50 protein-coding genes and 1 pseudogene are annotated in these 57,671 nt (G+C 45.4%); 23 read left to right on the plus strand and 28 right to left on the minus strand.

The genetic code is table 11. From position 1 onward, the window contains the following. The first annotated feature begins 164 nt into the window (after positions 1-164). The 3 genes from glpX to AACV78_RS02185 all read left to right on the plus strand — a co-directional run bounded on the left by glpX (position 165) and on the right by AACV78_RS02185 (position 5,891). Positions 165-1,202 carry a class II fructose-bisphosphatase gene (glpX, locus tag AACV78_RS02175; RefSeq protein WP_194012969.1) on the plus strand — a complete coding sequence of 346 codons (1,038 nt, stop codon included), beginning with the start codon at positions 165-167 and terminating at the stop codon, positions 1,200-1,202. A 159-nt stretch (positions 1,203-1,361) separates the two neighbouring features. Continuing rightward, a complete protein-coding gene (locus AACV78_RS02180) occupies positions 1,362-2,654 on the plus strand; it encodes a glutamyl-tRNA reductase (protein WP_194012968.1) in 1,293 nt (430 codons plus the stop codon). 225 nt (positions 2,655-2,879) lie between these two features. Continuing rightward, positions 2,880-5,891 (plus strand): UPF0182 family protein, encoded by a 3,012-nt coding sequence (locus AACV78_RS02185; RefSeq protein WP_194012967.1) that lies wholly within the window; start codon positions 2,880-2,882, stop codon positions 5,889-5,891. Positions 5,892-6,343: 452 nt separating this feature from the next. Here AACV78_RS02185 and AACV78_RS02190 read toward each other — a convergent pair whose 3' ends face one another. The 8 genes from AACV78_RS02190 to AACV78_RS02225 form a co-directional block, all read right to left on the minus strand. After that, positions 6,344-9,190 (minus strand): two-partner secretion domain-containing protein, encoded by a 2,847-nt coding sequence (locus AACV78_RS02190; protein WP_194012286.1) that lies wholly within the window; start codon positions 9,188-9,190, stop codon positions 6,344-6,346. A gap of 606 nt (positions 9,191-9,796) precedes the next feature. Next, complete coding sequence (locus AACV78_RS02195) at positions 9,797-10,126, minus strand: HesB/IscA family protein (RefSeq protein WP_194012285.1); 330 nt, start codon at positions 10,124-10,126, stop codon at positions 9,797-9,799. Between the two features lie 171 nt (positions 10,127-10,297). Next, on the minus strand, positions 10,298-10,717 hold the full coding sequence (locus AACV78_RS02200) for a phosphomannose isomerase type II C-terminal cupin domain (protein ID WP_194012284.1): 420 nt from the start codon (positions 10,715-10,717) through the stop codon (positions 10,298-10,300). A 365-nt stretch (positions 10,718-11,082) separates the two neighbouring features. Continuing rightward, the gene (locus AACV78_RS02205; protein ID WP_194012283.1) at positions 11,083-11,424 is read right to left on the minus strand and encodes a DUF5615 family PIN-like protein; all 342 of its coding nucleotides are present in this window, start codon (positions 11,422-11,424) and stop codon (positions 11,083-11,085) included. 3 nt (positions 11,425-11,427) lie between these two features. Then, a complete protein-coding gene (locus AACV78_RS02210; protein WP_194012282.1) occupies positions 11,428-11,775 on the minus strand; it encodes a DUF433 domain-containing protein in 348 nt (115 codons plus the stop codon). A 163-nt stretch (positions 11,776-11,938) separates the two neighbouring features. Continuing rightward, positions 11,939-15,037 carry a type ISP restriction/modification enzyme gene (locus tag AACV78_RS02215; RefSeq protein ID WP_194012281.1) on the minus strand — a complete coding sequence of 1,033 codons (3,099 nt, stop codon included), beginning with the start codon at positions 15,035-15,037 and terminating at the stop codon, positions 11,939-11,941. A 293-nt stretch (positions 15,038-15,330) separates the two neighbouring features. Next, positions 15,331-15,651 carry a DUF5615 family PIN-like protein gene (locus AACV78_RS02220; protein WP_194012280.1) on the minus strand — a complete coding sequence of 107 codons (321 nt, stop codon included), beginning with the start codon at positions 15,649-15,651 and terminating at the stop codon, positions 15,331-15,333. Between the two features lie 3 nt (positions 15,652-15,654). Further along, positions 15,655-15,873, minus strand: a complete 219-nt coding sequence (locus tag AACV78_RS02225; protein WP_194012279.1) for a DUF433 domain-containing protein — start codon at positions 15,871-15,873, stop codon at positions 15,655-15,657. Positions 15,874-16,071: 198 nt separating this feature from the next. On the opposite strand from AACV78_RS02225, the gene gltB reads away from it, so the two are divergent. Further along, on the plus strand, positions 16,072-20,658 hold the full coding sequence (gltB, locus tag AACV78_RS02230) for a glutamate synthase large subunit (protein ID WP_194012278.1): 4,587 nt from the start codon (positions 16,072-16,074) through the stop codon (positions 20,656-20,658). Positions 20,659-21,573: 915 nt separating this feature from the next. Beyond that, positions 21,574-22,140 carry a transposase gene (locus tag AACV78_RS02235; RefSeq protein ID WP_194008089.1) on the plus strand — a complete coding sequence of 189 codons (567 nt, stop codon included), beginning with the start codon at positions 21,574-21,576 and terminating at the stop codon, positions 22,138-22,140. A 512-nt stretch (positions 22,141-22,652) separates the two neighbouring features. On the opposite strand, the gene AACV78_RS02240 is transcribed toward AACV78_RS02235, so the two are convergent. The 3 genes from AACV78_RS02240 to AACV78_RS02250 all read right to left on the minus strand — a co-directional run bounded on the left by AACV78_RS02240 (position 22,653) and on the right by AACV78_RS02250 (position 25,393). Then, a complete protein-coding gene (locus AACV78_RS02240; RefSeq protein WP_194008088.1) occupies positions 22,653-23,429 on the minus strand; it encodes a class II glutamine amidotransferase in 777 nt (258 codons plus the stop codon). Between the two features lie 348 nt (positions 23,430-23,777). After that, the gene (locus AACV78_RS02245; protein ID WP_194008087.1) at positions 23,778-24,668 is read right to left on the minus strand and encodes a thermonuclease family protein; all 891 of its coding nucleotides are present in this window, start codon (positions 24,666-24,668) and stop codon (positions 23,778-23,780) included. Positions 24,669-24,793: 125 nt separating this feature from the next. Beyond that, on the minus strand, positions 24,794-25,393 hold the full coding sequence (locus AACV78_RS02250) for an acyl carrier protein phosphodiesterase (protein ID WP_194008086.1): 600 nt from the start codon (positions 25,391-25,393) through the stop codon (positions 24,794-24,796). Between the two features lie 43 nt (positions 25,394-25,436). Here AACV78_RS02250 and AACV78_RS02255 point away from each other — a divergent pair, with 43 nt between their 5' ends. Next, positions 25,437-25,724: a hypothetical protein gene (locus AACV78_RS02255; RefSeq protein WP_194008085.1), complete on the plus strand. Its 288-nt coding sequence runs from the start codon at positions 25,437-25,439 to the stop codon at positions 25,722-25,724. An 82-nt stretch (positions 25,725-25,806) separates the two neighbouring features. On the opposite strand, the gene acs is transcribed toward AACV78_RS02255, so the two are convergent. The 3 genes from acs to AACV78_RS02270 form a co-directional block, all read right to left on the minus strand. Beyond that, on the minus strand, positions 25,807-27,777 hold the full coding sequence (gene acs / locus AACV78_RS02260) for an acetate--CoA ligase (protein ID WP_194008084.1): 1,971 nt from the start codon (positions 27,775-27,777) through the stop codon (positions 25,807-25,809). Between the two features lie 121 nt (positions 27,778-27,898). After that, positions 27,899-28,237 carry a DUF5615 family PIN-like protein gene (locus tag AACV78_RS02265; RefSeq protein WP_228042044.1) on the minus strand — a complete coding sequence of 113 codons (339 nt, stop codon included), beginning with the start codon at positions 28,235-28,237 and terminating at the stop codon, positions 27,899-27,901. Positions 28,238-28,242: 5 nt separating this feature from the next. After that, positions 28,243-28,593: a DUF433 domain-containing protein gene (locus tag AACV78_RS02270; RefSeq protein ID WP_194008082.1), complete on the minus strand. Its 351-nt coding sequence runs from the start codon at positions 28,591-28,593 to the stop codon at positions 28,243-28,245. Between the two features lie 255 nt (positions 28,594-28,848). On the opposite strand from AACV78_RS02270, the gene AACV78_RS02275 reads away from it, so the two are divergent. Continuing rightward, complete coding sequence (locus AACV78_RS02275; protein WP_194008081.1) at positions 28,849-29,508, plus strand: restriction endonuclease subunit R; 660 nt, start codon at positions 28,849-28,851, stop codon at positions 29,506-29,508. Positions 29,509-29,531: 23 nt separating this feature from the next. On the opposite strand, the gene AACV78_RS02280 is transcribed toward AACV78_RS02275, so the two are convergent. Further along, positions 29,532-30,434: a hypothetical protein gene (locus tag AACV78_RS02280; RefSeq protein WP_194008080.1), complete on the minus strand. Its 903-nt coding sequence runs from the start codon at positions 30,432-30,434 to the stop codon at positions 29,532-29,534. Positions 30,435-30,597: 163 nt separating this feature from the next. Continuing rightward, positions 30,598-30,756, minus strand: a complete 159-nt coding sequence (locus AACV78_RS02285; RefSeq protein WP_194008079.1) for a hypothetical protein — start codon at positions 30,754-30,756, stop codon at positions 30,598-30,600. 118 nt (positions 30,757-30,874) lie between these two features. Here AACV78_RS02285 and AACV78_RS02290 point away from each other — a divergent pair, with 118 nt between their 5' ends. Then, positions 30,875-32,080 (plus strand): DUF4336 domain-containing protein, encoded by a 1,206-nt coding sequence (locus tag AACV78_RS02290; RefSeq protein ID WP_194008078.1) that lies wholly within the window; start codon positions 30,875-30,877, stop codon positions 32,078-32,080. Positions 32,081-32,324: 244 nt separating this feature from the next. On the opposite strand, the gene AACV78_RS02295 is transcribed toward AACV78_RS02290, so the two are convergent. Further along, positions 32,325-34,109, minus strand: a complete 1,785-nt coding sequence (locus AACV78_RS02295) for a metallophosphoesterase family protein (protein WP_194008077.1) — start codon at positions 34,107-34,109, stop codon at positions 32,325-32,327. Positions 34,110-34,433: 324 nt separating this feature from the next. Between AACV78_RS02295 and AACV78_RS02300 the strand changes: the two genes are divergently transcribed. Together AACV78_RS02300 and AACV78_RS02305 are read left to right on the plus strand one after the other, a co-directional pair. Further along, a complete protein-coding gene (locus AACV78_RS02300; RefSeq protein WP_228042045.1) occupies positions 34,434-34,673 on the plus strand; it encodes a hypothetical protein in 240 nt (79 codons plus the stop codon). 465 nt (positions 34,674-35,138) lie between these two features. After that, positions 35,139-35,423, plus strand: coding sequence for a hypothetical protein (locus AACV78_RS02305; protein ID WP_194008076.1), 285 nt, complete (start codon positions 35,139-35,141; stop codon positions 35,421-35,423). 243 nt (positions 35,424-35,666) lie between these two features. On the opposite strand, the gene galT is transcribed toward AACV78_RS02305, so the two are convergent. Further along, a complete protein-coding gene (galT, locus tag AACV78_RS02310) occupies positions 35,667-36,692 on the minus strand; it encodes a galactose-1-phosphate uridylyltransferase (protein WP_194008075.1) in 1,026 nt (341 codons plus the stop codon). A gap of 210 nt (positions 36,693-36,902) precedes the next feature. Here galT and AACV78_RS02315 point away from each other — a divergent pair, with 210 nt between their 5' ends. From AACV78_RS02315 to AACV78_RS02325, 3 genes are all read left to right on the plus strand, one after another. Next, positions 36,903-37,685 carry a Uma2 family endonuclease gene (locus AACV78_RS02315; RefSeq protein ID WP_194008074.1) on the plus strand — a complete coding sequence of 261 codons (783 nt, stop codon included), beginning with the start codon at positions 36,903-36,905 and terminating at the stop codon, positions 37,683-37,685. Between the two features lie 284 nt (positions 37,686-37,969). Next, a complete protein-coding gene (locus tag AACV78_RS02320; protein ID WP_194008073.1) occupies positions 37,970-38,191 on the plus strand; it encodes a helix-turn-helix domain-containing protein in 222 nt (73 codons plus the stop codon). Next, entirely contained in the window at positions 38,192-38,797 is a 606-nt protein-coding gene (locus AACV78_RS02325; RefSeq protein WP_194008072.1) for a ScaI family restriction endonuclease, read from the plus strand. It abuts the gene before it with no gap. Between the two features lie 15 nt (positions 38,798-38,812). On the opposite strand, the gene AACV78_RS02330 is transcribed toward AACV78_RS02325, so the two are convergent. Then, the gene (locus AACV78_RS02330) at positions 38,813-39,571 is read right to left on the minus strand and encodes a DNA-methyltransferase (protein WP_228042047.1); all 759 of its coding nucleotides are present in this window, start codon (positions 39,569-39,571) and stop codon (positions 38,813-38,815) included. Between the two features lie 209 nt (positions 39,572-39,780). Next, positions 39,781-39,984: pseudogene (locus AACV78_RS28625) on the minus strand (restriction endonuclease subunit R); the annotation flags it as partial. Between the two features lie 502 nt (positions 39,985-40,486). Here AACV78_RS28625 and leuB point away from each other — a divergent pair. Next, a complete protein-coding gene (leuB, locus tag AACV78_RS02340; protein WP_194008070.1) occupies positions 40,487-41,572 on the plus strand; it encodes a 3-isopropylmalate dehydrogenase in 1,086 nt (361 codons plus the stop codon). An 86-nt stretch (positions 41,573-41,658) separates the two neighbouring features. Here leuB and AACV78_RS02345 read toward each other — a convergent pair whose 3' ends face one another. Further along, on the minus strand, positions 41,659-43,137 hold the full coding sequence (locus tag AACV78_RS02345; protein ID WP_194008069.1) for a bifunctional orotidine-5'-phosphate decarboxylase/orotate phosphoribosyltransferase: 1,479 nt from the start codon (positions 43,135-43,137) through the stop codon (positions 41,659-41,661). A gap of 128 nt (positions 43,138-43,265) precedes the next feature. Between AACV78_RS02345 and AACV78_RS02350 the strand changes: the two genes are divergently transcribed. The 4 genes from AACV78_RS02350 to AACV78_RS02365 all read left to right on the plus strand — a co-directional run bounded on the left by AACV78_RS02350 (position 43,266) and on the right by AACV78_RS02365 (position 45,736). After that, positions 43,266-43,481, plus strand: a complete 216-nt coding sequence (locus AACV78_RS02350) for a hypothetical protein (RefSeq protein WP_194008068.1) — start codon at positions 43,266-43,268, stop codon at positions 43,479-43,481. Positions 43,482-43,566: 85 nt separating this feature from the next. Then, the gene (locus AACV78_RS02355; protein WP_228042049.1) at positions 43,567-43,689 is read left to right on the plus strand and encodes a pentapeptide repeat-containing protein; all 123 of its coding nucleotides are present in this window, start codon (positions 43,567-43,569) and stop codon (positions 43,687-43,689) included. A gap of 166 nt (positions 43,690-43,855) precedes the next feature. Then, a complete protein-coding gene (locus AACV78_RS02360) occupies positions 43,856-44,566 on the plus strand; it encodes a DUF547 domain-containing protein (RefSeq protein ID WP_194008066.1) in 711 nt (236 codons plus the stop codon). A 741-nt stretch (positions 44,567-45,307) separates the two neighbouring features. Beyond that, entirely contained in the window at positions 45,308-45,736 is a 429-nt protein-coding gene (locus AACV78_RS02365; protein ID WP_194008065.1) for a hypothetical protein, read from the plus strand. A gap of 215 nt (positions 45,737-45,951) precedes the next feature. On the opposite strand, the gene AACV78_RS02370 is transcribed toward AACV78_RS02365, so the two are convergent. Then, complete coding sequence (locus AACV78_RS02370) at positions 45,952-46,860, minus strand: SH3 domain-containing protein (RefSeq protein ID WP_194008064.1); 909 nt, start codon at positions 46,858-46,860, stop codon at positions 45,952-45,954. 625 nt (positions 46,861-47,485) lie between these two features. On the opposite strand from AACV78_RS02370, the gene AACV78_RS02375 reads away from it, so the two are divergent. Beyond that, positions 47,486-47,929, plus strand: coding sequence for a hypothetical protein (locus AACV78_RS02375; RefSeq protein ID WP_194008063.1), 444 nt, complete (start codon positions 47,486-47,488; stop codon positions 47,927-47,929). A gap of 203 nt (positions 47,930-48,132) precedes the next feature. Here AACV78_RS02375 and AACV78_RS02380 read toward each other — a convergent pair whose 3' ends face one another. Beyond that, positions 48,133-48,276 (minus strand): hypothetical protein, encoded by a 144-nt coding sequence (locus AACV78_RS02380; RefSeq protein ID WP_194008062.1) that lies wholly within the window; start codon positions 48,274-48,276, stop codon positions 48,133-48,135. Next, entirely contained in the window at positions 48,277-49,281 is a 1,005-nt protein-coding gene (pheS, locus tag AACV78_RS02385; protein ID WP_194008061.1) for a phenylalanine--tRNA ligase subunit alpha, read from the minus strand. A gap of 467 nt (positions 49,282-49,748) precedes the next feature. On the opposite strand from pheS, the gene AACV78_RS02390 reads away from it, so the two are divergent. Next, positions 49,749-49,910, plus strand: a complete 162-nt coding sequence (locus AACV78_RS02390; RefSeq protein WP_194008060.1) for a hypothetical protein — start codon at positions 49,749-49,751, stop codon at positions 49,908-49,910. 166 nt (positions 49,911-50,076) lie between these two features. Then, positions 50,077-51,195, plus strand: coding sequence for a hypothetical protein (locus AACV78_RS02395; RefSeq protein ID WP_194008059.1), 1,119 nt, complete (start codon positions 50,077-50,079; stop codon positions 51,193-51,195). A gap of 325 nt (positions 51,196-51,520) precedes the next feature. Here AACV78_RS02395 and AACV78_RS02400 read toward each other — a convergent pair whose 3' ends face one another. Next, on the minus strand, positions 51,521-52,162 hold the full coding sequence (locus AACV78_RS02400; protein ID WP_194008058.1) for a methyltransferase domain-containing protein: 642 nt from the start codon (positions 52,160-52,162) through the stop codon (positions 51,521-51,523). A gap of 100 nt (positions 52,163-52,262) precedes the next feature. On the opposite strand from AACV78_RS02400, the gene hemH reads away from it, so the two are divergent. Then, on the plus strand, positions 52,263-53,426 hold the full coding sequence (hemH, locus tag AACV78_RS02405; protein ID WP_194008057.1) for a ferrochelatase: 1,164 nt from the start codon (positions 52,263-52,265) through the stop codon (positions 53,424-53,426). A gap of 419 nt (positions 53,427-53,845) precedes the next feature. On the opposite strand, the gene AACV78_RS02410 is transcribed toward hemH, so the two are convergent. After that, positions 53,846-54,457, minus strand: coding sequence for a DUF4126 domain-containing protein (locus AACV78_RS02410; RefSeq protein WP_194008056.1), 612 nt, complete (start codon positions 54,455-54,457; stop codon positions 53,846-53,848). A 386-nt stretch (positions 54,458-54,843) separates the two neighbouring features. Between AACV78_RS02410 and AACV78_RS02415 the strand changes: the two genes are divergently transcribed. After that, positions 54,844-56,130, plus strand: coding sequence for a Glu/Leu/Phe/Val family dehydrogenase (locus tag AACV78_RS02415; RefSeq protein WP_194008055.1), 1,287 nt, complete (start codon positions 54,844-54,846; stop codon positions 56,128-56,130). A 243-nt stretch (positions 56,131-56,373) separates the two neighbouring features. On the opposite strand, the gene AACV78_RS02420 is transcribed toward AACV78_RS02415, so the two are convergent. Next, the gene (locus tag AACV78_RS02420; RefSeq protein ID WP_194008054.1) at positions 56,374-56,781 is read right to left on the minus strand and encodes a hypothetical protein; all 408 of its coding nucleotides are present in this window, start codon (positions 56,779-56,781) and stop codon (positions 56,374-56,376) included. A 4-nt stretch (positions 56,782-56,785) separates the two neighbouring features. Then, positions 56,786-57,268 (minus strand): hypothetical protein, encoded by a 483-nt coding sequence (locus AACV78_RS02425; RefSeq protein WP_194008053.1) that lies wholly within the window; start codon positions 57,266-57,268, stop codon positions 56,786-56,788. Between the last annotated feature and the right edge of the window lie 403 nt (positions 57,269-57,671).

Genomic DNA, 57,671 nt, shown 5'->3' on the forward strand with positions numbered 1-57,671 from the left:
CCTCCCCATCTCCCCCATCTCCCCTCCGGGTCTGAAAGAAGCAAAAGTTAACACAAACAAAGCAAGTGCTTGCGCTCGCAGAGATCCCCGCCTCTGATAAACTTGATGGCTGGGAGTGCAAAAGAGCACAAGGCACGCAGGACTCAGTTGGGAGGATATAATTCGTGGACAATGTAATCGGTTTAGAGATTATCGAAGTAGTCGAGCAGGCAGCTATCGCCTCCGCTCGCTTGATGGGCAAAGGCGAAAAAGATGAAGCCGACAGAGTGGCTGTAGAAGCCATGCGCGAGCGCATGAACAAAATTCATATGCGCGGCCGCATCGTGATCGGCGAAGGCGAACGCGATGACGCACCCATGCTTTACATCGGGGAACAAGTAGGTATTTGTACTCGCGAAGATGCCAAAAATTTCTGCAACCCAGATGAATTGGTCGAAATTGACATCGCCGTTGACCCTTGCGAAGGAACTAACCTAGTTGCTTACGGTCAAAACGGTTCGATGGCAGTTTTGGCAATCTCTGAGAAAGGAGGTTTGTTTGCTGCACCAGATTTCTACATGAACAAATTGGCTGCTCCCGCGGCTGCTAAGAATCATGTAGATATTCGCAAAACACCAACCCAAAACCTCAACATTATCTCAGATTGCCTCGGCCGCAGTATTGAAGATTTGGTGGTGGTGGTCATGGATCGCCCCCGGCACAAAGATTTAATTAATGAAATTCGGGCAGCGGGTTCAAGAGTTCGACTGATCAGCGACGGCGACGTTTCAGCAGCGATTTCTTGCGCGTTTTCTGGTTCCAACATCCACGCGCTGATGGGTATTGGCGCAGCGCCAGAAGGTGTGATTTCCGCAGCAGCAATGCGCTGCTTGGGCGGTCACTTCCAAGGTCAGTTAATTTACGATCCGGCTGTTGTCAAAACTGGTTTGATCGGTGAAAGCAAAGAGAGCAATCTCGCCCGCCTTAAAGACATGGGCATCACAGATCCAGACAAGATTTACAATGCTGAAGAGTTGGCATCTGGAGAAACTGTTCTGTTTGCAGCTTGCGGAATTACTCCCGGAACGCTGATGGATGGAGTTCGCTTCTTTGGCGGCGGCGCTCGCACTGAGAGTTTGGTAATTTCTTCTCAGTCGAAAACTGCTCGGTTTGTGGATACTATCCATATGTTTGACCAGCCGAAATCTCTGCAATTGAATTAGTCATTAGTTAGCGGTTAACTGTTGGCTGTTGACTGTTGACTGTTAGCTGTTGACTGTTGACTGTTAACAGTCACCCGTGATTGGTAATTAGCGATCAACTAAGAACTAATAACAGGTGACTGTTAACAAGTAAGAAATAAATAGTGACAAATCACAGATATGAATATTGCAGTCGTAGGTCTCAGCCACAAAACGGCCCCGGTTGAAGTTCGCGAAAAACTGAGCATTCCAGAACCGAAGATTGAAGCGGCGATCGCCCAATTGCGCGGCTACCCCCACATTCAAGAAGTTGCCATACTCAGCACTTGCAACCGCTTAGAAATTTATATTGTTACCAGCGAGTCTGAGCCTGGAGTGCGAGAGGTGATTCAGTTTCTTTCTGAATGCAGCAAAGTTCCCTTGCTGTCTTTGCGCCCTCACCTGTTTATTTTGCTGCACGAAGATGCGGTGATGCACTTGATGCGAGTTGCTTCTGGCCTCGATAGTTTGGTACTGGGAGAAGGACAAATTTTGGCTCAGGTGAAACAAACTCACAAACTCGCCCAGCAGTACAAAGGTGTGGGCAGAATTTTAGAGCGTTTGTTCAAGCAAGCTCTCACAGCAGGGAAGCGAGTTCGCACCGAAACTAGCATCGGTACGGGTGCGGTGTCGATCAGTTCGGCGGCGGCAGAATTGGCTCAATTGAAAGGTCAGCATTTAGCTAGCAGCCGCATTGCGATTATCGGTGCTGGTAAAATGTCGCGGCTTTTGGTGCAGCATTTGCTCTCGAAAGGAGCGAGCCATATTGCGATCGTCAATCGATCGGTGCGGGGCGGCCAGGAGTTAGCAAATAACTTTAAAGATGCCCAATTGCACTTGTATCTGCTGTCGGAAATGATGCAGGTAATTGCAGATTCTGATTTGGTTTTTACCTGTACGGCTGCTACAGATCCGCTGTTAAATAAAGCTAAATTAGAAGCTGTTTTAATCGTGAACCGCCCTTTGATGTTGGTGGACATTTCAGTGCCGCGCAACGTTGATTCGGACGCGAAGGAAATCGCTCATGTCAAGTCGTTTAATGTGGACGATTTGAAAGCAGTGGTAGCTCAAAATCACGAAAGCCGCCGCAAAATGGCAATGGAAGCTCAGGGCTTGCTGGAACAGGAAGTAGAGGCTTTTGATGTCTGGTGGCGCAGTCTGGAAACTGTTCCTACTATTAGCTGTTTGCGGGATAAGATAGAATTGATTCGGGAACAAGAGTTAGAAAAAGCTTTGTCGCGTCTGGGATCTGAATTTTCGGAGAAACATCAAGATGTGATTGAATCTTTAACAAGGGGGATTGTGAATAAAATTTTGCACGATCCGATGGTACAGTTGCGCGCTCAGCAGGATATTGAGGCACGCAGACAAGCGATGCAGACTTTGCAAACGCTGTTTAATTTGGATGTGGATGTCAATCAGCAGTACAGCTAGCTGGTCATTAGTCCTTAGTCATGGGTCATTAGTTATTAGTCATTAATGCTGTCTCCACTCGCGAATGTTATTAGTCATTGGTCGCTTGTTATTGTTGAAAATTATCAATTATTCTCAACTAATGACTAATGACTAATGACTAGCCTTCGACTTCGCTCAGGCTAAAATGACTACTGACTAATGACTACTGACTAATGACTACTGACTATTTTTAACTAATTATTAATGACTATTAAGCGAATTTATAAATTAATTTTATTGCTTGTAGGGTTGTGGTTGATTTTTGAATTTTCCTCTCGCATTGCGGCAGAAATTTTCTGGTTTCAGGAAGTGGGATATCTTCAGGTTTTGCTGTTAAAGCTGACAACCCAAGGGTTGCTGGGGACGATTGCAATTACGGTTTCTTCTGCCTTTTTGCTGGGAAATTTGGCTTTGGCGCGCCGCCTGCAACATCCGGCTGATGAAATCAAATCGCCGGGGGCGGCGGGGCTATTCGCTTCGCTGGGGGCGAACAAAACGGGGAAGAATTACGACGAATTACCTGTTGCTAAATCTCAAATTACTTTTTATTGGCTGCTGTTGGCGGTATTCGGATTGAGTTCGATCGCCACTTTGACAGTAATTCACTGCGGGCTGTTAGCCGCCAACAGCTTTACCTATCTCGGTATAGGGGGTAATGTGCCTCCACTGCCCGTAAAGTTAGGAATTGAGTCAATTCAGCCAGGGCTGGTACAGCTATTTTCTGGGTGGTGGCAGTTGGGCTTGCTGGTGGGGACAGTGTTAGCTGTGGCAATTAAGCCGGATTTTTGGCTGCGGGCGATCGCTCTTTTTCTCAGTGTGGCGATCGGGATTGTTGCAGTCAGTCGCTGGACAAATGTTTTACAATATTTCCACCCTACTAATTTTAATACAACCGACCCTATTTTTAACCAAGATATTAGCTTTTATGTATTTATTTTTCCAATTTTAGAGTTGCTAAGCTTAGGGCTGACAGTTGTATTTTTGTACGGTTTAGTCTCTGGTGCTTTAACATATTTGCTGTCGGGAGATAGCCTGAGTAAAGGTAGATTTTTGGGGTTTTCGCGATCGCAGCAGCGCCATTTGTACGGCTTAGGTGCAGCTTTCATGCTAGCCACCGCACTCCGGTACTGTCTGGGGCGCTACGCATTGATGTACTCGCGCGGAGACGTTACCTACGGAGCGAATTACGCTGATGTGACGGTGCGGCTGCCCGTCTACGGATTGTTGAGCGTGTTGGCTGGGGCGATCGCACTTTTGATGCTGTACCAAGTTTGGCAATTCAAAACTCCCAATAAACTGATTAAAAAGATTATTTTAGTGTGGATAATTTTGAGTGTTTTGGGAGGTTGGCTACTGCCAAAAATTGTGCAGCAAGTTATAGTCAGACCAAATGAAATAGCGCGAGAACAGCCGTACATCAAGCGCAGCATTGCCTTTACTCAAGAAGCTTTCGGTCTCAAGCAAATCGAAATCAAAACTTTCGATCCAGCCGGGAAACTTACATATGAAGACTTAGAAAGAAATCAACTAACTGTTAGCAACATCCGGCTGTGGGACAAGCGGCCGCTGCTGGAAACCAACCGACAGTTACAGCAAATCAGACCGTATTATACATTTCCTGATGCGGATATCGATCGCTACACAATCAAAAAGAAAACCGCAAAAAAGGGAGAAACTGAAAGCCAGCAAGTAATTCTGGCGGCGCGGGAACTAGATTATGCAGCAGTTGCGCCGGAAGCTCAAACTTGGGTGAACGAACATCTGGTGTACACGCACGGTTACGGCTTTACTCTTTCTCCCGTAAACACAGTCGGTGTCGGCGGTTTACCCGATTATTTTGTTAAAGATATTGGAGTTCCAGCCGAGAAAGGAGAGACTGCTTTAGATATAACTAGCGATCGAATTCGGATGAGTCTCCCGATCGGCTATCCGCGCATTTACTACGGTGCCCTCACAGATACAAACGTGATGACACCCACACAAGTCAAGGAATTCGACTATCCCAGCGGCGAAGAAAATGTTTACAACAATTACAACGGTAGAGGCGGAATTGCGATCGGTTCTCTGTGGCGGCGCTGGCTGTTTGCTAATTATCTCAAAAATTGGCAAATGGTGCTGACTCGCAATTTTACGCCCGAAACTAAATTATTGTACCGCCGAAACATTAACCAAAGAGTTCAGGCGATCGCTCCTTTTTTGCGCTACGATTCCGACCCCTATTTGGTAGTAGCAAACGCCAATCTGAGTAAAGATGATATAGAAAAAAATAACAATAAAAATGGTAATAAAAATCAGGCATCTTCCTCAAATACTAATAGTGACGATCCTCCTAACTATCTTTACTGGATTATCGATGCCTATACAGCGAGCGATCGCTACCCGTATTCAGATCCGGGTCAAAATGAATTTAACTACATCCGCAACTCAGTAAAAGTAGTCATTGACGCTTACCACGGATCGGTTGACTTCTATGTTGCCAATCCCTCAGACCCGATTATCAACAGTTGGGCTCAGATATTTCCCGGACTATTCAAACCCCTTGACAAAATGCCTCTGGCTATCCGCAAACATATTAGGTATCCCGTAGATTTGTTAAACGTTCAATCAGAACGCTTGCTAACTTATCACATGGAAGACCCGCAGGTATTTTACAATCGGGAGGATTTGTGGCGAGTTCCTATGGAAATTTATGGCAGCGAACAGCAGGCGGTAGCACCGTACTATTTGATTACGAAACTGCCGACGGAAACTTCCGAAGAGTTTATTTTGCTGCTGCCATTTACACCAGTAGGGCGCAACAATTTAATTGCTTGGATTGCAGGGCGGTCGGACGACCAAAATTACGGAAAGTTGCTGTTATACCAGTTTCCCAAACAGCGATTAGTTTACGGGCCGGAACAAATAGAAGCATTAATCAATCAAGACCCGGTGATTTCCGAACAAATATCTCTCTGGAATCGCCAGGGTTCAAAAGCAATTCAAGGAAATTTATTAGTTATTCCAATCGAACAATCTTTGCTGTACGTAGAACCTCTTTATTTAGAAGCGGAGCGCAATAGTTTGCCAACTTTAGTCAGAGTTATTGTTGCCTACGAAAACCGCATCGTCATGGCCGAAAATCTAGACTTAGCACTAAAGGCAGTTTTTCAAGAAAAATCTACTAATAAACCGCCAATTATTCGACCTGTAGAATCACCAGTTCCGGCGGTGAATTGAGCGGCGATACCGGGAGCATCTCAGTTTTGCAAAAAGCATTTGCTCGTTACCAGGCTCTGCCTGGTAATGCAGGTGCGGAGGAAGAGCCTCCTTTGAGGAAGGCAACTTACAGGAGAGAGGACTGTAGGAGATGTTTAAGTTATTAAGTTTTCGATCCTTAATACCAATTTCATAAAGTAGCGCTAGATATTACCCCCCCCCCAACCCCCCCTTATTAAGGGGGGGCTAAGAGTTCATCTATAGCACATAGGTCAGAAAAATGGTATAAGGTTCGTGTCCTGTCGATTTACTAAAATTGGTTCGTAGTGCGGACTTTAGTCCGTAAAAAAGCGGACGGTAGTCGGCACTACGAACGGTTTTTGTTATAGTAATCGATCGACAATGAGATCAAAAGAGACAGCATTTTTAGGGTCTTGCTCAAAGCCCGCCGCACAAAATCGATCGCGCGCTATTCAGTGGCAAACAGGCGCTCTCCCAGGGCTGTAAGGAACCACAGCAGCCGAATTCGCCACCAATTCAATCTCCCCCTTAGCATTAATTATCCAGCCTTGAGCCTCCACAATCGGCTCCTTCACCGCCTCAAAATTATGCTCGCTGCTGACTCGTTCCCTGGGACTAGGGGGTAAACCGCCGCGCCCAGTGATGACAAACCGACTTGTCCTTTGGCCTCTAGTTTGACAAGTTTGTGCAGGTGCCTGGGGGACTCCGAGGATTTCTGGTTGATTTAATCCTTTTACGGGGTCAGTATCGGGTGTTCTGAGTTCGACATTGCCGTCAATTCCTAATTCTGAACTGGCGTCGATGTCGCTGTCTAAAGATTGAAAAATGCCTTCGGCAGTAATGATAATATTTCCGCCTCGGCCTCGGACTGCGTTGGCACGGATGTCGCTATTTTCCTTAGCAATTAAAAACTTGGTGTTAATATCGATATTGCCGCCGGTGGCAGTACCGAAGGCGTTAGTAGTAATTTGACTGTTACCCTGCAGTTGCAAATCCGGTGCTTGCAAGGTGATGTTGCCAAAATTGCCGGCTTGGGTTGTGGCTTTAATTGCGCCGCTATCTAAACGAATTGAGTCGGCCGCAATTGTTAAATTTCCTGCTGCGCCTTTGCCGTCGGCACTGACAGTAACTGCTGCGCCATCTCGGACAGTTAATTGCCTGGTTTGAACGGTTAAAGTGCCGCCGGCACCTGTAGAATTGTCAGATGTATTGGCATAAATTCCGCTAGCAGCACCGGAGTTGCTAACTAAATCTTGACCGAATCTATTGAGTCGATCGCCAAAAGTGCGATCGCTCCCAGAAAGGCTTATACTTTCAGAAACGTTCAACTGAATATTTCCCGCACTGCCGCTGCGGTTAGCAGTAGTCAACACTTGTGCGCCGTTAACGAGTTCCAAGGTGCGGGCATTAATCGCAATATTGCCGCCGCTGCTGGAATTGAGAGTTGCGGAACTGACAACAGCGCCGTCAGCCAGCCGCAACATATCAGAATTAATTGTAATTTCTCCGGCGTTGCCGATCGCACTTGGTTCAGTCGGCGTAAATATGCCGCTAGACTGTCCGCCAGCATCAACACCCGCCAGATTGACAGAATTAACATTAATTTGAATACTGCCGCCGTTGCCGACACCAAAAGTATTGGCAATCACAACGGCACCGTTTGTCGCCGACAGCGAATTAGCACTGACGCGAATATTGCCGCCTTCTCCAACTGCTGTTACTTTGACACTGCTGTACAAACCGCTGGACTGTCCAACTCCCAAAGCCGACGAGAACCGGCCGATACCATCTAAGGTAATGCCGTCGCGGACTGTCACCGTTAGATTTCCAGCATTGCCCCGGGCGCCGGTGCTAGCAGTAATCACAGCACCATTAGTCAAAAACAGCGAACCCGCGGCGATATTAATGCTACCACCCTGACCTACTGCGCTGTCTAATGTCTCCACTCGGTTGTAGATACCGCTGGAGAAAACCTCGGCATCGGAACTCGTCCCATCCAAAATCACTGTATCGGCGACGTTAACGTTGACGCTGCCGACATTCCCGCGTCCGTAGGTGCTGGCTTGCAGGGCAGCCCCATTAGTTATCGAAAGCGAGGCTGCTGTGAGATTGACATTGCCTCCGTTTCCTGCGGCTGCTTCTTCCACCCGACTGTACGCACCGCTGGAAATGCCGTCGCCGATTTCATCAAAGGAGGCTGCACCGCTGAGGTTAATATTGACGTTGCCGGCATCTCCGCGCCCGTAAGTCCCAGCGTATATTTGACCGCCGTTGGTGACAGAAAGCGAGTTTGCTGTGAGGTTGACATCGCCGCCGGTGCCTGTAGCGTCTGACAGCACTGCATTAGAAAGAAATGTGCCTTCACCGTCGATCGCGATCGAGCCCAGCGCGCTAACATAAATATCTCCACTTCTAGCGCCCGCCGCACCCAGCCCTTCATTGATACCCGCCCGCACTTTGCTGCCTTCTGAAGCGTTGAAGTTGTGAGCGTTGACAATAACATTCCCGCCGCCTGCTGCGCGCACGTTGATTCCCGCCTCTTTTGTTAGAGATATATCGCCTCTTTCGATGCCGGTGGGAAAAACTAAACTCACATTGTTACCGAGGAAGTTGAGCGGCACAGTTCCAGAGCCAGCAACGGCTGCAAGTTCTACTCTACCGCCGGGAGCGACTAAAACTCCGCCTTCCAATCTCACATCGCCGCCGGCAAGTATCAGACTTTTGCCCGATCGCACTTGCAATCCGTCGGTCGATCGATTTACGATACTTCCAGAAGGCTGTCCGTATTGCAAGCCCAGAGGCACGCTAACGATTAACAAAGGCGTATTTTGTCGAGGAAAAGTGGCAGAGAAATTCGCCCCACCGCCAAAATCTACAGCATTCGCCGTAGTCGCCAAAAACGAACCGCCAATATTTAACGAAGCATTCGGGCCAAAAATAATCCCGTTAGGATTGAGCAAAAATAGATTTGCAGTACCGTTAGCTTTCAACTCGCCGTCAATATTAGAAATCGAGCCGCCGGTAATGCGGGTGAAAATATTTTGGATGTCTGCGGAATTGTTGAAAACAGCCGTGTTTCCCGTCAAAACCGAAAATTCTCGAAAACTGTGAAATAGATTGCTTCCGGCTGTCGTGCCGCCCTCTATCGAGCTGTTTTTGCCGCTGACTTTCACGGTAGAATTGACTGGTAGCGTGGCGTCGGGGACGATTTGGGCTATGCTGGGGGTTATGCTGGGGGCGATCGGGCTAAAGCTACAAAATATTATACTGAACCAGAATTTGCGATTTCTCAGTTTCATTAATCAACTATTTTTAAATTAACCCTAAATTGTACCGTTTGGCGTGTTAATTGTATATAGAAATTTTGGCGGGATTTTGATTTTTTTTATAAACCGCGAAGACGCAAAGGACGCGAAGGAAGAAAAGAGAAAAAGCGTTAGATTTTTTTAGCAATATGAAAGGCGGAAAGATAGGAAGCTTTGATGCTGTGGCCGCAGTTTTTTTCTAGCGCTTCTCCCAAATTTGCTAACAAAGAATTTCTATTCTCTTCTTTCGCGTCCTTTGCGTCTTCGCGGTTCGTTCAAATTACTTATATTAAAATGCGAAATTATGCTTGAGTTTCAGCTTCAGTAAAAATTGGGGGCCACAGTTGACAAATTGGCAATTCCCAACCGGGAAAAAGTTCGGCTACTGTCAAAACATCTTCGTTTCCCAATACAATTGGTTCGCATTCCTGATGGTACTTTTGTGATAACCGCTATATTGGAGCGATATTTTACTCTGAAAATCGCAGATTTTAAGCAGATGTAACGCGGATAAACAGAGATGATTTTAAGACAATTTAGTTGCGAATGCCAGGGGTTTCGTGGAGATTGAAGAATTGTCTGCGACTGACTGCTGTTTGATTATTCTTTTGCAGAAAAGGAGTTGCCGCAGCTACAGCTTTGGGCTGCATTGGGATTGTGGAACCGGAAACCTCCGCCCATCAAGTCTTCTGAATAATCTAAGGTTAGTTGATTGAGATATTTTAAGTGCTGGGGGTCGATCGCTACTTGAATTCCCTCGGACTCGTATACAGTGTCTTCTGGGCTGGCGGCATCGTCAAATGCCATTGTATAGGATAAACCGGAGCAGCCGCTCGATTCTACGCCCAGACGAAATAAAGCATTGCGGTTTGAATGTTTTGACTTGAGGCGCTTTACTTCTGTGGCTGCTGTTGGACTCAGATTAATCATGATTGGTTATTAGTTATTGGTTATTGGTTACTTGTTACTGGTTACTGGTTACTTGTTACTGGTTACTTGTTAATGGTTACTGGTTACTGGTTACTGATTGGTGCGAATAACAAACAACAAATAACAAACAACAAATAACAAACAACAAATAACAAATAACCAGTTAATCAGTTACTTAGCTTTTTCGGTGCGGGCGTAATCGTCTTGAAAGCGGATAATATCATCTTCTCCGAGATATTCGCCGTTTTGTACTTCAATTAAAATCAGGGGAATAACTCCGGGGTTTTCTAGGCGGTGAGAAATGCACTGGGGAACGTAGGTAGATTGATTTGTAAACAAAACTTGTTCTGTTTCGCCGCAGGTAACTTTTGCGGTACCGCAAACTACGATCCAGTGTTCGCTGCGGTGGTGGTGCATTTGCAGGCTGAGGCGGTGTCCGGGTTTAACTTCGATGCGCTTAATTTTATATCCAGGGCCTTCTTCTAGGGTGGTAAACGAGCCCCAAGGGCGCAATTCTGTAGCGGCTATTCCGTTGGATGCTGCGGATGCCAGCAGAGTAGATATTTGAGAAATTTCTTGAGTTTGAACCATGATTTTCACTCCTTGAGGATTGCTTGCTGAATCCTTTGGTAAACGACGTTGGGTTTTGAGGGCGGCTAATTTGTTGTTAAAATCGCAGCCCACCCGCGCGGACGAGTTAGCGAACTGTACAGTTTTACCGAGAAATCTTATCAGCCCGATCGACCTGCCTTAACAACCATAGCAAAATTACCCTAGCTGCTGTCACCCGGTATGCGATCGAATTTACCAATCTACATCAACTCTTCACAGAACTTACTTACGCATCTCAACGTAATTGTGATTAGTCACGCAGTCAAGGCTACGTACAGAATCTCACAATTGCTGTGGATTTAACAAGGGCGATCGCGCCCAGGCCCCGCAAGCTACGGCTTTTTTTACATCGAAGGACGGTTAACTCGAATCAATTTACCACTCAAAGTATCCAGGGTAGAAATAGCATCATCAATTCGCGTTGCCAGCCTTTCAAAATTCGGGTCTTCCGTGCAAACAACAATACCACTATGGTCAGAGTTTTGAAGGTGTAATCGCATGAAATGACGGCGATTTCGCGTTAAAACTGTTCGGTAATTGCTTGCAGCAAAAGCTAACACATCTTCGTCAGGAATTTGAAGATTTGCATTCCCTGCTTCCCTCGCTGTTAATACATCGTGACCCAAAGCCCGTAATAATTCTACGACTGCTAGCGGGAAGTTTTCATCTGTGTAAAAACGTGCCAACTTTTAATAAACCTCGCTTTCTTCCATAACTTCATCATTTTCTTTAATTGCCTGTTCAATTTCTTCTGGATAAGCATCAGCATAAGCCCACGCATTTACCAAGTCAGCGGCGGTTAGATCGGGAAATGATTCTAGGATGATAGCATCGGAAGCACCTAAACGTCGATCGCACACCAGTGACCAAACTGGTATGCGAGTATTGCCAACACAGGCATCGCCGCCACACACGCCGGGAGTCTTTTTAATCCCTAGAGCACCAGTGCTTAAGGTTTGAAGTAAAATTTCTATAGCGGCTGCTTTATCGGCTAAATTTAAGGAAGCTAGATCGATTTTTAATTCGGTGAGTGTCATAGTTTACTATCCCGTTTTTACAGATAGAATATTCTAGCTAAATTATAACGTAATAGGACTTACGCATCGCCCCAGAAACCGGGTTTTTTACAAAAAAATTCGTTACTGTGCACAGATTCCGTAAAAACCCGGTTTCTTTGTCGGAGTGCGTAACTCCTGAACTTTACTCTATGGGAAAACCAGGAATTAGTCGATCTATTTCTACCATCAGTTCCATAGTTTCTTTGAGCGCCACCACCACTTTTTGATAGTGCAGCACATCATCAAAGGATAAAGTGCGTTTGGCTTTTTTGCGGTCTTTTAGCCATTTGTCCAACACCTGATAACCGCCTATTTTAAACTCCCAAACGACCGGGGCGATGCCTTCAAAATAGCGAGTTTTGTTGATATAAATTCGTTGTTCTGCGGGTTTATAGGTAACTTCGGTAACGGCATTGTCACCATCGCCATTCATTTTAGTAATCAGCTTATTCAGCTTTTTCGATTTCATCAGGTGCAGGTCTACTAATGCCTGACCTTTTGCACCCAAGTCTTTGAATAGCTGGTCATTACTGGTCAATGGAACGCGGGGAAAGTCAATTTTGAGAAATTCGGCATAGCGTTGGCGATAGGTAGGGCTGTGGAAGATGGCGTAGATGTAGTAAAAGATAGCTTCTGGGGTAGGAGTGTAGCCAAGTTTTGCTCGAATTGCTGCAATAAAATATGAGGATAAATTGGGAGTTGTTTCAACAAATAAATTACCTTGTTTGTTTTTAGTATCCGGATAAGTATGGAGAGGAAATAAGTAGCCTCGTTCTCGGCTTTTGTTGGAAACATAACAATCATCAGTAATGTTGTTAGTAGCTAGGATGTGTTGCCAAGATTCGCTTATAGTTTGACGACAAGTATAAAATCCCAAATTAGCTTTGTTTAGCATATGGCTCATTACTTCAGAACGAGGCATACAAATAAAACCCCTTGTCTGCCCTGTATAGTAAGTAAATTTTTTATCGAAAGGGCGATACATAATAGAAGTAATTAAGCCATTCTCAGTACCATTACTGCGAATATCATCCTGAGCCAGTGAGACTTTCCAATCTCTTGAATCATCACCAAGTTCATATTTTATTCGGGCTTCCTCTATAGGTAATGAGACAAAACTTTTAACAGTAGTCTCAACTTCTTGAACTGACCATTTTATTGCCAAATCATCTCTTGCCGTGACAATACCCACCGAATGAACAGGCAATATATTTGTAATTTTCCAGCCTTCATCATATTCTTCTAAAAGATTTCGGTCTTGGGGGCAAAATAAATAAAATGATGATTGAGGTTCAATAACTTTCCATTCAACCTCATTAATATCTAATAAATTTAAGCTTTTATATTTAGATGCGCGATCGCCCCATAACTCCGCATGATGAACTTTGGCAGGTGTATGCTTTCCCGGCTCCTTGATAAAAATCCCAATACTGACACCTTGTTGAATGTCAAAAACGTTTTGATCGGGTGAACCGTCAGGACTAATTTCTTTTTTCTTGGAGTTTCCGTGTAAATCCAAAATATAGATATCTGTAAATGTCTGCATCAAATTCTGACGCATTCCTCTAAAAGTAGGGTTATCCAGATAACCGTGATTGGTCACAAACGCTAAAACGCCATAACCAGTTTCACTCACTCGCCATTGTCCAAAGCGGATGAACTTTACATAATCATCCTGCAACCATTTAGGATTCTTTTCACCTAATGGCAGACCATCCACATAGTAATAATCGCGAACTAAACCCGCGATCCACTCACTTTTATTTGCCGAATGTCCTGAATAGGGCGGATTGCCTAATACAACCATCACAGGTGTATCTCGTTTTACCATCGAAGCTTCATTTGCTTCCTGTGCCACAAACTGACCAAACAAAATCTCTGATTTTTTCAGTGCCTCATCCAGCGTATTGGTGAGGTAAATACCTAATCGTTGTTTGCCCTTAAATTGGTAGCCCAGTTCCTGAAGTTCTAGCCCTAGTTTAAGGTGAGCAATGGCATAGGGAGCCATCAATAACTCAAAGCCAAACAATCGATTCAGCAAATTGTCTCGCACATAGCTATCCCACTGATTCGCCATGCCAATTTCTTCTAAATTGCGGTAAATTTGCTTCACCACTTCATACAAAAACGTCCCCGTCCCCGTTGCAGGATCGAGAATTTGCACTTTCGGTTTTTGTGTTATTGGATCTTTGGCATTATCAGCTAATCCCAATGGCAAATCGAAGCGGTCTTTGAGAATAGCATCAACCGATCGCACAATAAACGACACCACAGGTTCCGGTGTATAATAAACGCCTCGACTCTTTCGCAAAGCCGCATTGTACGCCGCCAAAAATGTTTCATAAAAATGCACCACCGGGTCTTCTTGACGAGTGCGCTGCCCAAAGTTTTCGAGAATGCTGCCCATATCAACTTGAGACAGCAATTGCACCAGATCGTCGATCGCCCAATCGATCTGACTGACTGCATCCGTTTCTACAATCGTATTAAACAATCGCTTCAAAAATGGGTTTGTTGCCGGAATATACGTGCCCGCAGTGCGCCGAATAAACGGTTCGCCCCCTGGATTTTGAGCATGACCGACTCTTGCAGCAAATAACCCATAAGAAATCGTCTGAGCATACATATCAGCAAAATCAGCATCATTCAAATCGGGCAACAACACCTCACTAAAGCCCTGTTTAAGTTGATGCAATTCGCCGTCTTTCTTTTCTCCCTCAAGCGCCGTTGTTGTTGCTAACCGAATTGCCTTTGTCAACCTCGCCATCTGCCGGGCCAGGTCTTCAGGACTGCTAACAATCTCGCCTGTATAATTGAGAAACTGCTCCAGCAAAGCCGCAATCTTTTCTGTAGCCATTGCTTGCAGCTTGTTCTCACTACGATTTGCTAAAACTTCCTTCTGCCTGCGCTTCCCATTCACATACCAACGAAACTCTAAATAATTGGTCAATACTAGATTCGGAAACGCTTCTAGATATCGCTGCAATTGCTCAGTTTTTTCAATCTGATCTAAGTCTAAGCCAACGTCTTTGGCTTCTACATAACCCACCAATAGCTCTCGCCGCCGCACGGTAAAGTCTGGAATTCCTGCCTTATTGCCTTTTTCTTCAATGACGGCATCAATGCCCTTATCTGAGTCATCCACCAAATCTTTCAGTGCTGGATAATGGCTGCGTTCGCTACCTTTTTGCAGGTTATTTTGAATCGACTTGAGGTAAGCATCAAAAGATATAGACAGCATTGAATCAGTTTCCTGGTTTAGTTTGGTTTTCGCGCCTCTGCCATTGTTAGTTTAGCCGTAAAGGGATCAACCTGTATGGTGTTGCCTCAAACAACTTAGCAGGAATTTATCTGTGCGGTGCTGATGGTGTAGCAGCCGATCGCACATCAGCAGAAAAATGGTTTCAAACAGCCAGAAAACAAGGATTTGCACATACACCTATTTCCAGCGAATACTTGAACCAAGCTAGTATTGCATAAAGCGATCGCAGATTCAGTGCTTGGGAAAAATTGCAGAGAATGTATTGCTTAAAGCTATGCACTTACAATCATAACTTGTTCTCTGGTTGCCATTGCTAAAATGGCTAAAACTTTGGGAGCTAAAGGCTTCAAATCTGCCAAGCGATTGGATGGTGCTTGCATAACAATGACCGCAATATCGAACTGTGACAAATTTTGTTGAAATGACAAGTTGCGATCGACTGTGATGAAAATATCAAACTCTGCTTCTGCAAGGGCAAGAAGTTGACCATTTTTTACACCCGCCCATCCCATTTGTGGAACTGTTTTTATCTCACAGTCAACAAATTCTCTGGCAAATTTGCGATCGATACACTCATCCAAAAGAAGCTTCATTCGTTATGCCACCATGCCAACAAGCTGTTTTTCTGCTTCTTCCAGCAACGCGATGACTTGCTCTTTAGTTACAGTGGGAAATCCATCTAAAAAATCATCAATTGATTCTCCAGCTTTCAGATAGTCCATAAATGTTTGGATCGGAACTCTAGTACAAGCAAAGACTGGAGTGCCACCCATAATCTCAGGAGACGCGCTAATAATTAGAGATTTTTTCAGCATAAATATTTAGCCCAGAGTTCCTGACAGTTAACTCATCGGTTATAACTATTTTTGCACGATCGATCGCACCAGCAATAATTTTTTCCTGCATCTACCCAATACAGTAAATCTATATATAATACATCATACTAGATCGATCGTCATCCCGCGCTCTGCTCTAGATCGCAATTTTTTGATCACTTTGAGAGACTTATCCAAATGAATAGCAACGGACTGCCAGCAAAACAAGGCCTTTACGATCCGCAGTTCGAGCACGACGCTTGCGGAGTCGGGTTCATCGTACACATGAAAGGCAACAAATCCCACGAAATCGTCGAACAGGGACTAACAATCCTGCTGAACCTCGACCACCGGGGGGCCTGCGGCTGCGAACCCAACACCGGAGACGGAGCGGGAATTTTGATGCAAGTGCCGCACAAATTCATGAAAAAAGTAACGGCGGCCCTCAACATCGAACTTCCAGAAGCCGGCGAGTACGGAGTTGGCGCGATTTACTCATCGCCAAATCAGACGGAACGCGAAAACGGCAAACGCATCTTTGAGGAAATCGCGGCAGAAGAAGGCCAGGAAGTGCTCGGCTGGCGCGATGTTCCCACGGACAACTCATCCCTGGGCGACACCGCCAAATCTAGCGAACCCTTCATGCAGCAAGTGTTCCTCCGGCGCGCCGCAGGTATTGACGAGGCTGCCTTCGAGCGGAAACTGTACGTCATCCGCAAACGCGCTCACAACGCCATCCGCAGGACGGAAGTAGACCCCTACTGGTATAATTCCACACTCTCCTGCCGGACGATCGTCTACAAAGGAATGTTAATGCCGGTGCAAGTGGGAGATTACTATCCCGAACTGCACGACCCCGACATGGAAAGCGCTCTAGCCCTAGTTCACTCGCGCTTCAGCACCAATACTTTTCCGAGTTGGGAACGATCGCACCCTTACCGCTACATCGCCCACAACGGCGAAATCAACACGATGCGCGGCAACATCAACTGGATGCACGCGCGGCAATCCTTGTTCGAGTCGGAGTTGTTCGGAGACGATTTAAAGAAAATCCCGAACTTAATCAACATCGAAGGTAGCGACTCGACAATCTTTGACAACGCTTTGGAATTGCTATATTTGGCCGGGCGTTCTTTACCCCACGCCGTAATGATGATGATTCCCGAACCTTGGACGGCCCACGAGTCCATGAGTGACGAGAAAAAAGCTTTCTACGAATACCATTCCTGCTTGATGGAACCTTGGGACGGCCCGGCTTCGATCGCATTTACCGATGGTACTTCGATCGGCGCAGTGCTCGATCGCAACGGTTTGCGCCCTTCCCGCTACTGCGTCACCAAAGACGACTTAGTAATTATGGCATCCGAAGCCGGAGTTTTGCCGATCGCCCCAGAAAGAATCCTATCAAAAGGCCGCCTGCAACCGGGGCGGTTGTTCCTAGTAAATACTGAGGAAGGCCGCATCGTTTCTGACGAAGAAATTAAGACCAAAATCGCCACAGAACACCCGTACCGCCAGTGGATCGACCAGCACATGGTCGAGATTGCCAAACTCCCAGATGCGCCAGCAGTCGCAGAATCCGACCCCGAAACATTGATCCAGCGCCAAATGGCCTTTGGCTACACCTTTGAAGAACTGCGGTTGCTGTTAGCGCCAATGGCAACAAACGGCGTGGAAGCTGTCGGGGCGATGGGTGCAGATACGCCGCTAGCCGTTTTGTCGAACAGACCAAAACTGCTTTACGAATACTTCCAGCAACTGTTTGCTCAAGTTACCAATCCGCCGATCGATTCGATCCGCGAAGAAATTGTCACTTCTGCCGAAACTACGATCGGCGCTGAACGCAATTTGCTGAAACCGGAACCGGAAAGCTGTCATTTAATCGAACTGAAAACACCAATTCTCAGCAATGAAGAATTGGCTAAACTCAAACAGGTAAAAACAGGTAATTTCCGCTCTACTACACTGCCGATTTTGTTCGACCCAAAAACAGGAGTAAAAGGTGTAGAACAGGCGTTAGAAGAAGTATTTGCAGCAGCAGATAGCGCAATCGCCTCTGGGGTGAATATCATCATTTTGAGCGATCGGGGTATCAGTCCAGACAAAGCCCCAATTCCCGCGCTGCTGGCGGTTGCGGGCCTCCACCACCACTTGATCCGTCAAGGTACGCGCACGCGGGCGGGACTCGTGCTCGAATCCGGCGAACCGAGGGAAGTGCATCACTTTGCGACACTTATTGGATATGGTTGCGGCGCGATTAATCCGTATTTGGCCTTTGAGACGATCGCCGATTCGATCCAACAAGGTTTGCTGCTAAATGTCGATTACAAAACAGCTTGCAAAAACTACATCAAAGCCGCAACCAAAGGCGTGACAAAAGTTGCCTCAAAAATCGGGATTTCGACAATTCAAAGTTACCGCGGCGCGCAGATTTTTGAAGCAATTGGCTTGAACAAATCCGTAGTCGATAAATACTTTGCTTGGACAGCTTCCCGGATTGAAGGTGTAGACTTGGAAGTCATCGCCCGAGAAGCAATTTTGCGCCACACCCACGCCTTCCCCGAACGCCCCAGCAGCGGACATACTCTCGATGTCGGCGGCGAATATCAGTGGCGGAAAGAAGGCGAAGCCCACTTGTTTAGCCCGCAGACAATTCACGCGCTGCAACAAGCAGTTCGCGAAGGAAGTTACCCGCTTTTCCAAAAGTATTCCGCCCTGGTAAACGAACAAAACCAGCAGCATTTTACCTTGCGCGGTTTGTTGCAATTCAAGCAGCGGGAATCAATCCCGATTGAGGAAGTCGAACCAGTGGAATCTATTCTCAAACGCTTTAAAACTGGGGCGATGAGTTACGGTTCAATTTCCCAAGAAGCCCACGAATCTTTGGCTGTAGCGATGAACCGCATTGGTGGTAAATCGAACACCGGTGAAGGTGGCGAAGATCCCGAAAGATATACTTGGACAAACGATCGCGGCGACTCGAAAAACAGCGCGATCAAACAAGTTGCTTCCGGGCGTTTCGGCGTTACCAGCTTGTATCTTTCCCAAGCCAAGGAACTGCAAATCAAGATGGCGCAGGGGGCAAAACCCGGAGAAGGCGGACAGTTACCGGGTAAAAAAGTATACCCGTGGATTGCGAAAGTACGGAACTCGACTCCTGGTGTGGGTTTGATTTCGCCTCCTCCTCACCACGACATTTATTCGATCGAAGATTTGGCCGAATTGATTCACGACTTGAAAAATGCCAACCGGGAAGCGCGGGTTAGCGTCAAATTGGTGTCGGAAGTGGGAGTCGGGACGATCGCCGCCGGGGTTGCGAAGGCCCACGCCGATGTGGTGCTCATCTCCGGCTACGACGGCGGTACCGGCGCGTCGCCGCAGACTTCGATCAAACACGCGGGATTACCTTGGGAGTTGGGATTGGCCGAAACTCACCAGACTTTGGTACTCAACAATCTCCGCAGCCGGATTGTTGTCGAAACCGACGGACAAATGAAAACCGGTCGCGATGTAGCAATTGCTGCCTTGCTTGGTGCTGAAGAATTCGGATTTGCTACCGCGCCGCTGGTGACATTGGGCTGCATCATGATGCGCGTATGTCACCTGAACACTTGCCCGGTGGGTGTTGCAACCCAAGATCCGCTGCTGCGGAAAAACTTTACCGGCGATCCGGATCACACGGTAAACTTTATGACCTTTGTCGCGCAGGAAGTCCGGGAAATTATGGCGCAGTTGGGTTTCCGCACGCTGAATGAAATGGTGGGGCGTACCGACGTTTTGGAACCTCAGCAAGCGGTGGCGCATTGGAAAGCTAAGGGTTTGGATTTCTCGAAAATCCTTTACCAGCCGGATGTTGGGGCGGATGTCGGGCGCTACTGTCAGATGGCGCAGGATCACGGGTTGTCCAAGTCGATCGATATGACTGTGTTGTTGGATTTGTGCAAAGGTGCGATCGAAAACGGCGAAAAAGTGCACGCCAAACTGCCGATTACCAACATCAACCGCGTTGTCGGCACAATTCTCGGCAACGAAATCACCAAACGCCACTGGGAAGGTTTACCCGATGACACGGTACACCTGCACTTCCAAGGTAGCGCGGGACAAAGCTTTGGCGCATTCGTGCCCAAGGGAGTCACCCTAGAGCTCGAAGGCGAAGCCAACGACTATCTGGGCAAGGGCCTCAGCGGCGGCAAAATCATCCTGTATCCGTCGCCGGCTTCTACCTTTGTCGCAGAAGAAAATGTGATTGTCGGCAACGTGGTGCTTTACGGAGCCACCGCTGGCGAGGTTTTCATCCGGGGGATGGCGGGCGAACGTTTTGGAGTCCGCAACTCCGGCGTGAATGCAGTAGTTGAAGGTGTGGGCGATCACGGTTGCGAGTACATGACTGGCGGCAAAGTTGTAGTTTTGGGTGAAACCGGGCGCAATTTTGCAGCGGGTATGAGTGGCGGTGTTGCTTACATTTTGGATGAGGCGGGGGATTTTGCTACTCGCTGCAATATGTCGATGGTGGATTTGGAAAAACTGGAGGATGTTGAGGAAATTGCAGATTTGCGGCAGTTAATTCAGACTCATTTTGATTTGACTGGAAGTGCGAAAGCATCGAAAGTTTTGGCAAATTGGGATGCGATGCTGCGGGTGTTTGTGAAGGTGATGCCGCGGGATTACAAGCGGGTGTTGCAGGCCATTGAAAGGGCGATCGCATCGGGTTTAAGCGGTGATGATGCGCTGACGGCTGCGTTTGAAGAAAATGCTCGCGATGTCGCCCGGATTGGCGGTAGCTAATCCAAGAAACCGGGTTTCTGCGATAATCTCAGCATCCTAGCTAAGATTTAGGAAGAAACCCGGTTTCTGAGCCCCCGCGCCAATCCAAGAAACCGGGTTTCTGCGATAATCTTGGTGAGGATGCCGAAATTTAGGAAGAAACCCGGTTTCTGAGCCCCCGCGCACAATCCAAGAAACCGGGTTTCTGGGATAATCTCAGCATCATCGCTAAGATTTAGGAAGAAACCCGGTTTCTGAGCTCCCGCGCCAATCCAAGAAACCGGGTTTCTCCGATAATCTCAGCATCATCGCTAAGATTTAGGAAGAAACCCGGTTTCTGAACCCCCGCGCCAATCCAAGAAACCGGGTTTCTCCGATAATCTCAGCATCATCGCTAAGATTTAGGAAGAAACCGGGTTTCTGAGCTCCCGCGCCAATCCAAGAAACCGGGTTTCTGCGATAATCTCAGCATCATCGCTAAGATTTAGGAAGAAACCGGGTTTCTGAGCTCCCGCGCCAATCCAAGAAACCGGGTTTCTGCGATAATCTTGGTGAGGATGCCGAAATTTAGGAAGAAACCCGGTTTCTGAGCTCCCGCGCCAATCCAAGAAACCGGGTTTCTGCGATAATCTCAGCATCCTAGCTAAGATTTAGGAAGAAACCCGGTTTCTGAGCCCCCGCGCACAGAGCCCCCGCGCCAATCCAAGAAACCGGGTTTCTGCGATAGTTTAAGCATCGTAGCTAAGATATAGGAAGAAACCCGGTTTCTGGCCCCCCGGTTTCTGAGCTCCCGCGCCAATCCAAGAAACCGGGTTTCTGCGATAGTTTAAGCATCGTAGCTAAGATATAGGAAGAAACCCGGTTTCTGGCCCCCCGCGCACAGAGCCCCCGCCCCTAGTCCAAGAAACCAGGTTTCTGGCCCCCACGGAGAGCAATATGCCACGTCGCCAAGTTATCTTACAAACGGGTAATTATTACCATGTTTATAACCGAGGTAATGACCGTCAGCATATTTTTTTTGAACGAGAAAACTATATTCATTTTTTACGCCTATTAAGACACCATCTGATTACTAATGGTGTCGATATAATTGCCTATTGTTTGATGCCGAATCACTATCATTTATTAGTTTATCTAACAACGGATCGTTTTTCTAAGCTGATGCAGTCATTTACTCTATCTTATGTTAAGGCTATCAATAAACGCTATCACAAGGTGGGTTCACTATTTCAGGGAAGGTTTCAGGCGATTCATGTAGATAGAGAAGAATATTTGTTACACCTAACTCGTTACATTCACTTAAACCCAGTCTGTGCTAAGATAGTTAAAAAAGCAGAAAACTGGGAGTTTTCCAGCTATCAAGAATATATTGATTTGCGGCGGGGGAATTTACCTAAGATAGATCGAGTGCGATCGCAATTTCAGTCAGCAGATGCTTATCGCTACTTTTTAGAAGACTTAACTAGCGATAAATTAATCCAGCATTTAACCTTTGAAGAATAGCCAAAATCCAAGAAACCGGGTTTCTGCGACAATCTTCGCATCATCTCGCCTGATATAGGAAGAAACCCGGTTTCTAACTCCCGCCCACAGAGCCCCCACCAATCCAAGAAACCGGGTTTCTGCGACAATCTTCGCATCATCTCGCCTGATATAGGAAGAAACCCGGTTTCTGAACCCCACAAACCGCCCCAATCCAAGAAACCGGGTTTCTGCGACAATCTTCGTATCATCACGCCTGATATAGGAAGAAACCCGGTTTCTGAACCCCACAAACCGCCCCAAAAATTCTCATGGAGCAGTTGATAAATTTTAGGTACAATCTAAGATTATTGTGGGCGATCGCATCTAGTAACCAGACTATATCTGGGAACCAGTAACTACATTTCACAGAAACACAAAGGCACAGTATGAAAGCGATTGAAACCCCTGGAACAATTGACTGTCGAGGGATGCTTTGTATCGATCGCCCGTGCGGACTTTAGTCGGTTATTTTTTGCGGATTAAAGTCCGCACTACGAACCGGATATCACAGGTAAACCGTCCTGAAATACCAGCAATTGTCCCGGTTGAATTTGCGTCCAAACTTCATCATCCGTCAGCGGAAAAGTAGCAATCACCGCCACGCGATCGCCTTCCTGTGTCAATTCCCGGAAATCTACAGTTACATCTTCATCGATCGAGTGCGCCCTAGCAAAAGGTGCTTGTCGCACAATATAATGCAGATTTGTAGAACAGTGTGTAAATAAATGTTCTCCATCAGAAAGTAAATAGTTAAAAATTCCGTGCCCTGCTAAAGTTTTAGTAATTTCGTTCAGAACATCGTAAATTTCCGTCAAAGCAGGCTTATTTTGAGGAAAACTTTCTCGCAATTTTTCTAATATCAAACAAAATGCTTTTTCACTGTCAGTTTGGCCTACAGCTTGATAAAATCCCGCACTTTCAGGATGAAATTTTTCCAGATTACCGTTGTGAGCAAACACCCAATAGCGTCCCCAAAGTTCCCGACTAAAAGGATGGCAATTCTCCAGAGAAATTTCGCCTTGAGTAGCTTTGCGAATATGAGCAATCACGTTAGTTGAATGAATGGGATAGCGGCGCACTAATTCAGCAACCGGAGAATCAATAGCAGGTTTAGAGTCTATAAAAAGGCGACATCCCAAACCTTCAAAAAAAGCAATTCCCCAACCGTCTTGATGAACGTCAGTTCTGCCACCTCTTGCAGAAAAACCCTCAAAAGAGAAGCAAATATCGGTTGGAACATTGCAGTTCATTCCCAGTAATTGACACATCGCTTTGACCTCTCTGGAGTTGGGATTGATGGCGCAGCTCTTGGCAGCTACAGATGGGCAATGATAGTATTATAGTATAAATTGATTTAGTTTCATAAAAAAAACAGAATGATTTGGAATTTTTAACCGCAATGCTACTGAAATCAAAACAATGGGTGAATCGAAGCTATCCGGTTCGATTGTAAGCATCTGCGGCTTTGCAAAAAGCATTTTTTTACGATTTCAAAAAAAACCACTAGCGGCCTTGTATAGCAAGCAACCGGAGCACCTCGCACTATAAATGCTTTCGGATAGATACAGCCCTGCTATTTGTCCGTTTTTTTTATTCAATTCATGTAAAAGTAAATTTTATGGAGGGAAATCAGAAAATTGCTTGAGATTGTTTAAAACTATTTGAGGCTTACCTTTGTATTGTTCTATCTTACCGCTGATATAGACATATCCCCGTCCCATACCCGCATAACGCTTCTCGATTAGCCGCTTCAAGGGAGCCTTTTCATCAGTTTTAGCATCAGGTATCCACAAATCTAATCTGTGATACGATGAACCCGCATAAATTCTAGCATGACCGCCGATCCATTGATTAATGCCAGACTGTAAATCGCAGAAAATAGTAATAGGTTGAGCTGTCTCAGAAGCTGCTAAAATTTTCGGGTAGTGCAACCTCACAGAAAGCGCTTCTGTAGTTGCTTCACACAAGCGGAAATCTTCAACAATCGAGCCGCGCATCGACCACCAAGGTAGTAAAATAGTATAGTTGCGACAGGGAATTTTGGCATTGGTAATCGGATTCCAAATCATCAGATTGTAAGCTTTTGCAGCCGATTCTGCTTCAGTCATTGGTCGGTGATACAATCGGGAGCGCCCGTATTTGACAAAGTAGGGACTCCAGCCTTGTTGAATCAGTTTGAGGTTGTAATTTTCTCCATCTTTATGTACGTAACAGAGGAGACGGCCGTAGTTGTCGCGATGTTTTTCTAGAGCAAGTTTAACCGGATCGTCTGTATCAAATTCTATGTCAATTTGAGCAAATTTACCATCTGCTGTAGTGAAGTATTGTTTAGCCATTTCCGAAGCTGCTTTGCCGGCTGCTGTAACAGGTTTTGAACTGTTGGAGTAACTTTCTTCTGTATCGACGCAAATCAGCCGCAGAGACTCGGTTTTGCCGTCGATAGAAATTTTGATGCTGTCGCCATCAACTACTTGAGTTACTTGCAGGTTCTGAATTCTGGTTGCCATATTTTGAACCTTGTTGGACTTGAGACTAGATTCGCATATTTAGGCTAAATTGTACATGAGTTTGCTGCCCAAAGCAATTAGTGAGAACTCAGAAGCGTCAAGTGCACCCAAAAACACGCTACCGGTTAGTGTTGGTATTTTTGATATTGATTTTTGCAAGTTGCTGCGTAACTTATTAAGTCTGGGAAAAAAGCCGTAAAATCTGATTCAAGCTGCTGATAATTAACTGTCAAATCTTCCACTCCACCTGCTAAGTTATTTGTCCGCTTGATTCTTGCCGACATTCGATGGAGAGCAATATCTATTCCGCCAATTTCCTGATAAGAACCGAGCAAGTCGCGGGCGATTATTTGCGGCATAATCCTCTGAAGTGATTCTGGCAATATATCGCGGTTGTCTTGCAAGACTTTGTAGGCTAGGCGGGCAAAATCGCAGAGTGGAACTTCTGAATATTCCAGAAAATTTTTAGCTAAAAAGTGGTCGTAAAATACGTCTATCAAAACTCCAGCAAACCTGCGTCTCTGGGCGCAAACCAGGCTTGTGCTCGATCGCACTACTGCATGAGAGTCGGTATAGATATCTACTTTTCGGTGCAAATCGATGCCGTTTCTAATGTCCTCGGAATAAAGATTGACTGCCGAACCCTTGACAAAATCGCCTAAGAGGTTGCCAATCAGCGATGCTGGCGTACCGTCTGATAAGAATAGATGAGCTAAATAATTCATTGCTACAGTAAAAAAATCTAAGATAGCATAGGGAGAAAGAGTAATGGCTATTCTCGAATGTGTAAAACCGGGTGCTAAATTCGGTCAAATTATTCTGGCCGTCGATCTGACTGTTGCCGGTTCAGTCGATCGCGTTTTAGCAAAAATTCAACACTTAGGATATGACCCAGAAATCCGTCATGTCAACTATCCGTCTGGAGTTCACGTCTTAGCAATTCTCAAAGACGAACAGCATTCAGAAGCAGTCGATGATGACTACTTGCTAGAAGATTGGCTGCAAGTAAGGTCGGAAATTAACAGCGATGCCGTTCATTTGTGGCGAGGTAAATAAGCGAATTAACAATTAAACTGCAGATGAACACAGATGTAAATCTTATCTGCGTTCATCCGCGTTTATCTGCGGTTGCACAGCCCTAGGAACCGCCTCGCAACTTATCCAAAACAGTCCGATCTTCCAAAGTCGAAGTATCCCCAGAAACCTCTTCTCCGGCGGCTAAAGAACGCAGCAAGCGGCGCATAATTTTACCGCTGCGCGTTTTCGGCAAAGCATCGGTAAATCGAATTTCGCCGGGACGGGCGATCGCCCCAATCTCCTTAACAACGTGCTGCTTCAACTCCTTCTCCAATTCTGGACTAGGTTGCTGCGAGTCATCCAGCGTCACAAAAGCGACAATTTCCTCACCTTTAATCTCATCCGGTTTGCCAACAACCGCAGCTTCCGCCACCGCTGGATGCGACACCAAAGCCGATTCAACTTCCATCGTGCCGAGTCGGTGTCCGGCGACATTAATTACATCGTCAACGCGGCCCATTACCCAGAAATAACCGTCTTTATCCTTGTGGGCACCGTCTCCAGCAAAGTAGACGAATTGGCCATCTTTCCGGTGCAAATATTCCCAATAAGTGCGGCGGAAACGATCGGGATCGTTGTAAAGTGTACGCATCATTCCCGGCCAAGGATGTTTTATAACTAAATAACCGCCGCTTTGATTAGTTACTGATTCGCCATCTCGATCGACGACATCGGCAACAATTCCGGGGAAAGGAAGGGTGGCAGAACCGGGTTTTGTAGGAATTGCACCGGGCAAAGCGGCAATCATAATTCCGCCAGTTTCTGTTTGCCACCAAGTATCGACGATTGGACAATTTGAGTTACCAATTACGCGCTGATACCACATCCAAGCTTCTGGATTGATCGGTTCGCCGACTGTTCCTAACAATCGTAAAGATGACAAATCGCGGGCCTTGGGCAAGTCTTCACCCATTTTCATAAAGGTGCGAATTGCTGTTGGTGCGGTGTAGAAAACAGTGACACCGTATTTTTCAATTACGTCCCAAAAACAGCCGGGATTCGACGCGCGGGGCGCACCTTCATACATTAAAGTTGTTGCGCCGTTGGAAAGCGGCCCGTAGAGGATGTAACTGTGGCCTGTAATCCATCCGACATCGGCAGTACACCAATAAACATCGGTATCTTGCAAGTCGAAGATCCACTTGGTTGTCATGTGGGTATAAAGGTTGTAGCCACCGATTGTGTGGACGACTCCTTTCGGTTTGCCTGTGCTGCCGCTGGTGTAGAGTACGAATAGCATATCTTCGCTATCCATTGGTTCGGCGGGACAATTTGCTGAGGCGTTTTTTTGCAGTTCGTGCCACCAAATATCGCGCCCCGGTTTCATCTCAATTTGTTGTTTGGTACGCTGAACTACAAGAACGTTGTTAACGCTTGGTACGGCGTTATTTGCTAATGCTTTATCGACTTGTGCTTTGAGGCCGACGGCGGTATCTTTGCGGAAGCCGCCGTCGGCGGTGATGACGAGTTTTGCTTCGCCGTCCTTGAGGCGATCGCGCAATGCTTCAGCGCTAAATCCGCCGAATACTACGCTGTGTACTGCACCGATTCTGGCACAGGCTAGCATGGCGATCGCAGCTTCGGGAATCATGGGCATATAAATGCCGACGCGATCGCCCTTTTGCACTCCCAATTCTTTGATGACATTAGCCATTTGGCAGACTTCGCGGTGGAGTTGCGCGTAGGTGAGGGTGCGGGAGTCACCGGGTTCGCCTTCCCAGATGAGGGCGGCTTTGTTTTTGCGCGAAGTGGTTAAATGGCGATCGAGACAATTGTAAGAAATGTTAATTTTGCCATTGACAAACCATTTAGCAACAGGTGGCTGCCAGTCGAGTACGGTATCCCACTTTTGGAACCAGTCTAATTCTTGGGTAGCGAGTTCTGCCCAAAATGCTTGGGGGTCAGCTTTGGCTTTGTCGTAGAGGGCGCGGTACTCTTCTAGGCTTTTGACGTGAGCTTTTTGGGAGAATTCAGCCGTGGGCGGGAATAGGCGTTTTTCATGCAGAATTGATTCGATCGTATCTTGTGACATCGCTGTTAATTTTTTTTTCAGTTACTCTTTTTAACTATTGTTTGCACAAGTTGGGGCAAAAGTATGTTTATTTTCCTTAAGATTTGGGGGGATTTTGTCAATTTTGGAGCGGCGCGAGAAATTATAGCACTGGTAAATTGTAAATTCTATCTTGGTACTCATTATCAAATGACGCTTCATAAATCAGAAGCAGTAATTCAATATTTTGACCTATACTCATCTTGGTATTCAGGATAAATCTTCCTGGAATATGGCTATTTTGCTCTAGATCTTCTGTTAAATGAACAGGCATAGAGCGGCGATTGTTGGTAACAAGAATGAAATTGTGGATTTCGCACCAAATAATAATTTCTGGATCGAGAGTGCCTTTGGAAGGTGCTGTTAATTCTCCCAATGCTAGAACAACCAGATCGGGATTGCGCCTGCGAATTTGGTTGAGATAGGCAGGAAGAATCGACATTTTCATCAAAGAGATATTGGATGGGCATCAGTTTTGCTCCTGGCATCTCTTTCTGCTTTGAATTTGCGGAGTTTTTCTGTCACTGGAGGAGGATTGCGACGTTGTTCTTCTCGCATTTGTTCTCCCCATTCCAGCCATTCAGTTATGTACTTACCGACTGCTTCTTTGTTGTGCAGGTAGTACAAAATTGTTGCATAAACTTGTTCGAGGGTGAGGGATGTATAAATGTTAGCGATTTCTTCGGGAGTTCGGGCGCGAAACAGGTATTCGTAGAGAATGGTTTCGATGCCGATTCGGGAACCTTTGAGCCGAATGTCGTCAGGTCTTAGGAAGTTAAAATATTCTTCTAGCTGCATGGCTGGTTCTGGGTGATATCTGGTATGATTGTATCACAAGTAATTGTCTGTTTGGGGATTGAGATAGTTTACGGTTTTTTGGGAATGATTTAACCGCAGAGAGCGCAGAGAGCGCAGAGGAAGAGAGAGATGAATAATTCTGATACCAATGGGTTTTAATGGTTGCTTAAACATCATCAATTTATCTCAATTTTAAGATAAGATTATACCAAGTCTGCAATATACTTGACATGAACAGCCGATCGCACAAAAGCTATGACTCAAAATTTAGAAGCCAGCCAACTTTCGCTAAATGACGTTCGCCGCCTTCTCAAACTGGATGAGGGAGAAGCAGATTCGCTGACTGATTTTTTTCCCCTGGAACCGTTGAGCGAATCTGAACAGCAGGAATTATTGAAAATTAGACAGAACTTTCGTCGGTACTTAGCAGCAGGTAAAGTATCTGAAGAAATGGTGAAGTTTTTAGCACTTTCGCCTTTAATGCGATTAACTGGATTTTTCGATGTTCCGGTGGTGTTGACAATGGAAGATAGCATTCCGATCGAGGTTGAAGATGAAGATACTTTAATTAAAGGGCGGTTGGATATTCTCGCTGTAAATGGGCCGGATGCGGAGATTGGGGCGGCGCAGTTCTGGATTTTGGTGGTGGAGGCGAAAAATAGCGCGATCGACTCCTGGGCCGGTTTACCGCAATTGCTGACTTATGCGTTTAAGAGTTTGCAGCAGCAACCGTCTGTTTGGGGATTGACGACGAATGGACGCAACTATCAGTTTGTGTATCTGACGCGGGGGAATCCTTGCACTTATCAGCTTTTACCGGAATTGAATTTGATTGATAAAGGGCGATCGATCGAGTTGGCCCAAGTTTTGAAAGCGATTTGCAAGTTGCAGAATGTGCAGTTGCAAATCGCATAAGTAGTGTTATGTTCCTAACGTCATTACCGCATCTTTGTTGCTGCCGCATCCCCATATTCGCCCATCCACTCCTGCTTCGGATTCACCGTAAAAAGCAAAACTTCTGCAATGCCAAAAATCATATTTTTGCGCTGAAAAGCCTGTTTGCGTTTAATCCTTTCTCGGCGTTGGAAATCAAAGTAGGCATCGGGTGAAGCGTCGCTCAATTCCGTTACCTCCAAGGTAAGGGTATTAGCAATTTGTCGCAGCCGCTGCAAATGTATTTGCAAAAGTTTGCTCGGAGTAACACTCGGCTGGTTAATCCACAAACTCCGAGGATGACCGAGCAGATAAATTAAACCGAGTAGGAAACCGCTCGTTTTGCGATCGGTGGTAGATAATGACCAATCGGGTTCCAAGGTACTGATGATTGTGACTGCAACTGGCATTAGCCTGCCTGAAAGAACTATTTGATTGACTTCAGCCCAGCAATAATGTTTTGGATGAAAAAAGAGCCTAGCAAAACCACTTTTTTGTTTACCACAAATCACTGTAAAATCGATGAGTTTGGCAAAGCCCGCAGATTCTAGAGCATTGGTATATTGCTGCAACGATTTGACATCTAGTTGCGGAAATTCATCGGGTTCAACTGCTACGAATTCTTGCTTCTTTAAGTAGTCTTGAAGCATCAAAGGTTTCAAAAAAAGCAACAGTAGCACTACGAAGCCAATGAGCCAAGTCACCACAGGAACTAAAACAGCAATCAGCCATGCTGGGGCTGCCAAAAATCTGAGAATCCCAATTAGGTAATACCTTATTATTGGGGATACAAACGCGGTAACGATGAAGGCAAGTACAAAAAGAAGAATTTTTTTCATTCCGTCAATATCCTCAGACTTGAATAAATATTTTAAAAGCGATCGCTCTGCTGGTTGCTGTTTAGACAATTGTTTTAAAAAGCAATTATCTACTAATTAAAACTAATATTAATACCGAAACTTCCCGACATCAAACTTTATTAACTATTTGTAATATCACGAACAAACCAAAAACATTTGCATCTTAATTTTGTATATTTTAATCTCTATCTACTTAAGTAAATTCTCGATATTAAACTGCACACCGTTCATATTCTAAAACTATCTCGGTAATTTCCGCCGCAGGCATATCAGCTTGTTCAGAACTGATTGACGCAGATAATTTTAGGGTATTTTCCGATTTTTTAAATTCAATGCTGCTGATGCCGGCAGTCAAAACTGAAACTTTCAAAAGCCCGATCGCCCGCAACCCCTTTTCAACTCCTCGAATCCGCGTCGCAACATTGAAATAAGATTAACAAAAGTTCGATCGCGCGCAAGTACCTAAAAATCGGCAAGGAGTCGCACCAGTGGCACAGGGAGAAGGCACACCAACACCAACACAGACAGACAATCGGGACTATTCCTGGCCATTTTGGCCGATCGTCCCAATCTATCCCTACGGCAAGCGGCGCACCATCCGCAAAGAAATAGTCAAAGACAAAATCTGGACTTTTGACCAACTGCAAGGCATTTTCTACGTGATTGTGCCGGTGCGGATGACGGTTATTAAACTAGAATCCCAAGGGCTTCTAGTCTACGCCCCCGTCGCACCGACTCGCGAGTGCATCCGCTTGCTAAACGAGTTAGTAGCAGAGCACGGCGAAGTTAAGTATATTTTGCTGACAACCGGTTCCGGCATCGAGCACAAAGTGTTTGTCGGCCCGTTTGCGAGGTGTTTTCCCGCAGCGCAGGTGTTTGTCGCCCCGCAGCAGTGGAGTTTCCCCATAAATTTGCCCCTGAGTTGGCTGGGTTTGCCGGCAAAACGCACCTCTGTACTGCCCCGTGACAGCAGCAACACGCCCCTCGCAGGTGAATTTGACTGGGCAATCCTAGGCCCGATCGACCTCGGTTTGGGCCGCTTCGCTGAAGTTGCCTTATTTCACAGGCAGTCGCGCACGCTGATGCTAACAGATTCCGTCGTTTCCATTCCCGAAAACCCGCCCGCGATTCTCCAACTCGACTCCTACCCGCTGCTGTTTCACGCCAAAGACACCGCATCGGATGTGGTGGCAGACACCGAGGAAAATCGGCGTAAAGGATGGCAGAGAATCGCCTTATTTGCCATGTATTTTCGCCCCAGCGTGCTGGAAGTGCCGCCCTGGTCGGGGGTGTTTGACAGAGCTATCAAAGCGCCAGAACGCTCTAGAAAAGCTTATTTTGGGTTGTATCCGTTCCAGTGGAAACCTGGTTGGGCGCGATCGTTCGAGGCTTTGCGGGGTGGAGGGCGGTTGTTGGTTGCGCCGGTTTTGCAGGCTTTGATTCTCAACCGCGCGCCGAGGGAAACTCTCGATTGGGCCGATCGAGTTGCGAGTTGGGATTTTGAGAGGATTGTACCTTGTCACTTCGATCGCGCGATCGACTCCCGCCCCCGCGAATTTCGGCAAGCATTCTCGTTTCTAGAAAGATACTCGCCTGTTAATTCTTTACCCGAAGATGATTTAAAATTGCTCAGAGATATTGATGCCGGTTTGAATAAAACGGGTTTAGTTCCGCCTGCAAAAGACAAGGTTTAATGGGATAGTTACGGACGCATTTTGACCAAAGAAACCGGTTTTTTTAGGCAGCATCTGAGTTTGGCATTTAATGATAGTGCGATCGTCCCCGGTCGCACTATCATTAAAAAAATGTTTTTTACCCTGCAGGAAATGCTCCAGTTTTTTATTTAATTTGGGGCAATTGCTCAGGATTAGCGTAAAAAATCAGATTTCTGACTGCCGGTTTCGAGCTAAATTTGTCCCAAGTTTCAACCACACAAACTCACGTTTTTTTCAACTTAAACTCATCAAATTTTACAACATTTGACTTTGGTTTCCGCGTATCAAAATAATAGCTGCTAACCGTACCTTTCCCAGTATCAAAAATACTGAAAGCCGTAATATCGTTGCTCTCAATATACGGCAGCGGTAGCCCGGTTTTCCCCAACAAAGGCGCTACAGTCGGCACCACAGGTTCCAATCCGTTCGGGTCTCCAATAGCGCTGTAATCCTCGCGATATGCCGGCGGCACAAATCGGCGCTTTTCCCCTACAAACGCACCGTAACTGTTGCCTACATTAGAAGTCTCTAAAAAGTGCATTCCAGTCGAACTCACAAACCGATTCCACAAATGCGAGTGTCCGTACAATACCAACTGCACGCCCGCTGTTTCTAGCAGCGGCACCACATCCCGAATAAGATAATCTTGCTGTTTCGGATATTCGTAACGCACCATCTTAATCTCGCCATCCTCAGTGCGATCGACTATTTGTACCGGGTCAGTATAAGCAGGTACAATATTGTCGCCGAGAGAATGCGGCGGGTAGTGAAACATCACAATTTTATATTTTGCCTGCTGAAATTGGACACTGTTTAATTCTTTTTCCAGCCAAGTATATTGATCGCTGCCCTTGACAATTGGCTCGAAAATATGCTGTCCGTATCCCCATTTTTCGGGACGGTCAAAATCTTCGTCCCGTTCCCGATACCTGCCTCTGGCCTCCGGGTCTAAATTCGGAGTCCGCGAGATATTTGTAACATATAAAGTCACTAACCGCACGTCCCCAAAAGTCACGGCATAATAATTTTGGTCGCTTGGTAAGCTAAAAATTTCGTTGTAGGTATCGCTGTTAAAACTATTATTTTTTAACAAAACATCTTTGTTTTTTACCCCATATTTTTGAGTGAGGTATGGATATATTTTCTGGACTGCAGCGCGGGGGAAAGAGTCGTTAAACTGGTCGTTCAGGGTGCTGGTAGTTGAAAACCTCCCCATGATTTCATGGTTCCCAATTGCGGGAAATAAGGGCGCGTGCTGGATCAGTTCGCCGCCGCCGTACACTGTTTTGATGCCGTTTTTGTCGAGTTCCGAGAAGGCGCGGCCTTGCAAACTGGGGAAAAAGGCGCGCCCTCGGTAGTCGTCGAACCATTCGGAAGCGCGATCGGCTATATTAATTAAATTCCCAGCCATGAAAACCGCGTCAACTTTATCAATTGTTTCTGTTACTTTCTGGAGATTGGCTGCTGTCATCGGCATCAATTGATGGTCGGAAGTGAGAAGAATTTTGAGCGGTATTCCTGCTGCTGGTGTCGGAGAAAGTGTAAAAACTTTGCTGCTGACAGATGTGCCGTCTTTTTTGTAGCTGGTTACTAGATAAGGAGTCCGCACATCGGGCGTTAAATTGCGGACTTCTGCTTCGTGTCGCCAGATGTCGCGCACAATGGGATTGTTGTTAGTTATTCCCTGTTTCATTTCATCGGGAATTTGCGAGTCTTTGTCTTCTCTGGTGCGGCTTAGCTTGGTAGTATTTGCTGCGGCAGTTTTATTTAAGTTTTTTCCGTAACTAACAGTGTTGCTAGTACCTATAAACTCGGTAAACCAAACAACTCGCACCGAGTTTGCTGTGGGAAATTGCAGAAACGGGTCGGTTAAAAGTTGGGGTTTGTTGAATAATGATTGTACAATCAAACTTAGTAAGAGGACAATTAAAATCAAAACAGCAAAAAACCACAGGTTGCGAGAAGAACCTTGGGAAATTTCTGATTTATCGGGTAAGGGTGTTAACATAAGTTATTAATTATTAGTTATTAGCTTGTAGGAAAGAGTTTCACCGACCAAAGAGAAATCCTAACAAATACATCTAAACCTGCCTTTTAAAAAATAAACTGCCAACGCTATCAAAAAGTTAAAAGAGCGGTAAAATATCTCACATATAACAAACCTCAACCATTTTTTCACATCTTCTCATCTCTGCATTCCCTTTCTCTGCATTCTCTTTCTCTGCGCCCTCTGCGTTCTCTGCGGTTCATAAAAAAAATACTTTGCACAAATTATTTAGACTTGCTACACACAAATCTTACCACCATCTGACACCTAAAATATCAAATAGATATGACCCGCCACCTTCTTAAAGCTAACTGCAAAACTGTACACTTAGGCGGCTTCTCTCCCAACCTCGAATTCGATCGCACCGATATCGAAATCTATTCAGGATATGATGTTGCTGACAATGTACAGCCGGAATTTCTTACCCCGGAATTGCTTAGATATTTGTCAAAATTTGCCTCCCAACCGCAAAGTCGGGACAAGGAGACGGCGAAGTTAACAATACTGCGATGGAAACCTCGATGAACGGAACTGTTAAAATTATCTTGTTTAAGGATTTATTTGTGATATTTTTGTTGTCTGAAAATCCTACTCATGTTGCGATTTTGGGATTCGGTAGCACATTAGATAAAGCCGGGAAAATGGCGGTAAAACAGACGGTTTATGGGTTGTAAAAGTTTGCAGCTTTCAAAGAGGAAGATGCTGATGTTTTGTGTTCTATTGCGGTAATTTTTCGGAGGGCGCAGGCTTTCAACAATCCCCAAAAAAAGTTCGCGGAATGGTGCCCAAGTCTATTTTGCCGGAGGTAAAAATTTGTGAGCGCCAAATCTGAGATAGTATGATAGCACGCGATCGACTAAACAAGCTCGATCGCGATCGCACGAATTACACAAATTTATCACTGCGGTGGGTCGATCGCGATCGCACGAGCGTTGAAAATTCAGCTTAAGATTGGGATAAGTTGCAAATCTTATTTCAATCGAGCTCAGCATGAAAAACCACACTGACGATTTTGCCAAACAGGATTTAGTCGATCGGGCTTTTGGAAGTCCAAACATCCCCGATCCCACAGCGTGGGTAGACGAACATTATTTTCTAGCTAATTTCGCCAATACTCTGGCCCACCTTCAAGAACATTTATCGGATGACAGTCGAGAAATCGGCGAGAGTGGCGACTCTGGCGAAGCGAGATTGTCGATCGACGGTAAAATTAGAGATATGTTGAAAGCTACTTTTAGCGATGACTGCTGGCAGTATGTCGAAGGTTTATTGTGAGTTGGGTCAACTTGTACCTCGATCGCTTTAGATCGCAAACTAAGCTGTACTGCATTTCAATTGTACATTAGACCAGATTGCAAAAATCCTCAACTCTTCAGGAAATTATTTGCGTTGAGCTCGGTTGCTCTGCTTGAAATGTGCGATCGATCCTGTGACTTATGCCAGAGATGATTAAAACTCATCAAATCATCTGCTGTCTTGACCTCGGACATTTTTAAAATCCTTGTGATTTATTATACTTTAGGTTTCTCGTAAATTAAGGTCGTCAGGAATTTTAATCGATCGCAAAAACTCGGCACTTTCCTCCGGCAAAGCACTATTGATAAACATCCCGCTACCCAACTCAAACCCAGCCTGCTTCGTGACTCTGGGAATAATTGCGATATACCAGTGAAAATATTTGGTTCCTTGTTCGGCAGTGGGAACCGATCGAATACTATAATTATAATCTGGATCGTTCAATCCGTAATAAAGCTGAGCGAGTACAGTTTTCAAAGTATCAGCAAGACCAATAATTTCCTCATCAGTAATATCATCAAACGAAGACGAATGCCGGCGCGGAAAAATCCAAATATGAAAGGGCGAAAGTGCAGCAAAAGGGATACAAGCTACAAAATCTTTGCTTTCAAAAATTACTCTTTCACGCGCCGCTAACTCATCTTCCAAAGTCCGGCAAAACAAACATTCTCCAGTGTCGTCAAAATATCTAATAGCTTCGTCGATCCGCCTGCGAAATTGGTTAGGCACAACGGGCGTAGCTGCTATTTGCGAGTGAGGATGTTCGAGAGAAGTTCCGGCAGTTGGGCCGTGATTTTTAAAGATCACAATTGTTTCAATATAAGGATATTTTCTAATTTCTAAATAGCGCTGGCGATATACTAAAAGTATGTTGGCAACTTCTTCAACGGTCAACAAAGCAGTAGTCAAATCATGTCGCGGGTGTTCGACAATTACTTCGTGAATGCCGATTCCCGACATGGTGCGGTAAATTCCTGATGATATCCTGAGCCGTTCTGCTGTCGGGGAGAGGGCGGGATATTTGTTAGTCATTGCCCTGACTTTCCAGCCAGTGCGCTCATCTCTCAAACGACAAGTTTCTAAGGTTCCGTCTTCTTCGTTTCCCACGCAAAACGGGCAATCGGCACGGTATGGCGGCACTGCTACAATCGATTTTTTTGTATTAGCAAATTCGTCCGGTCTTTTTGCCCGTTCGGTGGCGATGATTACCCAATCTCTGGTAATTAGGTTTTGTCTAAGTTCAGACATTTGATTACTTTACTTTTCACAGTTTAACTGTTTTTAAGTATAAATTAAAACTTGCATTATGTCAGTATCTGTTTGTAGATATTTAATAAATCTTGATATTGACGTAAGAACGTATTAAATAGATTGTTATGAATAAAGTTAATTAGAGCAATAGTGAATTGCCAATCATTCTGATAAAATAGATTCATCGCAACAGCTAGGAACTAATCTATGGTTCTCCAAATTAATCCCGCGAAGCAAGAACCAGTTGTTACTTGGGAAAAACTGCCATCTGACTTTATATTACCGGACGAACCCGTGGAAAACATTCAACAGCCACCGCTGGCTGCCGCGCTGACGGATGCCCTCGGTACGTCCGATCGCATCCAACCCGAAATGTTGATTGCATCGAATTTTGCGATCGCAGCTACCGTCAATCAAAAAACCGTAGTGAAAGCGCCAGACTGGATGTACGTGCCGCGAGTATTGCCGTTAGCCGAAGGAGTGATTCGCCGCAGTTATACGCCGTCTTTGGAGGGCGATCGAGTTGTCATCGCGATGGAATTTCTCTCAGAAACCGACGCTGGCGAATACTCAGTTCGCGCCAAATATCCCTACGGAAAACTGTATTGCTACGAGCAAATTTTGCAGATTCCTACCTACGTTATTTTTGACCCTTATGCACTCGATTTGGAAGTGCGCTGTCTGGAAGAAAATCAATATGTTTTGCAGTCACCGACAGCCGAGGGACGTTACTGGATACCGGAAATTAATTTGTTTTTGGGCATTTGGTACGGAACGCGATTGGGTACAACTATGCACTGGTTGCGGTGGTGGGATGCAGCGGGAAATTTGCTGCTTTGGAGCTCGGAAAAATCGGAATTGGAACGACAAAGGGCTGAACAGGAAAGGCAAAGGGCCCAAAGTGCGATCGCCCAATTAGAAACTGAACGCCAGCGCAGCGAATCACTCGCGCGTCAACTTCGGGAATTGGGAATCGATCCGAATGCTTAAAATGCCTATTCCTGCGGGGATAGTTGCGCTTGATGCCCTTTTCTCGATTCATCAAAATTGCGGAAAGGGCGATCGGGCTATCTGGATATATCAATAACTTGAAGCATTAGACATAAATCTATTTCTTACGCCCTAAATTACCCGGAGTAGCGATGAAAGCAATTAAAGTGATGGCATCGAGTTGATTCTGCTTGGTCTGACTATGGGCGTGCTGGCTTTATTTAATCCTAAATCACACTCATAGTGTGTAGATTTTGGAGTGCAGTCACCGATATCTTGCTTATGTGGCAGAAAATCCAGAGCTCAAAAAATTTGGAGAGCAAGTTCGCAGGCTAAGAACATCAAAAGGCTTTTCCCAAGAAAAGTTAGCAGAACTAGCCGGACTGCACCGCAACTACATTGGTGGTATTGAGCGGGGTGAGAGGAACATAGCCCTGTTAAACATTTTGCGGTTAGCAAAAGCTCTAGGAGTATCGCCCAGCGAACTATTGCGGGAAATAGAGTAAATGCAATCACCCTATACGGGGCTTCCTGTCCAAGATTGGGAAAAGAAGACACGGGAACTCATAGATATACACCCACTAGATCCACAAGTAATTTATGACGTGGTTATTCAAGTTTGGAGTGAAATTTTTCAATCCAGCATAACCAGCAGAGGCTACAGAATAGGAATAAATTTATTCCCGACTCCCCAAATCATGGGCTTCTTTTTACATGAACTAATCCCATTAGAGCTCGCCAGTAAATACCCCGGAATTTGGCGGCGCGATCACAGTGCCATTGAAAAAGATATTGTTTACATCCCTAACAATGACTTCTCCATTGAAATTAAAACTTCTTCAAGTAGTCGTAACACTTATGGTAATCGTAGTTATGCCCAACAAAGTGGCACAGGAGCAAAACCGAAGAAAGACAAGTCCGGGTATTATCTTGTAGTTAATTTCCAGAAATTCGATCCAAAAATTCAAAGTGCACAAACTCTAAATATTAATTTAGTTAGATTTGGATGGATAGATCGAGAAGATTGGCAAGGACAAACAGCGGCCACTGGTCAGCAAGCTAAATTAAGCCCTGATGTAGAGCGATATAAGTTACTGCAATTGCCTATTTAGCAAGATTTACCCTCTTTAAAATAAAGATAATTGAGATGCACTAATCTGCTTTTGTCTTAGAAAATCATCAATTCGGTTGGCGGCTAAATCGCAGTATTCCTGACAAATCTCAAATCCGATAATAGTGCGCTGCAAATCTAAAGCAACAACCGCCGTAGTTCCTGAACCCAAAAAAGGGTCTAAAATGATTTCATTTGGGTTGGATGAAGCTTTGATTATTCGCTGTATGACAGCACTGGGAAATTGAGCCGGGTGAGATGTTCGCTCTTTTGAGGCTCTATTTTTACCAGAAGTTACCTTGGGAAAATCCCAAACATCAGTCGGATTTTTGCCTTGGGAGTTGACTTTAATTTTGCCATTCTTCTTTTGATTAGGATATTTTACATTGGGATCGCGCACATCATCTAGATTAAAGGTATAATCTTTCTGATTTTTAACATACCAAAGGAACTTTTCATTGCGCGGTGAAAAGAACTTACTACCAGCAACCCCAGCGCCATAGTGCCAGATAACTTCTTGGATGAGGTAAAAAGGAATTTTGTCCCAAAGTAGATAGGGAATGGGGATAGCTTTAGCTTGATTGGGAATTGATAGATACCCCAAGTTGAGCCAGAAAGCGCCGTTAGGAAGGATTAGCCGATAATTTTCACTGATCCAGCTTTCGCACCAGTTCAAATATTTATCAAGGGGTAGTGTTTTTTCGTATTCTTTGCCAATGTTATAGGGGGGACTGGTGACAGTGAGATTGACGCATTCATCAGGGAGCTTTGACATTGCTTCTAAGCAGTCCATTTGATAAATAAGGCAGTTGGGTGCTTGGAAGTATGGTTGACCTAAAAGATTTACTATGTCAGTTAAAAGCATGAGCAAGTTGATGATGGTATAAATCTATATTGGCACGATCGTGCAATTTTTATTGATAAACTTAGGAGGTAATTAAATTATGTATATTTCCTCAATTCGTCTTCCTGAATTCCGAACCATCATACTATTTGCAACTGCACATTCTGCAACTTGCAAATAGCCTTCAATACTTGCAGCAATTCGCTCGATCGCCCTCGCTCAATCAAATTCAATTCCGGTAAAATCTGATAAGTGCAAGAATTACCCCGCATCACCCGCACAAACCGATAACTTTCGCCATTCGTCGTCAACCCCCAAACAGACGATTGCTGCTGCAAACTCTTAGCAGAACCGCGACCGACAAAATAAGGTATATTCATAAAACTGCTCAACATTTGGTCGATCGTACAAAAGATAATATCGCCTTCAAACCTCTGGTCTTCCGGGTCATCTCCTGTTTGTAGCGTCACCGCCAAAGCACGAGCTAATTGATGGACTTGCAACCAATTTTTGACTAAAATTTCCGTTCTTTGGCGGAGACTGTTAGCGAGGGTTCTGAGCGACACAGCGCGCGAAAGTATTCGTTGATGTCAGTATCTGTATAGAATGTCTTCACGGGCAAAAATCCCGTTTGTGCGATCGCGCACAGAAGCTGATATAATCCTAAGTTTCTGTACGCCATATTATATCCGGTCAACTACCATAATAAAAACGGTTTGTAGTGAGGACTTTAGTCCGCATCGATCCGAGCACTTTAGTCCTCATTACAAACTAATTTTATGACAATCGTGCGAGCGGATATAATATAATTTCTCAAAAATCTACAATCAAAACCCCAAAATTGATATGACTCAAAACTACCGCATCACTCTTTTGCCGGGAGACGGCATCGGCCCGGAAATTATCGCTGTAGCGGTAGATGTCCTGAAACTTGTCGGCAAACAATTGGACATCGGCTTTGAATTTCAAACAGCATTAATAGGCGGCGCTGCTATTGACGCAACAGGCAATCCGCTGCCCGAAGAAACTATGGAAAAATGCCGCAACAGCGATGCAGTATTACTAGCAGCCATCGGCGGTTACAAGTGGGATAATTTGCCGCGCGAACAGCGCCCGGAAACAGGATTATTAGGAATGCGCGCCGGATTGGGATTGTTTGCAAATTTGCGTCCTGCAACTATTTTACCGCAATTAGTCGATGCTTCTTCCTTAAAAAAAGAAGTTGTCGAAGGCGTTGATATTATGGTAGTCCGCGAACTTACAGGCGGCATTTATTTCGGCAAACCCAAAGGCATTTTTGAGACAGAAACCGGAGAAAAACGCGGTGTAAATACAATGGCTTACACCGACTCGGAAATTGACAGAATCGGGCGAGTCGCTTTTGAGACGGCCAGGAAGCGCGGAAAAAAGCTGTGTTCCGTTGATAAAGCGAATGTTTTGGATGTTTCGCAACTGTGGCGCGATCGCATCATTTCTCTTTCCCAAGAATACCCCGATGTCGAACTTTCTCACCTCTACGTTGACAACGCAGCAATGCAGTTAATTCGCTGGCCAAAACAGTTCGATACCATAGTCACCGGCAACTTATTCGGCGACATCCTTTCCGACGCGGCAGCGATGTTAACTGGTAGTATTGGAATGCTACCTTCTGCTAGTTTAGGGGCAAGCGGGCCTGGAGTTTTTGAACCAGTGCACGGTTCCGCGCCGGACATCGCCGGACAAGATAAAGCAAACCCCATCGCTCAAGTTTTAAGCGCGGCAATGATGTTGCGCTATGGGTTAAATCAGCCAGAAGCTGCTAATAAAATCGAGCAAGCAGTTATCAAAGTTTTGGATAAAAATTACCGCACGGGCGATATCATGTCAGAAGGCATGAAACAGGTCGGTTGTCGGGCGATGGGCGATGCTTTAATTGAAGTTTTGCAAGGTTAATCTAATTGGCTCGTAGGGGCGGGTTTATGAGATTATTTGTGGATTTCATAGATATCGGTGAACCCGCCCCTATAGGAAGTGCGGGTTTAACCTTCCGCAGTCAACATATTAAATTGCTCCGTATTAATGCGATTTGCTTGATACAATATTTGAGCAATTTCTGAAAGCGCTAGCACAGAATGTGCGCGATAACCGTTGGTCTGCAATTTATCTTTTACACCCTGTTCGTGGTCGATCAAAACCACAATATCTTCTACATTTAGCCCCGCAGATTTTAACTTGCCCGCACCTTCCATCACGCTTTTGCCGCTAATCAAAATATCATCGACTACGACAATGGTTTCTCCCGCTTGAAAATGCCCTTCAATTAACTTACCCGCACCGTAAGTTTTCACTTCTTTTCGCGGAAAAATCATCGGGCGTTCCATCCGCAATGCTAAACCAGTTGCTGTGGGTAAAGAACCGTAAGGAATTCCGGCAATGCGATCGAATTTTAAATCCTTGAGAATGTCTGCATAGGCGCTGACAATTTGATGAAAGATTTGCGGAATTGAGATGATTTTTCGCAAGTCGATGTAATAGGGAAATACTGCGCCCGATGCTTGTACGTGGTCGCCAAAAACTAGGCAGCCGATGTCATAAAGTTGCAAGATTAAATCGCGGTTGGGTTCTGGTTGCAAAAAACACACGTCGGGCAGCCACAATTCGCAAGTTGGACTGCCTGCGATCGCCCGCAGCCTCTGTTCGTTAATTCTATCCCGCAATTTTTCAATTTCTCGGCGCGGCTCTTGTTTCGCGAACAAACTCGGAGGAATTGGCAGCAATAAATCCTCACCATTCTTGCTTAAACCGGCCGCCAGCAGTTGTGCGAGGTCGTTCTCTTCTGCGATGTCATTTTCTTCGGCGATGTCTCCTTCAACTAAAATCAGCCGTTCTGGAGCCGCTTGGCGGATGCGCGCCAACAAATCGGGCATTACTCCTACTTCCAAACCGAGTTTTTCGGGAGTTCCCCAAGTCTGAGAGAGTCGGACTAATTGCAAGTACAAAGGGTTTTCTGCTGTCGGGTATTCTTGCAACGCGGCGGCTGACGGGTTGGCAGTGGCACAGAGGACAAAAACAGTTTTTCCGGGATATAATAAAAATGGTGCTACTTCGTCGAATCCGGCATAGGGACTTAGAGTAATAGCGTCAAATTGCCAGTCTTCAAATACGGTTTTGGCAAACACTCCGCTGGTGTTTAAATCGCTGTGTTTGGCATCTAAAATTACGGGAATATGACGGGGAATTATTGTTAAAATTTGTTGCAGCAGTTCCCAGCCGGGGATGCCGAGACATTGATAAAAACCGAGGGTGAGTTTGCAGGCACAAATTAAATCGGCTGTTTGGTCGATCGCACTTTTGAACCTTCCCAACAAATCAGTCACAAAACTTTGAGTTTCTTCTCCAGTCATCGAAACCAGCGCCGGCAAGGTTTCCGGGTCTGGATCTAGGGCTAAATACAGCAAACTTTGATTGCTTTCAACAGCCGCTAACAGTTTATCGAAAAAGTGGCTTTTATTGGTCATATTTGGTAGGGGAGGTAAGGGGAAATACAAATTTGACTCAAAAACAGGGATTGGTGTTGTGCCCCAATCAACCGAGCTCCGTTGAAGTTTAAATTAAGAATCTTTTATAATTGTAGAAGGTAAAGACCATGAAATCTGTAACTTTTGGAGCAGTTTTATTTGGACTGATTTTCGGGTTGGCCGCAGGGGCGATTGCAGGTAATCTTCAGCAAGTAAATTACTTGCTGTCAACTAACCAGTGTCGCGGCTGCGATTTGAGAAGCATTCCCCTGCCGCAAGCTAGTTTAGTAAATGCCGATTTGCAAGGGGCGGATTTGATATCGTTTCCGGTTGCATCGGAATGATGTTAACTGTTAACTGTTGACTGTTAACTGTTGACTGTTAACTGTTAACTGTTAATTTACTATTCCGATGAAGCGAGGATTTGATATGAGAGGTGCAAATGTCAGAGAAGCTAATTTATCCTGGTCAAATTTCAGCGGGGCTTTTTTGCGACAAGCTAATTTAATTGGGGCATATTTGACCGGGGCAAATTTGACAATGCTAAGCTAAAAGGGGCGACTTGGGTTGACGGTAGTATCAAATAAGCTGTACTGTATTTAAATTTAACTTTTGGGCTGCGTCGGAATACCTAGTTTACTCATTGTTTAAAAAAATAAGCCTACAAATAGAACTAGAACCTAAAGCAATATCCGCCTTACAATGTGGATGGTAATGAATGATAAATTCGATCGACTTTTCGACTTGGGACGACTTGCTGCAACGCTACGTTGATGCTGGGGGCCGTGTTAATTATCGGCGCTGGAAAGCTGAGGGGGCAGATGTTTTGAGCGCTTGGCTGGCAACTTTGGCAGATGTAGATTTAGCTGCTGTTACGGATGCGGATGCGCGGCTGGCGTTGTGGCTGAATGCGTACAATGCGATCGCAATTTCTCAAGTTCTCGAAGTATACCCGATCGCGTCCATCCGTCCCAAAATTTTAGGAATTCCGAATTGGCTAGCTTTTTTGGATTTCTTCACCCGTTCAAACTCGATTATTGGCGGCAAAAAGTACAGTCTCAATCAAATCGAACACGCAATTTTGCGGCCCTCCTTTGCGGAAGCGCGCATTCATTTTGCCTTAGTTTGCGCTGCACTCGGATGTCCGCTGTTGCGTCGCGGCGCTTATTTTCCCGAGTCGGTACGGGCGCAACTAGAGGCTGATACCAGCAGTTTTATTCGCAATCCCGATAAGGTGCGGTACGATGCTGCGAAAAAGACGCTTTATTTGAGCAAAATTTTTGAGTGGTACGGGGAGGATTTTGTGCAGGCGGCGGGTTCGGTGGCTGAGTATGCGGGCGGTTATTTGAGGCCGGAGGTGGCTGTGGACGATCAATGGGCGATCGTTTTTTTGCCTTACGATTGGAGTTTAAATCAAGTTGAGATTTGAGATTTTCCCAAAGCAGCAGTTATTTTTTGATGGTTGATATATAGCCTTTCTCAGAAAGATGAGGTACTATCCGGGATAGGCCATTGGCCAAACAGGGCATTGGGCATTGGGCATACCTCACAACGATCTCGAACCGCTATAGAACCCATTTGATATCTATTCTGCGTAAATCTCATAAACCGGGTTTCTCTCTATATTTCTCGTCACCCAACCAAAAACTCATAGAAACCCGGTTTCTCGCCATGAGCGTAAATCTCAGAAACCAGTTTCTCTCTAATATTTCTCATCACCCAACCCAAAAACTAAAAAATGTCAAATGGGTTCTATAGACAAAGCTGCATAAATATTTGATTGATGAGTTAACCGCAGATTTCAAGCGGATAAACACTGATGGACGCAGATAATTTAATATAGTCGGCCAATCAGTTTCAACAGTTGACCAAGAATTTCTAGGTGGTACAAGCCCCCGGATTTATCCGTGGAATCAATCCAAAATCTAAAATTCTTCAATCCTCAAGCCCCCGCATTTATTCGTGGGGTCGCCTCTAAAATCTAAAATCTAAAATCTAAAATCGATTGACAGCTTGCTTGTTGACAGTTACCTCTTCCTTCCGCGAAGAGGTTTGCGGGTGAGGGAAATTAATTTTTCCATTCTTCCGACAAGGGGGAAGCTTTAAACCCATTTTTTCAGGTCAAAAGCAGGATTTTAACCTGCGCTACAAGAGTTATTGGAGATATCTAATGAACAAATCTACTCTCGCTCGATCGCTCTTTTTCCTAGCTGTGTTCGCCTGCATCCAAATTCCCGCCGCAGCATTTTCGCAACCTGCAACTCGCTCTGGCTACGAAACAATTAATCCTAAACAGTTCATAACCGATCGCAAAATTACGGTTTCCAACCCCAAAGATATCGCAGCCAAACTCTTTATTCTCGATCGAGAATCTGAAGGCAGAAAAAGCGATGGCATTTTGGTTGAATATCCCACGCGAGAAACCGCCGTAATTGTTCATACAGTCGTCGGCTTGGCTGACGATTCTGTGGCGGGAATGCGCCACCGCATCGAACTCAGGCTCAGGCAAAATAAGTGGGAAATTGTCTGGATTGGCCGACAATCGAAGTGTCAGCCAAATCGCGGACACCAAGATTGGGCAAGCGGCCGCTGTAAGTAGAAAGATCGATCGGCTTTTTGCTGATTATCCCTGCTACCGAAAACTGCACCCCAAAAGTTTGAGGGTTTCTCAAAAAGCACGATCGCCCTTCAACATCGCATCGAATGAATTGCCCCTAATTAAATTGGTTTGCAGTCAGGACAAAGAATGCTTATTCGCTCAAAGGCGGTTGAGAAGACTCAAATCCTCACTACAAACCGATCGAACTTCTCAGTTTACTTGCACATGATCAAATTTCCAGCCGAGATAAATCCCGGAACAGGCCCTGAAATCTCAACCCAGTTGCGGTTTTCTCCATTCTTGTCTTTCACTAACTGGAAATTCGGCACAAGCGTTACTTGACCGTTAGCTGCTACGCCACCTTTAATCGCAGAAGTCTTTGAAGGCTCGGTGCGAATAGCCAGACCCTTGGGCGCTACCCGAGGTTCTACCTGGCGGCACAGACTGACGGGGCCTGTCGCTGCTGGTGCTGGTGTCGCTGCTGGTGCTGGTGTCGCTGCGGGCGCTGGTGTCGCTGCGGGCGCTGGTGTCGCTGCGGGCGCTGGTGTCGCTGCGGGCGCTGGTGCGGGCGCTGGTGCGGGCGCTGGTGCGGGCGCTGGTGAGGGCGCTGGCGTTGGCGCTGGCGTTGGTGTCGCTGCGGGCGCTGGCGCTGGTGCTGGTGTTGGTGCTGGTGCTGGCGCGGGCGCTGGACTTGGGGAAGGATTTTGACTAATTGTGCAGGAAGCTATATTAGCCTCGTTGTTGGGGTATCCGGTAGCAATGTATCCTTTTACCGGAGAGGTAATTTGAATCCAGAGGCGACCGTCGGAGGCTTTAACAGAAGTGGCACCTTGGAACAGTGTTATCTGAGTATTCATTGCTACACCGCCAACTCTTGGGGATTTGGGGTCTGGGTTCTGACGAACGGTCAAACCTTCTTTGGGAGTGACTTTGCGGCAAAGGGGGCCAGTTTGGGCTATTTCAAAGGTGGCGCTGTTTTCAAAGGAAATATTTTCAGCATCCTGACTGGTGGTGGATATTGGTGGGGCAGTATGACCGATCGCCTGAGCCTGCAAACTTCCGGCTACAAGTGCGATCGCGCCCAGCAATACAGCGGGCTTGTTCCAGCAATTCAAGTTTTTCATCCGTTCAACTCCTCATCTCATCAAAACCATTATCTTTATTGGAGGTCAATATAGCAAAAAAATCGATTTGTATTCCATAAAAATGTTTTACATAACATTGTTTATCCTTTTTACTAAAATTTTATTCAAAAAAATTAATCTTTGCTGAATTAAGCCCAGACAAATTAAGGTGCTGCACCTGTCAATTGCTGGCTATCTTAGAACCGGAGAGGGAAAAGGGAAAAGGGGGAGGCTCAACAGTCAACAGTTAACAGTAGCTTAAATGCGTGAGTGTCGATCGCACCTCAGTCGATCTAGCCACCCAAAGTCCCAATCGCTAGCATTCCTGAAAATTCCCTAATCTGCAGATATAAAGTCAACTGTTTAATCGCCCATCACAAATCACAAATCTAAAATAGACTGTTGAAACCCGCCAAATCTGGTATTTGGAGTCTATTCTAATAATTTCCAATCTAAAATCTAAAATCTAAAATCTAAAATAGATAGACTGATGTTTTTTGTTTCAATCTATCAAAAGACTGATCTTTTTAAAGAGAGCGTCGCTGGATAAGCTCTATCTAGAGAATGGTTCAGTCGATCGCTGCGATAGGGTAGAAATAGAATGTCAAAGTTCAATTTTTAATCTATGAAACTGAATTATTTTACCAAAGGGCTTTCGACTGTCGGGCGCTATCTAGCTGCAACCGTGCTTTGCGTATCAGCAATGGCATTTGTTTGGCAGGGTGCGTATTTCTCGAACACCGCAGCCCTAGCCTCTCCTGCTATAAACTCCATCGCAGCAGCAGATATTGGCGATGACGTGCAAGACAAAGCCAGCAAAGATGCTGGACGCACCAAGAATTTCATCAAAGATACAGAAGAAAAAGTTAAGGACGCCGCCAAGACAAATGCCGCCAAAGTCGATCGAGCATCGGATAATGGTAGTTTCGTAGAGCGCAAAGCGAAGGAAGATGCAGCTACGATTGAGAAAAGAGCCGAAGAAGATTCTGCTCGCACTCAAGAAGCAGTAGATAACACCAAGAACGCTGTCGAGCGCGTTGTTGACAGCATCAAAGATGCTTTTAACTAGACAATCAATAATATAGTGTTGGCTCGCTCCACCACTGTCACACTGGTTCGCAGTCAGGACTTTAGTCCTTTTTGCCCCAAATACTAAACTCCTCACTAAAAACCAAAAGTATTAAAGGTTCGTAGTGAGGACTTTAGTCATTCTTTTTAAGGTTCGATAGTTCGGAATGCGAGTCCTTCTTTTCCCAAATACTAAAGTCCTAACTAAAAACCAATCCAATCCGGGTGAAACTCTTCAGACATTAGAGCGTGTTTTTTCGCCCTTTTCTCATCCCCCGAAACCAACATCATCGCTCTGCATTTAGCCAAACCTCCAGACAGAGCATCAAACCGATCGCAATTCATCATTTAAAATTGCCGCAAAAAGCGCAAATCGCTAGAATAAACCCGGCGAATATCGTCAATTTCATAAAGTACCATTGCGAACCGCTCCACACCAAAACCAGCCGCAAATCCAGTATATTTTTCTGGATCTAAACCGACTCCTTTAAGAACATTTGGATCGACCGCGCCGCAGCCCAAAACTTCCAGCCATTTGCCGTTCCACTGCAAATCAACTTCAGCAGAAGGTTCTGTAAACGGAAAGTAACTCGTGCGGAAACGAATCGGCAAATCTTGCCCGAACATTTGCCGCAAAAACTCTTTAATTGTGCCTTTTAAGTCAGTAAATGTCAGACCTTCACCGATCGCTAAAAGTTCGATTTGGTGAAAAACTGCTGCGTGAGTAGCATCCACAGTATCGCGGCGGTAAACGCGGCCGGGAGAAACAATCCGAATCGGCGGTTTGTGCTGTTCCATGTAGCGAATTTGCACCGATGATGTCTGAGTCCGCAGCAAGTCGCCTCCCGGCAGATAAAATGTATCTTGCATATCCCGCGCCGGGTGGTCGGGCGGGGTGTTCAGCGCCTCAAAGTTGTAATAATCTGTTTCCATTTCCGGGCCGTTGGCGACGGTGTAGCCGAGACCGACAAAGATATCGAGAGCGCGGTCTATGACGGCGTTTAAGGGGTGAACGCGGCCTTGGGGGCGAAAAATCCCCGGCATGGTGACATCGAGGGTTTCTGAGGCTAATTTGGCTTGGATTTGGGCAGTTTGGAGGCCGGCGCGTTTGTCTTCTAAGTCGGCCTGCAGGGCTTCTTTTACCGTATTGGCGATCGCGCCTACTTTGGGCCGCTGATCTGGCGACAGTTTGCCCATCATGCCTAAAATCTGAGATAGTTGGCCTTTTTTGCCAAGGTAGCCGACGCGCAACTGTTCGAGTTGTTCGAGGGTATTCGCCGTGGCGATCGCACTTTTCGACTCGCTTGCGAGGGTTTCTAGTTGAGTTTCAATGTCGCTTAGTTGGACAGCCATCTTGATTTTAGATTTTAGATTTTAGATTTTAGATTTGAAGGCAATGTTGAGCCAAGCTGAGTTTATCGCAATTTGGGCTCTACAGCCTTGTTAATTTGAGATTTTAGAACAAACCGTGAAAAATGGGCACTGCGGGCGATCGTTAGTCATTAGTCATTAGTCATTAGTCATTAGTCAGTAGGGGCGGTGGATGGTGCGTACCCGCCCTCCTGCCGTCATTAGTCATTAGTCAACAGTTAAAAGTTAACAGTTAACAATCACTGACATGGCCACCAAAATCAATCTAATTCATCTGCGTTAATCTGTGTTTATCAGCCCTCATCTGCGGTTTAAAAAAGAGAGAATTTATCACCGCAGATGACAATTGATTGACGCCGATTCACGCAGATGCAGAGAAATCATTAGTCAAGTGTAAAATCCTGTCAACAGTCAACAATCACTGACGCTGCAACCAGGGTAAACGCATCTTGGCAGACAATGCTGTGCGTGTGAGTTTGTGCGCGATCGCAATTATCGATTTTAGCCGGTTTAGCCACCCGATCGACAGCGCGACATTATTTTGGGTATTTTTGCTTAGGCGATCGTGGATGGGGCGATCGACCTTTCGGCTCAAATCCGCTGAAATATAAGTATTGCGGGTATGCAGACAGCAGTGCGCCTTCCTGCGGATATCGGTAACAGTCGATCGAATTTGAATTCAATTGCCGACAACTCAAGAGAATCTATTAAGATATATAGACTTGCCCAAATCTTGCCAGTTCAAGATTGCAAGTTCAGACTCTACTGGAGCTTCTCATGTTAGCCGAGCTAATCTCTTCCAGACGCATACTCAAAGCCAAACTCCTCGACTTCTTAGGACTTCCCGAAAATTGCGAAGACAAAACAGATAACATCGTCAACCGAATTGTATCCGTACTAGAAATAAACGCAGCCGAACAACAAAGATTTTTGGAGACATTCAAAAGTGAATTAGCCGTCGCTCCGGTAGAATTAGAAGCAATGCTCAAGTGTTCGGCAGCAGAACGGCAGCAGTGGATCGAACAAGGCAAACTTCCTATTTTAGAATACCGCTCTTTCCTCAAATCTGGAATTCATTTAGAATATCCCGTTCACGACAGAAGATTCATCTTAACTCTCACGCCAGCAGACATTAACAACTGGCGCAAAGAGCCCAAAGCGCCGATCAAAACTAATGGTCAAACAGCGGCTGCTGTCAGTACAAAAGACCCCGAAGAAAACGAACAATCCCGAATAGCTTTTAGTTCAGCTTGGGAAAAAATAATTGCCGACTGGAAAGAACAAGGTTCGGCGGAAATTTCTGCAACCTTCCAGCTAGCTTACTGGACAGTTTGGGCATCACGGTGGGCTAAAGAAAATCAGATCAAAAGTCAAGGAAGTGAATCTAAGAAAATCTACGAAACTCACCAGCAGGAATGGTACCACCGCAAAAATCAAGCAGTTAAGTTACTGATTGAAATGCCCTACGCCATGCTTTACTTTTATCGTCCTCCCGATGGTGACAAATTATATCTGGAACTGTGCGACGACCACCAGGATATGATGAAAGATGACTACTATTGGGACAAGTGGGAGTTTTTTAATCAGAATCGCAAACTTGTAAATAGATGCCGGGAATGCGTGTACTGCGAAACCAAAGATTATTACTCGCTTTACTATCTCGAAATCAAGAGCGACAAGTTTCCCGATTTTAGTTTTTCCTACCACACGCCGTACACCATCGGCCGAAAATTTTTGCCGCATCCCGAAACGCTTCCTCCCGTTGACCACGTAGAACAAGACGGCATTTTTCGCTTTGGCCGCCCGCTGCTACAACAAGAAAAAGTTATTCACACAGAAAAGGATGTGTTGCTTAAGTTTGAGGCGGCTTTGGCTGAGGCCAAAAAGTTTGTTTAGTCAGTAGTCAGTAGTCAGTAGTCAGTAGTCAGTAGTCATTAGTCATTAGTCATTAGTTGAAAAGTAGAGTAAGGTGCACGCGCGCTGACTTGAGAAACCGGGTTTCTTTTAATATTTATGGTTTCTGTTGCGAAAACTCGTAGAAACCCGGTTTCTTACTTACGCGCGCCGAGTTGAGAAACCGGGTTTCTTTCAATATTTATCTTGCCGTAACAAATAATAGTAGAAACCCGGTTTCTTGCCGTGATAGGCACGTTTGTTACTACTAACCAATAACCAATAACCAATAACTACTAACCAATAACCAATAACTACTAACCAATAACTACTTTTCAACTTGGATTACTTGAATGCTGCCGCCCGCATAAAGTTTTGGTTGTTGAGTTGCTTGGGAATTGTTAGGTTGAAATCCAACTTCTGCTAACAAACTATTCAAGTCAGTTTCGATTAACTCCCAAGCGGTTTCAGTCTCAAACAACCACAAAAATACAGCCAACCCCGGCCAAAATACTGGATTTGTGGGGCGATGAAAATCTACCAAAGTGAATACACCCCCCGGCTTGAGTACGCGGTAAACTTCTTGAAATATTTGCCTCAACTGTAGGGGCTGCATTTCGTGCATCGCTACGCTGCTGTGCACCAAGTCAAACTCATCGTCGCCAAATGGCATGGATTCGGCAAAAGCTTCTACATACTTGGCTGACGGTACATTTTTTCTGGCCCGTTCCAGAGATAATGGCGAAGCGTCAAGTCCTGTGACATCCTGGGAATATTGCACCAGAAACTGCGTAGTTTGACCGCTACCGCAACAAAGGTCTAAAATTTTAGTTTCCGCGCTAGGGGTCAAATTTTGCAGGGCTAGCTGGCGAAAACGAGCCTCGCCACCTACGCTCAAAGCAGCCAGACGGGCGATCGCGTCGTACAGCCACTGATACCGATAACTTAAATCTCTAAAAATTGTTGCCACAGTCAAAATTATGTATAGCTTGTTATCGACTTAAGATATCATGAGGCTATATTGTTAAAATAAGTAACAGAACTGAGACGATGGGAGAGCTGTAACTGCTATGGGCCGTGTGGGAGTATTGCTATTAAACTTGGGCGGGCCAGATCAAATCGAGGATGTCCGTCCTTTCCTGTTCAACTTGTTTGCTGACCCGGAAATCATTCGCATTCCGTTTCCGTGGATGCAGAAACCGCTCGCCTGGTTGATTTCGACCCTGCGATTTCAGAAATCCCAGGAAAACTACCGCCAAATCGGGGGCGGCTCTCCTTTGCGCCGGATTACCGAAGAACAAGCCGCTTCGCTGCAAGAACTCTTGCAAGAAAAGGGACAGGATGCCCGAGTATATGTGGGGATGCGCTACTGGCATCCTTTTACCGAAGAGGCGATTGCCAAAATTAAGCGCGATCGCATCGAACACTTAACAATCTTGCCGCTGTATCCTCAATTTTCCATCAGTACCAGCGGTTCTAGCTTCCGGCAGTTAGAAGAAATGTGGGGCCTAGATCCAGCCCTCAGCCAGATCGAATATACCGCTATTCCTTCTTGGTATCAACGGCCTGGTTACATTCAGGCGATGTCGGAACTGATCGCCCAAGAATTAGACAACAGTCCACATCCCGATCGAGTTCACATCTTTTTCAGCGCCCACGGTGTCCCCCTCAGCTACGTAGAAGAGGCTGGAGACCCCTATCAGCGCGAGATTGAAGATTGCACTCGTCTGATTATGGAACATTTGAACCGATCGAACGAACACACCCTCGCCTATCAAAGTCGGGTTGGCCCGGTGGAATGGCTCAAGCCTTACACCGAAGACGCGATTACTGAATTGGCAGAAAGTGGAGTCGAAGATTTGTTGGTAGTTCCGATTAGTTTTGTTTCGGAACACATCGAGACTCTGCAAGAAATTGACATGGAGTATCGAGAACTAGCAGAAGAATCGGGCATTGAAAATTTCTACCGAGTGCCCGCACTGAATACTCATCCGGTGTTTATTGAGGCCTTGGCCGATTTAGTCATCGAGTCGATCGAATCTCCCAGCGTTAAATTCTCTGATGTAGTACGCCCTTCCAAGAGAGTCAAAATGTACCCTCAAGAGCAATGGGAGTGGGGTTTGACGACGGGGGCGGAAGTCTGGAACGGTCGTGTAGCAATGATTGGTTTTATAGCATTAGTGATCGAGTTAATTACGGGTCAAGGCCCGCTACACTCGATCGGCTTGCTTTAAATTGACAGTTGACAGTTGACAGTTGACTGTTGACCGTTGACAGTTGACTGTTGACCGTTGACCGTTGTTACAAACGATCTCGTTTCCGGTTGCATCGGAATCATAAAATCGAGTCAACAGTTAACAGTCAACTATTCAGTTTTTCGACCTGCCCGTCAACAGTCAACCGATTTGAGATTTGAGATTTGAGATTTGAGATTTTTAACAGTCAACAGTCAACCGATTTGAGATTGGAGATTTTTGATTTTTAACAGTCAACAGTCAACAGTCAACAATCACCGACGGTGTAACCGGAATTATTCATCTCTCTCTTCTCTTCCTCAGCGCCCTCAGCGCCCTAGTAAGGTTAAATCATTCCGAAACAACCGTAAACGATATAACTAATCACCAATAACTAATCACCAATAACTAATCACTAATTAATCAGGATCGCGCTTGCGGCGGCGGGGATTTCCCCCGTCGGCCGCTATTCCCTGACTTCTATACCAGCGATACCACTCTTTAGAACTGCGAATTGCCAGCCACAGCAGCAGCATAGCAATTAACGCTCCCTGTCGCGGGGCATCAAAGGCAAAGAAAACCAAAGAAATGCACAGAATATCTTGCAAAAAAATTACCCAAATCGGCAAACCCCGCAGCCGGTAAAGCCATCCTGCTTGTACCAGTTGCAGCACTAAAGCCAACAAACCTCCGACAATACCAATAATCCACAGCATCCAAGGATGAGCAATAATTTCGTTGATCGAACTTACCTGAGCGATCGCAATTCCCATAATTGCTCCTACAATGGGACTGAAAATAATCTGCACAACTTGCAGCACCCGCTGTCCCACAAAAGTTTTAGAAGCAAATAACTCTAACAGCGACCAACTCACTAAGATGGTAATAGCCACTTGGGGAGGAACCCCCGATAATAGAGGTATTTCCGACCAAAGTTTGTCAATCCGCAACAAACCAATTAACAGCAGGGGCAGGGCAATTCTCATACCCCCCGCCGCCGATGCAGATAACGCGGCTAGGAGTCCAACCATAATAATAATTGAGTTTAGAACATATGCTAGAGCCTCGATCTATGTCACAATTTACTTCCCCTAGTGACTGGCTGTGATTTGAGCGATCGAACTCAAATTACCCCTTGAGCTTAAATATATCTCTCTATTTTAAGTGTATTTGCTTAATCTCTGCTTGGGAGTGCGATATTGTCGATCGACAATATTGCAGAAGCCACTCATACAGAAGCGACTTATACAGATACTTGTGCTGAATTACACCGGGATTGTGATTAAATGGTAAAGTATCGAAAAATCAGCTAAGCCAAAAGAATTAAATGGAATAGGCCAACTAACCAAAAGCTTTCGGGTAAATCCTTCTCCCGCCTTCCATCTTCCATCTTTCATCTTCCTTCTTCCTTCATCTTATGTCAGACTCATTATTTACCGACGCCAGCCGCCGATTAGAACAAGCCTTAAAATATGTATCCCTCTCCGAAGATACGATCGAACGGCTCAAATATCCCAAATCCAGCTTAATTGTATCGATTCCCGTGCGGATGGACGACGGTTCCCTGCGAATTTTCCAAGGTTATCGGGTGCGCTACGACAACACCAGAGGCCCCTCTAAAGGAGGAGTGCGCTACCATCCAAATGTATCCCTCGATGAAGTGCAATCCTTGGCATTTTGGATGACTTTTAAATGTGCGGTTCTCAACATACCATTCGGAGGAGGCAAGGGTGGAATTACTGTCAATCCCAAAGAATTGTCTAAATTTGAATTGGAAAGGTTGAGCCGGGGTTACATTGATGCGATCGCAGATTTCATCGGCCCCGATGTCGATATTCCCGCACCGGATGTCTACACCAATCCCATGATTATGGGTTGGATGATGGATCAGTACAATATTATTAAGCGACAGCTTTGTCCGGCGGTGGTGACTGGAAAACCCGTGACAATCGGTGGCAGTTTGGGCCGAGATACCGCCACAGCAACCGGCGCTTTTTTCGTGATAGAAACTATACTGCCAAAATTCGATCTAAATCCTCAAAATACAACCGTAGCAGTACAAGGTTTTGGTAATGCGGGTGCAGAATTAGCAGAATTGCTCTATCAAGCCGGTTACAAAGTTGTTGCAGTCAGCGATTCCCAAGGGGGAATTTATGCCAAACAAGGCCTGGACATCCCCAGTATTCGAGGGTTTAAAGACTCTAATAAAGGTATCAAAGCTATTTACTGCGAAGGTTCAGTTTGCAATATTGCCGAACACGAATTTTTAACAAATGAGCAACTTTTAGCCTTAGATGTAGACGTGCTGCTGCCAGCAGCTTTGGAGAATCAAATAACAGAAGCAAATGTTAATGATATCAAGGCTAAGTTTATTTTTGAAGTAGCTAACGGGCCGATTGATTCGGCTGCTGATTTGATTTTAGAAGCGAGGGGAATTCAGGTAATTCCTGATATTTTAGTCAATGCCGGTGGTGTAACGGTTAGTTATTTTGAGTGGGTGCAAAATCGCAGCGGGCTTTATTGGACGCTGGAGGAAGTTAACCAGCGCTTGCAGCACAAAATGGTCGAAGAAACTCAGGCAATTTGGAAAATATCTCAAGAATTTTCAGTTTGCATGAGAACTGCGGCTTACGTGTACGGGTTGAATCGACTCGGAGAAGCGATGAATGCGAAGGGAACGCGGGATTATTATGTGAACGGTTGAGGGAAGTGCGGTAAGATTGTGCGATCGGACAATCTTACCGCACTTATTCGAGAAAAGCGCAGTCTACGAACCAACATGGCAAAATTTGGCTCTGAATTGGGGAATTTTAGGTCTGCACGCAGCAGTTTATTTGACTGCAACTTTGCTATTGCAGAAGCGGAAAGATATTTTTAAATAAGTAGGTCATCTGGGTATTATATCCCCGACTTCTTCTCGGTATTTTTCGTGAGAACTCGGACTTATTTAAGAAGTCGGGGATTTTGGCATTAGATGGGGGAAGAAAACAGCAAATAAGTTACCGCTGCTGTTTTCTTCCCCAGAAGCATCTTCTATGATGACATCAAAGTCAGATGTATTATAGTTTCGTAAATATTGTTTTATCTTCTCCTCATCCCGATCTTTCAGCAGCAAATAGGCAGCAAATCTCACGGACATTATCCGATCGTCCAATGCTTGAATTATCAAATCCAAGCCTGCTTCTCCATATTTCAGCGCTTCGGGGAGTGCGGCGGCTCTAACGTAGACAGTGGGCGAGGCTAAGCGGCTTTTAAGGCCAGAGATTCCTCCTAAGACAGCAGCACCTATCGGGGGTGGATTTTGACCGCCCTTAACTGCATCGTATTCTCTAGGTTCATTTTGATGTTCTGACATAATTTCAACCAGGGACTTTTGCTAGTTGATCCGGATGCAATGGAGGCATCGCCAGCAATTCCTCAACTGAGAAAGGTTGGCGTTGAGGAATTGCAGCTTCAGCGTCCATGAGCTCTTTCATTTTCTCAAAAATCAAAACAGCTTCTGCTTCTGAGTCAGTTAGTTTATCGTAAAAATAAGGTAGGTCAAACCAATGCTCAAAAGCAATCTCTAACAAACCGTTAGTTGCTAATTGCACTTGCCAATATCGACAATATCTGGCATCTACTATCTCAAATAACGGGGCCCGATTGTGTATGGGATAATAAGTATAGCGTTCGTCGCAAATATAGTACGATAAATTCCCTTGCCATTGGGATATAGCATAGACAATATACTCTTTACCTACTATCAGTTTAAATTCAGTTTCTTTGGTGATGTCTAACGGTGGGTTTAGGTAATTTTCCGGCAAATAAGCCCCTTCGTTGGCAATGCAGCGAATCTTCATAGTATATTAACCTCACTGGTTTTTAGGTGCTATTTTGGAGTATGTACGTTTGATTTTGTACTCAACATTTAGGAGAGTGCGGGCATTTCTACACCAATGGATTTCAACGACAGCTCCTTCGATAATCGCGCTTTGGTTACTAGCCATTTTATACCAATCTTCAGGCTGACCGCCATAGTTGGCAACCAATCTGGGAGCATCTCCTAGCGGTCTCCTGGAACCGCCTTGAATCATGATGGCAGGTTGAGCCTTAGCATCTTGCAGCAGTATTTGCTCTTGTAAATTATGGGAATATCATCGGGAATTGCACCTCTTATCATGTTGCTATTAGTTACCAACTATAAAATCTCGGCTAGCTTTAATTATACAATCAAGCTATTACTCTTTCATTTGTTGTTAAATA

The sequence above is a fragment of the Tychonema sp. LEGE 07196 genome, from assembly GCF_963890365.1.
Lineage (GTDB): Bacteria > Cyanobacteriota > Cyanobacteriia > Cyanobacteriales > Microcoleaceae > Microcoleus.

Bases quoted from the DNA above. Each gene is read 5' to 3' on its own strand.
- AACV78_RS02180 (WP_194012968.1), top strand. From the start codon at position 1,362: ATGAATATTGCAGTCGTAGGTCTCAGCCACAAAACGGCCCCGGTTGAA.
- AACV78_RS02300 (WP_228042045.1), top strand. From the start codon at position 34,434: ATGACCCGCCACCTTCTTAAAGCTAACTGCAAAACTGTACACTTAGGC.
- AACV78_RS02370 (WP_194008064.1), bottom strand. From the start codon at position 46,860: ATGAAAAACTTGAATTGCTGGAACAAGCCCGCTGTATTGCTGGGCGCG.
- AACV78_RS02350 (WP_194008068.1), top strand. From the start codon at position 43,266: ATGAAATCTGTAACTTTTGGAGCAGTTTTATTTGGACTGATTTTCGGG.
- AACV78_RS02295 (WP_194008077.1), bottom strand. From the start codon at position 34,109: ATGTTAACACCCTTACCCGATAAATCAGAAATTTCCCAAGGTTCTTCT.
- AACV78_RS02265 (WP_228042044.1), bottom strand. From the start codon at position 28,237: ATGTCGATTCTTCCTGCCTATCTCAACCAAATTCGCAGGCGCAATCCC.
- leuB (WP_194008070.1), top strand. From the start codon at position 40,487: ATGACTCAAAACTACCGCATCACTCTTTTGCCGGGAGACGGCATCGGC.
- AACV78_RS02415 (WP_194008055.1), top strand. From the start codon at position 54,844: ATGTCAGACTCATTATTTACCGACGCCAGCCGCCGATTAGAACAAGCC.
- AACV78_RS02345 (WP_194008069.1), bottom strand. From the start codon at position 43,137: ATGACCAATAAAAGCCACTTTTTCGATAAACTGTTAGCGGCTGTTGAA.
- AACV78_RS02245 (WP_194008087.1), bottom strand. From the start codon at position 24,668: ATGGCAACCAGAATTCAGAACCTGCAAGTAACTCAAGTAGTTGATGGC.
- AACV78_RS02360 (WP_194008066.1), top strand. From the start codon at position 43,856: ATGATAAATTCGATCGACTTTTCGACTTGGGACGACTTGCTGCAACGC.
- pheS (WP_194008061.1), bottom strand. From the start codon at position 49,281: ATGGCTGTCCAACTAAGCGACATTGAAACTCAACTAGAAACCCTCGCA.
- AACV78_RS02315 (WP_194008074.1), top strand. From the start codon at position 36,903: ATGGTTCTCCAAATTAATCCCGCGAAGCAAGAACCAGTTGTTACTTGG.
- AACV78_RS02395 (WP_194008059.1), top strand. From the start codon at position 50,077: ATGTTAGCCGAGCTAATCTCTTCCAGACGCATACTCAAAGCCAAACTC.
- AACV78_RS02410 (WP_194008056.1), bottom strand. From the start codon at position 54,457: ATGGTTGGACTCCTAGCCGCGTTATCTGCATCGGCGGCGGGGGGTATG.
- AACV78_RS02270 (WP_194008082.1), bottom strand. From the start codon at position 28,593: ATGCAGCTAGAAGAATATTTTAACTTCCTAAGACCTGACGACATTCGG.
- AACV78_RS02380 (WP_194008062.1), bottom strand. From the start codon at position 48,276: ATGATGAATTGCGATCGGTTTGATGCTCTGTCTGGAGGTTTGGCTAAA.
- AACV78_RS02215 (WP_194012281.1), bottom strand. From the start codon at position 15,037: ATGCTGTCTATATCTTTTGATGCTTACCTCAAGTCGATTCAAAATAAC.
- AACV78_RS02425 (WP_194008053.1), bottom strand. From the start codon at position 57,268: ATGAAGATTCGCTGCATTGCCAACGAAGGGGCTTATTTGCCGGAAAAT.
- AACV78_RS02190 (WP_194012286.1), bottom strand. From the start codon at position 9,190: ATGAAACTGAGAAATCGCAAATTCTGGTTCAGTATAATATTTTGTAGC.
- AACV78_RS02275 (WP_194008081.1), top strand. From the start codon at position 28,849: ATGACTCAAAATTTAGAAGCCAGCCAACTTTCGCTAAATGACGTTCGC.
- AACV78_RS02225 (WP_194012279.1), bottom strand. From the start codon at position 15,873: ATGCTGAAAAAATCTCTAATTATTAGCGCGTCTCCTGAGATTATGGGT.
- AACV78_RS02365 (WP_194008065.1), top strand. From the start codon at position 45,308: ATGAACAAATCTACTCTCGCTCGATCGCTCTTTTTCCTAGCTGTGTTC.
- AACV78_RS02210 (WP_194012282.1), bottom strand. From the start codon at position 11,775: ATGACACTCACCGAATTAAAAATCGATCTAGCTTCCTTAAATTTAGCC.
- AACV78_RS02220 (WP_194012280.1), bottom strand. From the start codon at position 15,651: ATGAAGCTTCTTTTGGATGAGTGTATCGATCGCAAATTTGCCAGAGAA.
- AACV78_RS02305 (WP_194008076.1), top strand. From the start codon at position 35,139: ATGAAAAACCACACTGACGATTTTGCCAAACAGGATTTAGTCGATCGG.
- AACV78_RS02325 (WP_194008072.1), top strand. From the start codon at position 38,192: ATGCAATCACCCTATACGGGGCTTCCTGTCCAAGATTGGGAAAAGAAG.
- AACV78_RS02255 (WP_194008085.1), top strand. From the start codon at position 25,437: ATGGCTATTCTCGAATGTGTAAAACCGGGTGCTAAATTCGGTCAAATT.
- AACV78_RS02330 (WP_228042047.1), bottom strand. From the start codon at position 39,571: ATGTCAAAGCTCCCTGATGAATGCGTCAATCTCACTGTCACCAGTCCC.
- AACV78_RS02200 (WP_194012284.1), bottom strand. From the start codon at position 10,717: ATGGTTCAAACTCAAGAAATTTCTCAAATATCTACTCTGCTGGCATCC.
- gltB (WP_194012278.1), top strand. From the start codon at position 16,072: ATGAATAGCAACGGACTGCCAGCAAAACAAGGCCTTTACGATCCGCAG.
- hemH (WP_194008057.1), top strand. From the start codon at position 52,263: ATGGGCCGTGTGGGAGTATTGCTATTAAACTTGGGCGGGCCAGATCAA.
- AACV78_RS02240 (WP_194008088.1), bottom strand. From the start codon at position 23,429: ATGTGTCAATTACTGGGAATGAACTGCAATGTTCCAACCGATATTTGC.
- AACV78_RS02195 (WP_194012285.1), bottom strand. From the start codon at position 10,126: ATGATTAATCTGAGTCCAACAGCAGCCACAGAAGTAAAGCGCCTCAAG.
- AACV78_RS02355 (WP_228042049.1), top strand. From the start codon at position 43,567: ATGAGAGGTGCAAATGTCAGAGAAGCTAATTTATCCTGGTCAAATTTC.
- AACV78_RS02185 (WP_194012967.1), top strand. From the start codon at position 2,880: ATGACTATTAAGCGAATTTATAAATTAATTTTATTGCTTGTAGGGTTG.
- AACV78_RS02375 (WP_194008063.1), top strand. From the start codon at position 47,486: ATGAAACTGAATTATTTTACCAAAGGGCTTTCGACTGTCGGGCGCTAT.
- acs (WP_194008084.1), bottom strand. From the start codon at position 27,777: ATGTCACAAGATACGATCGAATCAATTCTGCATGAAAAACGCCTATTC.
- AACV78_RS02420 (WP_194008054.1), bottom strand. From the start codon at position 56,781: ATGTCAGAACATCAAAATGAACCTAGAGAATACGATGCAGTTAAGGGC.
- AACV78_RS02235 (WP_194008089.1), top strand. From the start codon at position 21,574: ATGCCACGTCGCCAAGTTATCTTACAAACGGGTAATTATTACCATGTT.
- galT (WP_194008075.1), bottom strand. From the start codon at position 36,692: ATGTCTGAACTTAGACAAAACCTAATTACCAGAGATTGGGTAATCATC.
- AACV78_RS02250 (WP_194008086.1), bottom strand. From the start codon at position 25,393: ATGAATTATTTAGCTCATCTATTCTTATCAGACGGTACGCCAGCATCG.